This window comes from Cellulophaga baltica (genome assembly GCF_018861125.1).
Lineage (GTDB): Bacteria > Bacteroidota > Bacteroidia > Flavobacteriales > Flavobacteriaceae > Cellulophaga > Cellulophaga baltica_A.
The window spans coordinates 213,545-271,215 of sequence record NZ_JAHKQN010000005.1 but is presented as its reverse complement, the minus strand read 5'-3'; the positions used below and the strand labels follow the sequence as shown (position 1 = coordinate 271,215).

49 protein-coding genes and 1 riboswitch (2 of these 50 running past the window's edge) are annotated in these 57,671 nt (G+C 32.1%); of the genes, 33 read left to right on the top strand and 16 right to left on the bottom strand.

The annotated features are described in order from the left end of the window. The 3 genes from sppA to KO500_RS01915 form a co-directional block, all read left to right on the top strand. Positions 1-1,462 carry the 3' portion of a signal peptide peptidase SppA gene (sppA, locus tag KO500_RS01925; RefSeq protein WP_215954807.1) on the top strand. It extends 299 nt beyond the left edge of the window, so 1,462 of the gene's 1,761 nt are visible here — the last part of the coding sequence; its start codon lies off the left edge, out of view; its stop codon occupies positions 1,460-1,462. A 15-nt stretch (positions 1,463-1,477) separates the two neighbouring features. Then, positions 1,478-2,188, top strand: a complete 711-nt coding sequence (locus KO500_RS01920) for a queuosine precursor transporter (RefSeq protein WP_215954943.1) — start codon at positions 1,478-1,480, stop codon at positions 2,186-2,188. Positions 2,189-2,312: 124 nt separating this feature from the next. Next, on the top strand, positions 2,313-5,066 hold the full coding sequence (locus tag KO500_RS01915) for an AsmA-like C-terminal region-containing protein (protein WP_215954806.1): 2,754 nt from the start codon (positions 2,313-2,315) through the stop codon (positions 5,064-5,066). Here KO500_RS01915 and KO500_RS01910 read toward each other — a convergent pair. After that, positions 5,059-5,853 (bottom strand): DUF2797 domain-containing protein, encoded by a 795-nt coding sequence (locus tag KO500_RS01910; RefSeq protein WP_215954805.1) that lies wholly within the window; start codon positions 5,851-5,853, stop codon positions 5,059-5,061. The two genes, KO500_RS01915 and KO500_RS01910, sit on opposite strands and share 8 nt — an antisense overlap. Positions 5,854-5,966: 113 nt before the next feature. On the opposite strand from KO500_RS01910, the gene KO500_RS01905 reads away from it, so the two are divergent. Next, positions 5,967-7,478: a GH3 auxin-responsive promoter family protein gene (locus KO500_RS01905; RefSeq protein WP_215954804.1), complete on the top strand. Its 1,512-nt coding sequence runs from the start codon at positions 5,967-5,969 to the stop codon at positions 7,476-7,478. A 107-nt stretch (positions 7,479-7,585) separates the two neighbouring features. Further along, complete coding sequence (locus KO500_RS01900) at positions 7,586-8,143, top strand: hypothetical protein (RefSeq protein WP_215954803.1); 558 nt, start codon at positions 7,586-7,588, stop codon at positions 8,141-8,143. A gap of 77 nt (positions 8,144-8,220) precedes the next feature. Here KO500_RS01900 and clpX read toward each other — a convergent pair whose 3' ends face one another. The 6 genes from clpX to KO500_RS01870 all read right to left on the bottom strand — a co-directional run bounded on the left by clpX (position 8,221) and on the right by KO500_RS01870 (position 13,650). Then, a complete protein-coding gene (clpX, locus tag KO500_RS01895; protein WP_215954802.1) occupies positions 8,221-9,456 on the bottom strand; it encodes an ATP-dependent Clp protease ATP-binding subunit ClpX in 1,236 nt (411 codons plus the stop codon). Positions 9,457-9,560: 104 nt separating this feature from the next. Continuing rightward, entirely contained in the window at positions 9,561-10,238 is a 678-nt protein-coding gene (gene clpP / locus KO500_RS01890; protein WP_215954801.1) for an ATP-dependent Clp endopeptidase proteolytic subunit ClpP, read from the bottom strand. Positions 10,239-10,324: 86 nt separating this feature from the next. Further along, positions 10,325-11,647 carry a trigger factor gene (gene tig, locus KO500_RS01885; RefSeq protein ID WP_215954800.1) on the bottom strand — a complete coding sequence of 441 codons (1,323 nt, stop codon included), beginning with the start codon at positions 11,645-11,647 and terminating at the stop codon, positions 10,325-10,327. A 100-nt stretch (positions 11,648-11,747) separates the two neighbouring features. Then, complete coding sequence (locus KO500_RS01880) at positions 11,748-12,095, bottom strand: phage holin family protein (protein WP_215954799.1); 348 nt, start codon at positions 12,093-12,095, stop codon at positions 11,748-11,750. Between the two features lie 53 nt (positions 12,096-12,148). After that, positions 12,149-12,922 carry an alpha/beta fold hydrolase gene (locus KO500_RS01875; RefSeq protein WP_215954798.1) on the bottom strand — a complete coding sequence of 258 codons (774 nt, stop codon included), beginning with the start codon at positions 12,920-12,922 and terminating at the stop codon, positions 12,149-12,151. Continuing rightward, entirely contained in the window at positions 12,922-13,650 is a 729-nt protein-coding gene (locus tag KO500_RS01870; RefSeq protein ID WP_215954797.1) for a pyridoxine 5'-phosphate synthase, read from the bottom strand. The genes KO500_RS01875 and KO500_RS01870 overlap by 1 nt, the downstream gene beginning before the upstream one ends. An 89-nt stretch (positions 13,651-13,739) precedes the next feature. On the opposite strand from KO500_RS01870, the gene KO500_RS01865 reads away from it, so the two are divergent. From KO500_RS01865 to murI, 8 genes are all read left to right on the top strand, one after another. Beyond that, on the top strand, positions 13,740-14,396 hold the full coding sequence (locus tag KO500_RS01865; RefSeq protein WP_215954796.1) for a CBS domain-containing protein: 657 nt from the start codon (positions 13,740-13,742) through the stop codon (positions 14,394-14,396). 5 nt (positions 14,397-14,401) lie between these two features. Then, on the top strand, positions 14,402-15,283 hold the full coding sequence (locus tag KO500_RS01860; RefSeq protein WP_215954795.1) for an NAD kinase: 882 nt from the start codon (positions 14,402-14,404) through the stop codon (positions 15,281-15,283). Positions 15,284-15,399: 116 nt separating this feature from the next. Continuing rightward, positions 15,400-16,092 carry a DUF6089 family protein gene (locus tag KO500_RS01855; RefSeq protein WP_215954794.1) on the top strand — a complete coding sequence of 231 codons (693 nt, stop codon included), beginning with the start codon at positions 15,400-15,402 and terminating at the stop codon, positions 16,090-16,092. A 6-nt stretch (positions 16,093-16,098) separates the two neighbouring features. Next, positions 16,099-16,839, top strand: a complete 741-nt coding sequence (locus KO500_RS01850) for an isoprenyl transferase (protein WP_215954793.1) — start codon at positions 16,099-16,101, stop codon at positions 16,837-16,839. Next, a complete protein-coding gene (locus KO500_RS01845; RefSeq protein ID WP_215954792.1) occupies positions 16,811-19,450 on the top strand; it encodes a BamA/OMP85 family outer membrane protein in 2,640 nt (879 codons plus the stop codon). Before KO500_RS01850 ends, KO500_RS01845 begins: the two co-directional genes overlap by 29 nt. A 174-nt stretch (positions 19,451-19,624) precedes the next feature. Then, a complete protein-coding gene (locus KO500_RS01840; protein WP_215954791.1) occupies positions 19,625-20,461 on the top strand; it encodes an OmpH family outer membrane protein in 837 nt (278 codons plus the stop codon). An 86-nt stretch (positions 20,462-20,547) separates the two neighbouring features. After that, a complete protein-coding gene (locus tag KO500_RS01835) occupies positions 20,548-21,057 on the top strand; it encodes an OmpH family outer membrane protein (protein WP_215954790.1) in 510 nt (169 codons plus the stop codon). Positions 21,058-21,182: 125 nt separating this feature from the next. Further along, positions 21,183-21,962 carry a glutamate racemase gene (murI, locus tag KO500_RS01830; RefSeq protein WP_215954789.1) on the top strand — a complete coding sequence of 260 codons (780 nt, stop codon included), beginning with the start codon at positions 21,183-21,185 and terminating at the stop codon, positions 21,960-21,962. On the opposite strand, the gene KO500_RS01825 is transcribed toward murI, so the two are convergent. After that, positions 21,951-22,454: a dihydrofolate reductase gene (locus KO500_RS01825; protein WP_215954788.1), complete on the bottom strand. Its 504-nt coding sequence runs from the start codon at positions 22,452-22,454 to the stop codon at positions 21,951-21,953. The two genes, murI and KO500_RS01825, sit on opposite strands and share 12 nt — an antisense overlap. After that, positions 22,451-22,840 carry a 2TM domain-containing protein gene (locus tag KO500_RS01820; RefSeq protein WP_215954787.1) on the bottom strand — a complete coding sequence of 130 codons (390 nt, stop codon included), beginning with the start codon at positions 22,838-22,840 and terminating at the stop codon, positions 22,451-22,453. Before KO500_RS01820 ends, KO500_RS01825 begins: the two co-directional genes overlap by 4 nt. A 59-nt stretch (positions 22,841-22,899) precedes the next feature. Between KO500_RS01820 and KO500_RS01815 the strand changes: the two genes are divergently transcribed. Then, positions 22,900-23,988 (top strand): aminotransferase class V-fold PLP-dependent enzyme, encoded by a 1,089-nt coding sequence (locus KO500_RS01815; RefSeq protein WP_215954786.1) that lies wholly within the window; start codon positions 22,900-22,902, stop codon positions 23,986-23,988. A 150-nt stretch (positions 23,989-24,138) separates the two neighbouring features. Further along, positions 24,139-24,435, top strand: a complete 297-nt coding sequence (locus KO500_RS01810; protein ID WP_215954785.1) for an isoamylase early set domain-containing protein — start codon at positions 24,139-24,141, stop codon at positions 24,433-24,435. 84 nt (positions 24,436-24,519) lie between these two features. Here the strand turns inward: KO500_RS01810 and KO500_RS01805 are convergent, their stop codons facing one another. From KO500_RS01805 to KO500_RS01785, 5 genes are all read right to left on the bottom strand, one after another. Next, positions 24,520-25,344 carry a thymidylate synthase gene (locus KO500_RS01805; RefSeq protein ID WP_215954784.1) on the bottom strand — a complete coding sequence of 275 codons (825 nt, stop codon included), beginning with the start codon at positions 25,342-25,344 and terminating at the stop codon, positions 24,520-24,522. 126 nt (positions 25,345-25,470) lie between these two features. Further along, positions 25,471-26,940: a NupC/NupG family nucleoside CNT transporter gene (locus KO500_RS01800; protein ID WP_215954783.1), complete on the bottom strand. Its 1,470-nt coding sequence runs from the start codon at positions 26,938-26,940 to the stop codon at positions 25,471-25,473. Between the two features lie 99 nt (positions 26,941-27,039). Then, positions 27,040-27,669, bottom strand: coding sequence for a bifunctional nuclease family protein (locus KO500_RS01795; protein WP_215954782.1), 630 nt, complete (start codon positions 27,667-27,669; stop codon positions 27,040-27,042). Between the two features lie 91 nt (positions 27,670-27,760). Beyond that, entirely contained in the window at positions 27,761-28,729 is a 969-nt protein-coding gene (locus tag KO500_RS01790) for an electron transfer flavoprotein subunit alpha/FixB family protein (protein ID WP_215954781.1), read from the bottom strand. A 29-nt stretch (positions 28,730-28,758) separates the two neighbouring features. Next, entirely contained in the window at positions 28,759-29,499 is a 741-nt protein-coding gene (locus tag KO500_RS01785) for an electron transfer flavoprotein subunit beta/FixA family protein (RefSeq protein WP_215954780.1), read from the bottom strand. A gap of 176 nt (positions 29,500-29,675) precedes the next feature. Here KO500_RS01785 and KO500_RS01780 point away from each other — a divergent pair, with 176 nt between their 5' ends. The 5 genes from KO500_RS01780 (at position 29,676) to KO500_RS01760 (ending at position 36,818) form a co-directional block, all read left to right on the top strand. Continuing rightward, on the top strand, positions 29,676-30,653 hold the full coding sequence (locus tag KO500_RS01780) for a pyruvate dehydrogenase complex E1 component subunit beta (protein WP_215954779.1): 978 nt from the start codon (positions 29,676-29,678) through the stop codon (positions 30,651-30,653). A 138-nt stretch (positions 30,654-30,791) separates the two neighbouring features. Beyond that, positions 30,792-33,287 carry a DUF5686 family protein gene (locus tag KO500_RS01775; RefSeq protein WP_215954778.1) on the top strand — a complete coding sequence of 832 codons (2,496 nt, stop codon included), beginning with the start codon at positions 30,792-30,794 and terminating at the stop codon, positions 33,285-33,287. 126 nt (positions 33,288-33,413) lie between these two features. Next, a complete protein-coding gene (locus KO500_RS01770) occupies positions 33,414-33,941 on the top strand; it encodes an inorganic diphosphatase (protein WP_215954777.1) in 528 nt (175 codons plus the stop codon). Between the two features lie 183 nt (positions 33,942-34,124). Beyond that, positions 34,125-35,126, top strand: a complete 1,002-nt coding sequence (locus KO500_RS01765) for an App1 family protein (RefSeq protein ID WP_215954776.1) — start codon at positions 34,125-34,127, stop codon at positions 35,124-35,126. A 93-nt stretch (positions 35,127-35,219) separates the two neighbouring features. Then, positions 35,220-36,818, top strand: a complete 1,599-nt coding sequence (locus tag KO500_RS01760) for a beta-1,3-glucanase family protein (protein ID WP_215954775.1) — start codon at positions 35,220-35,222, stop codon at positions 36,816-36,818. A gap of 17 nt (positions 36,819-36,835) precedes the next feature. Here the strand turns inward: KO500_RS01760 and KO500_RS01755 are convergent, their stop codons facing one another. Beyond that, positions 36,836-37,450 (bottom strand): deoxynucleoside kinase, encoded by a 615-nt coding sequence (locus tag KO500_RS01755; protein WP_215954774.1) that lies wholly within the window; start codon positions 37,448-37,450, stop codon positions 36,836-36,838. Positions 37,451-37,639: 189 nt separating this feature from the next. Between KO500_RS01755 and KO500_RS01750 the strand changes: the two genes are divergently transcribed. The 7 genes from KO500_RS01750 (at position 37,640) to KO500_RS01720 (ending at position 51,044) form a co-directional block, all read left to right on the top strand. Then, positions 37,640-38,488, top strand: a complete 849-nt coding sequence (locus KO500_RS01750; RefSeq protein ID WP_215954773.1) for a GLPGLI family protein — start codon at positions 37,640-37,642, stop codon at positions 38,486-38,488. After that, positions 38,488-41,187 carry an outer membrane beta-barrel protein gene (locus tag KO500_RS01745; protein WP_215954772.1) on the top strand — a complete coding sequence of 900 codons (2,700 nt, stop codon included), beginning with the start codon at positions 38,488-38,490 and terminating at the stop codon, positions 41,185-41,187. The genes KO500_RS01750 and KO500_RS01745 overlap by 1 nt, the downstream gene beginning before the upstream one ends. A gap of 194 nt (positions 41,188-41,381) precedes the next feature. After that, complete coding sequence (gene metK, locus KO500_RS01740; protein ID WP_215954771.1) at positions 41,382-42,638, top strand: methionine adenosyltransferase; 1,257 nt, start codon at positions 41,382-41,384, stop codon at positions 42,636-42,638. A gap of 87 nt (positions 42,639-42,725) precedes the next feature. Beyond that, the gene (locus KO500_RS01735) at positions 42,726-44,678 is read left to right on the top strand and encodes a CocE/NonD family hydrolase (protein ID WP_215954770.1); all 1,953 of its coding nucleotides are present in this window, start codon (positions 42,726-42,728) and stop codon (positions 44,676-44,678) included. Between the two features lie 139 nt (positions 44,679-44,817). Then, positions 44,818-44,937, top strand: a riboswitch (SAM riboswitch). Positions 44,938-45,073: 136 nt separating this feature from the next. Then, a complete protein-coding gene (locus KO500_RS01730; protein ID WP_215954769.1) occupies positions 45,074-46,348 on the top strand; it encodes an O-acetylhomoserine aminocarboxypropyltransferase/cysteine synthase family protein in 1,275 nt (424 codons plus the stop codon). Positions 46,349-46,450: 102 nt separating this feature from the next. Next, complete coding sequence (gene thrA, locus KO500_RS01725) at positions 46,451-49,834, top strand: bifunctional aspartate kinase/homoserine dehydrogenase I (protein ID WP_215954768.1); 3,384 nt, start codon at positions 46,451-46,453, stop codon at positions 49,832-49,834. 46 nt (positions 49,835-49,880) lie between these two features. Continuing rightward, on the top strand, positions 49,881-51,044 hold the full coding sequence (locus tag KO500_RS01720; RefSeq protein WP_215954767.1) for a trans-sulfuration enzyme family protein: 1,164 nt from the start codon (positions 49,881-49,883) through the stop codon (positions 51,042-51,044). An 81-nt stretch (positions 51,045-51,125) separates the two neighbouring features. On the opposite strand, the gene KO500_RS01715 is transcribed toward KO500_RS01720, so the two are convergent. Continuing rightward, the gene (locus KO500_RS01715; RefSeq protein ID WP_215954766.1) at positions 51,126-52,394 is read right to left on the bottom strand and encodes an arylsulfotransferase family protein; all 1,269 of its coding nucleotides are present in this window, start codon (positions 52,392-52,394) and stop codon (positions 51,126-51,128) included. A 201-nt stretch (positions 52,395-52,595) separates the two neighbouring features. Here KO500_RS01715 and KO500_RS01710 point away from each other — a divergent pair, with 201 nt between their 5' ends. The 6 genes from KO500_RS01710 to KO500_RS01685 form a co-directional block, all read left to right on the top strand. Further along, positions 52,596-53,006 (top strand): RrF2 family transcriptional regulator, encoded by a 411-nt coding sequence (locus tag KO500_RS01710; protein ID WP_215954765.1) that lies wholly within the window; start codon positions 52,596-52,598, stop codon positions 53,004-53,006. 174 nt (positions 53,007-53,180) lie between these two features. Continuing rightward, positions 53,181-53,444: a DUF2061 domain-containing protein gene (locus KO500_RS01705; RefSeq protein ID WP_215954764.1), complete on the top strand. Its 264-nt coding sequence runs from the start codon at positions 53,181-53,183 to the stop codon at positions 53,442-53,444. A 12-nt stretch (positions 53,445-53,456) separates the two neighbouring features. Next, positions 53,457-54,080, top strand: coding sequence for a phosphoadenosine phosphosulfate reductase domain-containing protein (locus KO500_RS01700; RefSeq protein ID WP_215954763.1), 624 nt, complete (start codon positions 53,457-53,459; stop codon positions 54,078-54,080). A 48-nt stretch (positions 54,081-54,128) separates the two neighbouring features. Next, the gene (gene cysD, locus KO500_RS01695) at positions 54,129-55,034 is read left to right on the top strand and encodes a sulfate adenylyltransferase subunit CysD (protein WP_215954762.1); all 906 of its coding nucleotides are present in this window, start codon (positions 54,129-54,131) and stop codon (positions 55,032-55,034) included. A gap of 81 nt (positions 55,035-55,115) precedes the next feature. Next, complete coding sequence (locus KO500_RS01690; protein ID WP_215954761.1) at positions 55,116-56,363, top strand: sulfate adenylyltransferase subunit 1; 1,248 nt, start codon at positions 55,116-55,118, stop codon at positions 56,361-56,363. 69 nt (positions 56,364-56,432) lie between these two features. After that, positions 56,433-57,671: the 5' portion of a HEPN domain-containing protein gene (locus KO500_RS01685; protein WP_215954760.1), read on the top strand. The gene runs 852 nt beyond the window's last position; 1,239 of the gene's 2,091 nt are visible here — the first part of the coding sequence; its start codon is at positions 56,433-56,435; its stop codon lies off the right edge, out of view.

The following is a 57,671-nucleotide window of genomic DNA, read 5'->3' as shown; positions in this document are numbered from 1 at the left end:
TAATTTTATGAATGCTGGTTTGTCTCAAACGCAAGTGATAAGAAGAGCATTAAATGATTTTAAAGAAAGTGGAAAGTTTGTATATGCGTATTCGGATTTTTATGCACAAAAAGATTATTACTTAGCTTCAGTAGCTGATAGTGTTTTTATGAACAAAGTAGGGGGTATAGATTTTAAAGGTTTGTCTTCAGAAGTTTTGTTTTATAAAGATCTGCAAGAGAAAACTGGTGTTAAAATGGAAGTTATTCGCCATGGTAAATATAAAAGTGCCGTAGAACCTTATTTATCAAACGAGATGAGTGAAGCAAATAGAACTCAAATAAAAGAATTGCTGAGTTCACTTTGGAGTGAAATGGTTACTGAAATTTCAGAAAGTAGAAATATTTCATTTGAAAACATTAATGTGATCGCAGATACATTAGGTGGTAGAAAACCTGAGCTTGCAAAACAGACAAAGTTGATTGATGATATTTTATTTTATGATGAGTATGAGGCTAAGTTGATGAATGCAACGAGTGTTTCTAAAACTGATGATTTAAACTACATAACATTAGAAGAGTACATTCCAACAGCTAATAAAAATAAGCTTTTAAAAGGTGATGATGAAATTGCTGTGATTTATGCACAAGGAGAAATTATTTATGGTGAAGGAAGTCCGGATGTTATTGGGCAAGATTTAATCAATAAATCTCTTAAAAAAGCTCGTGAAGATGATGATGTAAAAGCAATTGTACTTCGCGTAAACTCTCCAGGAGGTAGCGCTTTGGCATCTGATATTATTTGGAGGGAAGTTGAGTTGACCAAAGCAATTAAACCTGTTATCGTTTCAATGGGTGATGTAGCTGCTTCTGGTGGTTATTATATTGCGACGGGTGCAGATAAAATATATGCAGAGTCTACAACAATTACAGGTTCAATAGGTGTTTTTGGTGTGATACCAAATGCAAGTGAGCTAGCCGGTGAGATAGGGATAAATGCAGAGCAGGTAGGTACAAATAAAAACTCTGTAGACTATTCACTTTTTGAACCTATGGATGAAAATTTTAGATCTGTGGTTCAAGAAGGTGTAGAGCAAACATATGAGACGTTTTTAAGTAGAGTAGCTGCGGGTAGGGGTATAACAACTGCCGACGTAGATAGTATTGCTCAAGGTCGAGTTTGGAGTGGTGTTGATGCTCAAAAAATCGGACTAGTTGATGAAATAGGTGGTTTAGATGATGCAATTGCAGGTGCTGCAACAATGGTGTCTTTGGATAAATTTAGCATTAAAAAATTCCCAAAATATAAAACAGGGTTTGAGCGCTTTATGGAGGATTACGGTGGTGTAAGTTCTAAAATAAAGGAAGAATTTATAAAAGATGAAATAGGTGTTGAAACGTATTCAATATTAAAAGATGTTAAAAATGCAATGAAACAAAAAGGGGTTCAAGCAAGAATGCCATTTGTGTTGAGTGTAAACTAAAGTATTAATATGCCGATGACTCCCAAAGACAGAAAACTAGCTTTTAAAATTTATTTATTTTTAGCAGCTTTGTTCATCACATCTTTGGTGGTGTCCAATCTAATTTTTCAAAAATTCTTTTATTGGAAACCATTTGGTGATGTTACAGTTTTTGGAGCATCACTTTTTGAAGTTTCAGTAGGTATACTGCCTTATCCAATTACTTTCTTAATAACAGATATTATTTCAGAAATATACGGTAGAAAAAAAGCAAATCAAGTAGTTACAGCAGGTATATTTGCATCGTTTTTTTCAATGGGCATTATTTTACTTGCTAATTATATGCCCGCTATAAAAACATCACCTATTGATAATAAAACTTTTAATCAGGTTTTTGCACTTTCTCCAATTGCAGTTTTTGCTTCAATGATTGCTTATTTAATTGCGCAATATATTGATGTGGCCATATATCATTTTTGGAAAAAAGTCACTAATGGAAAACACCTGTGGTTGCGAAATAATTTTTCTACTTTTTTGTCGCAAATCATGGATACCGTTGTAGTTGTGGGGCTTTTATGTGTTTTTAAAGTGCTTCCTTGGGATTTGTTTAGTGGTTTGGTAATAAGTGGTGTGATTTTTAAAATAATTGTCGCTTTTATTGACACTCCTTTCTTGTATTTATTTGTATATATTTTCAGAAAAAGGTTTGGTTTAGATCTTGGTGGAGAAATTGAGTTAGAGTATTAATATTTACTTTTGCTTTAATGAAATAAGCTATTCTTTTTTTCGTTTTTATTAATAATAGTTGTGGGTGAATTGTATTTTTCGGCAACTGTTTTTAAAATAGCCATCAAAATAAAAATTGAAGTATATGAAAAAGAAAATATTTAAAATAGTAGGTATTATACTATTGGTATTTGTAATACTATTAGTTGCGGCACCTTTTTTCTTAAAAGGTAAAATAGCAACCATTATCAAAGAAAAAGTAAATAGTAGTATTGCGGCAGATTTTGATTTTAAAGATGCAGATTTAACCTTATTTACATCTTTCCCAAATGCAAAAGTTACTTTAAATGAAATATCGTTAGTTAATCAGGCTCCTTTTGTAGGTGATACATTGTTTGCTTCAAAAGAAGTAGCTTTAGAAATGTCAATCAAAGAACTTTTTAAAGGTGCCGAAGAGCCGATGAGTATTACAAGCTTGTCTATTGATGATGCATTGGTAAATATTATTGTTGATATTGATGGAAAAGCTAATTATGATATAGCTGTAGATGATGGAACGGAGGTTGCTACTGGAACTGCTACAGAAGAAGAGTCAAGTAGTTTCTCTCTTTCAATGGAATCTTATGCGCTTACAAACTCAAGAATTTCTTACTTAGATGAGGCAACAGGCATGCATTTAGAAATGCTAGATTTAAACCACTCTGGTGCTGGAGATTTATCTTTAGTGAAATCTGAATTAGATACAAAAACAAGTGTTTTGGTTTCTTTTGAAATGGATAGCACGCATTACTTAGATAAAAATCCGGTTAAATTAGATGCGCTTATTGGTGTTGATTTAGCAACTAATACTTATTCGTTTTTAAAAAATGAAGCTTTAATTAATCAGTTGCCATTAGTTTTTGATGGTTTTATTAAAGTGAATGAAACAAACCAAGAATTAGATGTGAATTTTAAAACTCCATCTTCAGATTTTAAAAATTTCTTGGCAGTAATTCCTGAAGTGTATTCTAAAAACATTGAAGATGTAAAAACAACAGGTAATTTTTCTGTTGAAGGTCGTTTTAATGGCATAGTTGATGAAACTCATATTCCGATGTTTAATATTGATCTTAAATCTGATAATGCATCATTTAAATATCCTGATCTACCAAAATCTGTAAGTCATGTGTATATAGATACTCAAATACATAACGAAACTGGTGTAACAGAAGATACGTATGTAGATATTAATAGGCTTTCATTTATGATAGATGAAGATAAGTTTAATATGGTGGCTAAGATTAGAGATTTAATGGGGAATACAAGAGTAAGCTCCCATATTGATGGTAAAATGAATTTAGGAAATATTGCTCAGGCATATCCTGTGCCAGCAGATTTAAATTTAGAGGGTTTACTTGAGGCAAATATTGATGCAGCTTTTGATATGGCTTCAATTGAAAATGAGAAATATGAAAATACAGATGTAAAAGGAAACCTTAACTTAAAGAATTTTGTTTACAATTCAGAAGAACTAAAAAGCCCGGTAAAATTAACGTCAACATCAGTAACGTTTAATCCTAAAACTGTTACTTTAAATGAGTTAAATGGTGCTACCGGACAAACAGATTTTAGTGCTAAAGGTACTATTAATAATATGTTAGGCTTTATGTTTAACGATGAGAATGTTGAAGGTAATTTTGATTTAAAATCAAATACTTTTTCAGTTGATGATTTTATGGTTGAAGAAACTGCTGAGGTTGCAATGGAGACTAAATCAGAAACACCAGAAACAACAACCGCTACAGAACAAATTAAAATTCCTTCGTTTTTAGATGCTACTATTAATGCATCTGCAGCAACAGTTATTTATGACAACCTTAAATTGAAAAACGTATCTGGTGGATTAATTATAAAAGATGAAACAGCAACTTTAAAAAATATGACTTCATCTATATTTGATGGTAAATTGTCGTTTAATGGAGAGGTTTCTACTAAAGATGCCACGCCAACATTTGCTATGAAATTGGGTATGGATAGTTTTGATATTTCTGAAACTTTTAATTCTTTACAATTGTTTAAAGTATTGGCACCAATAGCTAGTGCAGTGCAAGGTAAACTTAATTCAGATATTGCAATTTCGGGTAATTTGAACGATGATTTTACTCCAAATTTAGCAACAATTTCAGGTGATTTATTAGGTGAAATTTTAGGAACAGAAATAGACCCTAGTCAGACTAAAGTATTGTCAACTTTAAATAGTAAATTGAACTTTTTAGATTTAGATAAGTTAGATTTAAAAGGATTGAAAACGGCGCTTACTTTTGATAATGGTGAAGTAACAGTTAAGCCTTTTACCGTAAATTATCAAGATATTGCTATAAATGTTAACGGTAGTCATTCATTTGATCAAAGTATGAAATATGCTGCAGTTATTGATGTTCCTTCAAAATACCTAGGCAGTGAAGTTACAGGATTAATTGCTAAGATTGATGATGATTCACTTGAAGAATTAACAATACCTGTTACGGCAAATATTGGAGGTAGTTTTTCAAGTCCTACGGTTTCGACTGATTTAACAAGTGGTGTAAAAACATTGACCTCTAAACTGGTTGAAATTCAAAAACAAAAATTGCTTAATCAAGGTAAAGAAAAAGCAACAGATCTTATAGGTGGGCTTTTGTCTAAAAACTCTAGTTCAACAGATACAACTGAAACTAAAACAAATAATGCTGATGCGGTTAAAAATGCATTAGGCGGGTTATTAGGTAATAAAACAGAAACAACGGCTACTGAAGATTCTAGCGCTACAGAAACAGAGGAAGCAACAACGACTACTGAGACTAAAAAAGAAAATGTAAAAGAAGCGGCTAAATCTGTTTTAGGTGGTTTATTCGGTAAAAAGAAAGATACGACTAACTAACATTAATTGATACGTAGTAACCTTCGTTACTTCTAATATTAAAAACAGTATCATCGTCAAAAATTAAATATTGACCTTTAATTCCCACAAGAGTACCAGTGTAAATTGGAGTTTTATCTAAATTTAAACTTTTTACTTTTGTGGGATATTTGTTTACAGGAAATTCAATTTCTATTTCCTTGTTATTTTCTAAAAAGTAAGGTAATGCTTCTTCGGGTATGTATTGTTTAAGCTTGTTTTTCCAGTCTTCAAGACTTTCATCTACAACCTCATTTTTAAGCATTTTTCTCCAGTTAGTTTTGTCGCTAACATAATCTTTTAGAGCAACTTCGGTAATTCCTGCAAGATAACGGTTTGGAACCTCCACAACTTCAATAGCTTCATGAGCACCTTGGTCTATCCAACGAGTTGGCACTTGTGTTTTACGGGTTACTCCAACTTTTACAGAGCTTGAGTTTGCTAAGTAAACTATATGGGGTTGTAATTGCACCTTTTTTTCATAAGCTAAATCACGATCTTCTTTATTTAAGTGTGCGGTACTTAATTCTGGTCGCATAATCCAATCACCAGCGGAAGGAATTTCAAAAAAACATTTTTTGCAAAAGCCTTGCCTGTAAATTGCCTTGTCTAGGCCACAATTTAAACATTGGTGCTTTATAAAATTAATAGTAATTTCTTTATTCAAAACCTGGTTTACGTTTAAAAAGTCATTTTTAAACACCAAATAATATTGAATAGGTTTTCCTATTTCTGTTTGCATTTTTTGTAAAACACCTTCGTAAAGCATATGAAAAATATTGTTCTGAAAAATCAGTATGAAAACTGCAAAGTTAAAAACGATTTCTTAAATTGTTACGCGAAATTAGCTCAAAATTTATTAAGCTTAAATATACCTAATAAATGTCAATACCTTTATTTAATTCTATTGCTTCTTGGTTGCTTAAAAAACGCTATCATCAAATAGAACTTTTCTTAAAATACCCTAGTGAAGTGCAAGAAGAAGTATTACAACAGTTAATCTCTTTTGCAAAAGATACTGAAATTGGTAGAAAGCATGATTTCGATTCAATACTTAATTATAAAACGTTTTCAGAAAGAGTGCCTATTACTTCCTATGAAGAGGTGGAGCCTTTTATTGAAAGAGCTAGAAAAGGAGAGCAAAATATTTTTTGGCCAACAAACGTGAAATGGTTTGCAAAAAGTAGTGGAACAACTAATGCTAAAAGTAAATTTATTCCAGTTAGTAATGAAGCTTTAGAAGATTGCCACTATAAATCGAGCAAAGATTTACTTTGTTTGTATTTAAATAATAATGAAAATTCTCAATTGTTTACAGGTAAAAGTCTCCGTTTGGGAGGGAGCAAAGAGTTGTATGAAGATAATGGTACTTTTTTTGGTGATTTATCGGCTATTTTAATTGATAATATGCCTTTTTGGGCAGAATTAAGTAGTACGCCAAGTAGCAAGGTGTCTTTAATGAGTGAATGGGAATCAAAATTAAAGGCGATTATAAAAGAAAGTACTGAAGAAAATGTTACTAGTTTGGCTGGTGTACCTTCTTGGATGTTGGTGTTGTTAAACAGTGTCATTGAAGAAACGGGTAAAGAGAATTTATTTCAGGTATGGGAAAACCTGGAGGTTTATTTTCATGGAGGCGTAAGTTTCAGTCCGTATAAAGATCAATATAAGAGTTTGTTGCCAAGGAAGAATTTCAACTACTATGAAATCTACAATGCTTCGGAAGGTTTTTTTGCTATTCAAGATCGTAATCATTCTGATGAACTTTTGCTAATGCTTGATTATGGTATATTTTATGAGTTTATACCAATGGATACATATGGAAGTTTAGAGCAAAGAGTTGTTCCGCTTTGGGGTGTAGAAAAAAATAAAAATTACGCAATAATTATTACTACAAATGCTGGTTTATGGCGTTACAAAATTGGTGATACAATTCGGTTTACATCTACTAATCCTTATCGTATAAAGGTTACAGGGCGTACTAAACATCATATCAATGTATTTGGTGAAGAGTTAATCATTGAAAATGCGGAAGAAGCTTTAAAAAGTGTCTGTAAAAAAACAGGTTCAGAAATAAAAGATTATACTGCTGGTCCAATTTTTATGTCAGGTAAAGAAAAAGGAGGTCATGAGTGGATAATTGAGTTTAGAAAACCGCCTGAAGATTTGGCTTATTTTACTGAGTTTTTAGATAATGCTTTAAAGTCTTTAAATTCAGATTACGAAGCGAAGCGTTACAATAACATTACGCTCATGAAACCATTAGTGCATATAGCTAGAGAGAACCTTTTTTACGATTGGTTGAAATTAAAGGGTAAGTTAGGTGGGCAGCATAAGATACCAAGGTTGTCTAATAAAAGGGATTACATCGATGAATTGCTACATATGAACTAATAAATGTATTTTTTACGTTTAATAGCGTAAATTCCTACAACAATAATTGTAATTCTTACGTTTAATAATTATATTTAACTCAACGTTAACCAATTGATATTATAATTATGGCGCAAAGATTAGTAGTTCTATCAGATATGTGGGGGATCAGAAATGGTCTTTGGGTTACATCTTACTTAGGGTATCTACAACAATACTATGATATTGTTTATTATGATTGTCAAGAGTTGGCTCAGATTAATGTTGAAAATGAAACTGAGGAGAATTTACATAATGCTTTTGTTTCAGGAGGAATAGATATTGCAGTTTCAGAATTATTGAAAAAAGAAAAAAAATCTGAACCGTCTCGTTACCTAGCGTTTAGTATTGGTGGTACTATTGCTTATAAAGCTGGATTAGCTGGTTTGCCAATTAAATCGTTATATGCAGTCTCATCAACAAGAGTTCGAAAAGAGACAGAAAAACCTTCATTTGATACTCGTTTTATTTATGGTGCTAATGATAAATTTAGACCATCAGATGAATGGGCTACTAACTTAGATTTAGAGATTGAAGTTATAGATGATTTTGGACATGAGTTGTATTCTGATGAAAAAATTACGAAAGAGATATGTCAAGAGTTTTTGACAATGGTTTCAATGAGAAAGTGTAAAGCCAGTGCTTAAACAATAATATATGTAAAAAAGACAAAGCCTGTAATTTAAATTACAGGCTTTGTCTTTATGAAAACTTAGGTTTCTTTTTAAGAAACTGCTTTTAGTTTTTTAATAGTATCAAATGAAAGCATCTTTTCAGCGTAAGCCTTAGTTACTTTCAGCTCTTTTTCTTCGCTACTTGGTAGCGTAAACATAGCATCAGTAAAGATAGCTTCACATAAAGAACGTAAACCTCTGGCTCCTAATTTGTATTCAATTGCTTTTTCAACAATATAATCTAAAGCATCATCAGTGATTTTTAAATCAACTTCATCCATTTTAAACAACTTCTCATATTGCTTAATAATAGCATTTTTAGGCTCAGTTAAAATTGCTCTAAGAGTTTTTGCATCTAAAGGATTCATGTGTGTTAACACAGGAAGCCTACCAATTATTTCAGGTATTAATCCAAACTCTTTTAAATCTTTTGGAATAATGTATTGTAAAATATTTTCAGCATCTAATTGCTCATCATCTTTAGTTGCGCTGTAACCAATAGATTGCATGTTTAAACGCTTATTAATTGCGCGTTCAATACCATCAAAAGCTCCACCAGCAATAAAAAGTATGTTTTCAGTATTTACCTCAATAAATTTTTGATCTGGGTGTTTTCTACCACCTTTAGGTGGTACATTAACTGTTGTTCCTTCTAAAAGTTTAAGTAAACCTTGTTGTACACCTTCACCAGATACATCTCTAGTAATTGAAGGGTTGTCGCTTTTGCGCGCTATTTTGTCAATTTCATCAATAAAAACAATGCCACGTTCTGCTTTTTCTAAATTGTAATCTGCAGCCTGTAAAAGTCTAGTTAATATACTTTCAACATCTTCACCAACATAACCAGCCTCAGTCAAAACAGTGGCATCAACAATAGCAAGAGGAACGTTTAGCATTCTTGCAATAGTTTTTGCCATTAATGTTTTACCAGTACCGGTTTGACCAACCATGATAATATTACTTTTCTGTATTTCTACATCATCTTCAGAAGAAGAAGGCTGCAATAATCTTTTATAATGGTTGTAAACAGCAACAGACATTACTTTTTTCGTTCGCTCTTGTCCAATGATAAAAGTGTCTAAAAAATCTTTTATCTCTAGTGGTTTTTTTAAAACCAATTCAGATGATAAATCATCATTTTTAGCTTGTTTTGATTCTTCGGCAACGATACCATGTGCTTGCTCTATACATCTGTCACAAATATGCGCATCTAAACCTGCAATCAATAAATTTGTTTCAGGCTTTTTTCTTCCACAAAAAGAGCATTCTAAACTTTCTTTTGTCATAATTTTAATACTAATGCAAACAATTTACCATAGTTCATAAGGTGTTTTGGTTGCTTTATAAATTTCTACTAATAAGTAGTAGATTCTCTATTTTGTCGAGAACATTACTTTTCTCTTACTAAAATCTCGTCAATCATACCGTAATCTTTTGCTTCAGCAGCTTTCATCCAGTAATCTCTATCACTATCATCATGAACTTTTTCAAGACTTTGACCAGAGTGTTGTGCGATAATTTCGTAAAGTTCTCCTTTCAATTTTAAGATCTCACGCGCTGTGATCTCAATATCACTAGCTTGACCTTGAGCACCACCTAAGGGTTGGTGAATCATTACACGAGAATGTGTAAGTCCGCTACGCTTTCCTTTTTCGCCAGCACATAATAATACAGCACCCATTGATGCGGCCATACCGGTACAAATTGTAGCGACATCTGGCTTTATGTATTGCATTGTATCGTATATGCCTAAGCCTGCATAAACGCTACCGCCTGGTGAGTTAATGTAAATTTGAATGTCTTTATTAGCATCAGCACTTTCTAAAAATAATAATTGTGCTTGAACAATATTAGCTACTTGATCATTTATACCAGTTCCTAAAAAAATAATTCTGTCCATCATTAATCTTGAAAAAACGTCCATTGCAATTGCATTCATTTGACGTTCTTCAATAATATTTGGGGTCATATTTGTTGGGTACATGCTACTCATGATTTTATCATAATACATGCTGCTAATACCTTGATCTTTTATAGCGTAATTCTTGAATTCTTTTCCGTAATCCATAAATTTTTAAATATGATTTTAAATAAAAAAAGGTGTTGAAAACTTGTTTTCAACACCGTAAAGATACTTATTTTATTTATGTAATACTACCCGTAAACTTCCTTCACAAAGTTTTCGTAAGTAACTTCTTTTGTTTTTAAGTTTGCTTTTTCTTTATAAAGCGTAATTAACTTTTGACTCATTAGTTGTTCAGATAAACGTTTAACTTCGTCTTGGTTAGATAAAACTCTTCCAGCAATGTTGTCAAGTTCTTCTTCAGCTGGGTTTAGTTGACCAAATTGTGCCATTTGAGATTTAATAAATCCTTTAGAGAATTCTTTCAATTCATCAAATTGAACTTGTAATTCGTTTTCTGTAACTATTTTACCTTCAATTAATTGATAGCGTAAACCTTTCTCTGATTTTTCAAATTCAGCAGCAGCTTCATCATCAGTTAAAACTTTTTCACCAGTTAATTGAATCCATTTTTTTAAGAACTCAGTTGGTAAATCAAATTTTGTGTTTTCAATGAAGTTTTCTGTAACATCATTTAATAACTTTTGATCTGCCTGTTGTGTGAATTGTTGTTCAGAATCTTCTTTTATTTTAGCTTTTAATTCTTCTGTAGTTTTTACAGCATCTTTGCCAAAAAGTTTATCAAATAATTCTTGATCTAAAGCAGCAGGTTCTCTCTCATTAATTTCTTCAATAGTGAAAGTAAGATCAACTTTAAGGTTTTCAGCTTTCTCAGCTTGAATACCTAAAGCAGTAGTTAAATCTTGATTTTCTTTAAATAAACCTTTTGAGTTTAAGGTAACAACATCACCAACTTTACAGCCAACAAGAGCATCAATTGCTTTTTTACTCTTTAAATTGCTTAATTCTACAGTAGCTTTATTTTCAATTTCCTCTTCTTCATTTTTGAAAACTCCAGAAACCTCGTCTTTTTTGCTAACTTCTTCTTTGTTGGTAAGTTTTCCGTATTGTTTTTGAATACGTCCAACTTGCTCATCAATCATTTTATCATCAGCAACTATTTTATATTGAGTAATTGCTTTTTTAGATTTTAAGTCTACTTCAAAGCTAGGGGCTAATCCTAACTCAAATTCAAAATCAAAATTTTCAGCATCCCAATCAAAATTATCACGTTGTTTTGGTAACGGGTTACCAAGTACGTCTAATTTTTCTTCAGTAAGGTATTTGTTAAGGTTATCTTGAATTAGTTTGTTAACTTCTTCTACCAATACAGCCTTACCGTATTGTTTTTTTATAAGACCCATTGGCACTTGTCCTTTTCTAAATCCAGGAATATTTGCTTGTTTCCTGTAATCTTTTAAGATAGTGTCAACCTTGTCTTGGTAATCATCTTTTGTAACGGCAACCTTTACAACAGCATTTAAATCGTCAATCTGTTCTTTAGTGATATTCATCTATATATCTATTTACATCTAATAAAATGGGATGCAAAAGTACTATATTTTACAAAATGTGGCAAGTTTTTAAGTGGCTGAATTTCAAAAGCCTAATGTGTTAATTTTTATCATCATTTAAAACTGAAAATAAAATAGATTGTAAGAATGATAAACACAAGCTAAATATAATAGCCCAAAATACCCCATCAACCCTAAAACCATCAATTAAATTACTGGCTAAGAGTATAATTATTGCATTGATAATTAATAGGAAAAGTCCTAGTGTTAATATGGTTACAGGTAGTGTAAGTATAACTAAAATTGGTTTTACAATAAAGTTTAGTAAACTTAAAACAATAGCTACAATTATGGCAGTAAAATAATTGTCAACATATGTATTTGGTAGTATGTATGATAAAATTACAACAGCAATAGCGCTTAGTAATATTCTTAATATAAGTTTCATAAGTGTGTGTTTTTGTTTTTACCTGTTATTAAATATACTTAAAATTAAGTGTTTTATGATGATATCATGAACTCATATGAAAAATCAAAAAACTGTTTTGGATTTTGAGCATGTAACCAGTGACCTGCGTTATCAATAGTTTTTATTTCTGCTTTAGGGAAATGACGTTTAATTTCTGGAGTGTCTTCTTTTGTGATGTATTCTGATTGATCTCCTTTTAAAAATAAAGTAGGTCCTTCATAGTTGTCAGTTGGGTTTATGTTTTCACCAACTTCTTCCATACGCTCACTTAAAACTGGTAAATTCATTCGGAAAGCTAATTTTCCTTTTTCAATCCAGTATAAGTTTTTTAATAAAAACTGGCGGGTGCCAAAATCAGTTATGTAGTTTGCTAAAAACTCATCTGCTTCAGATCTTTTTGTGAGACTACCTAGATCAATCTTGTTTAATGAATCTATAATAAGGTGGTGATGTGGTGGGTAATATCTAGGAGCAATATCCGCAACAATTAATTTTTTAGTCATTTCAGGGTAGGTGCAAGCAAATTGCATTACTGTTTTACCTCCCATGGAATGTCCTAAAATAATGGCAGAAGAAATAGAATAATGATTCATGTAAAATTTTAAATCTTCTACAAGAAAGTCATAATTAAAATCTTTAGAATGAAAACTTTTTCCGTGATTCCTCTGATCTATTAAGTGGACTTGATGATTTTTTTCGGCATATTGATTTCCTAATCTCTTCCAATTGTCAGACATGCCTAAAAAACCATGTAAGATTAATAAAGGTTCTCCCTCGCCGAATATTTGTGAATGTAAAAGTTGCATTATTTAAGTTTGTTTAAATACATATTAACCACGTTCTCTAGTCCTAAGTATAGTGATTCGCAAATTAATGCGTGACCAATTGAAACTTCTAAAAGGTTAGGAATATTATCATTAAAATATTTAATGTTATCTAAGCTTAAATCATGACCTGCATTAATGCCAAGTTCTACTTGATTTGCGGTTTCTGCAGCCGTAATAAAAGCTTCAATAGCTTTATGCTTTTCTTCTTCAGTCGTTGCTTTGCTAAAATTGTCAGCGTAACTTTCGGTATAAAGTTCTATTCTGTCAGTGCCAATTTTAGCGGCATTTTCAATTATTTTATTGTTAGGGTTAACAAAAATTGAAGTTCTAATATTGTTGTCTTTAAAAGTCTGTATAACCTCTTTTAAAAAGTCAAAATGTTTAACGGTGTCCCAGCCAGCGTTTGATGTAATTGCGTCAATAGCATCAGGTACCAATGTGACTTGCGTTGGTTTTACCTCTAAAACTAAGTCGATAAATTTCGGGTTTGGGTTGCCTTCAATATTGTATTCTGTTTTTACAATACTTTTTAGGTCTCTTGCGTCGTTATACTTAATATGTCTCTCGTCTGGTCTTGGGTGAATAGTAATGCCTTGTGCACCAAAACTTTCAATATCACTCGAAACTTTTAAGAGGTTTGGCATGTTGCCACCTCTAGCATTTCTCAAAGTGGCGATTTTATTTACATTAACACTTAATTTAGTCATGTTCTTTATCGGTGTTTATTATACAAAAATACGAATAAGGCATACTTTTTGCCATATTTAATTAGTAATTTGCATTTTAATAATTTTACATGAATATACAATCTCACATAATAGATACAATTCCGGTTTTTAACATGGAAGATTCCATGAAGAATGTTGTTAAGTTTTTTAAAGGTACCATATATTCTCATGTGGCAATTGTTGCTGATGATAAGTTTTTAGGAGTTATTTCTGAAAATGACATGGCGGTTTTGGATTCTTCAGGGAAAATTGATGATTACAGGTATAATTTAGAAGCTGTTTTTGTAAAAAAACATACTTCTTGGTTAGATGTTTTAGAAGCTTTTGCTCGTAATGAGGCAAACTTAATTCCTGTGCTTGATGAAGATGGCCGTGTATGTGGGTATTATGATCTTAATGATATTGTTGAAATATTTATAGATACTCCTTTTTTTACTGAGCCAGGTGGTATTCTTGTAGTTGCAAAAGGTACAAAAGATTATTCTTTTAGTGAAATATCACAAATAGTTGAAAGTAATAACACAAAGTTATTGGGTGGCTTTGTTTCGGATAGTAAAAATGATGTTGTACAGATAACTTTAAAAATTGGAACTACAAATTTGAATGAGATAATTCAATCATTTAGGCGTTACAACTACACCATTATGTTTGGGAATAACGATGATCAATTTTTGGAAGATTTAAAACAAAGATCAGATTATTTAAATAAATTTTTAAACGTATAACGCTTATGAAGATTGCTGTTTACGGGCAAACGTATACTGATAATGCTCTTGATTATGTAATCGAGTTGCTTGACGAGTTAAGTAAATCGTCGTCAGAAGTTTTTTTTGAAGAAGAGTTTTATCAATTACTAAGTAAATCTGGTAATCTACAAGAATACCCGCTTTTTAATACGGAAGAAGGTTTAGATAGCACTTTCGATATGTTTGTGAGTTTTGGAGGTGACGGTACTGTTTTAAGAGCAATCACCTATGTTCAAAATTTAGATATTCCTATAGTAGGTGTAAATACTGGGCGATTAGGGTTTTTGTCTACTTTTCAAAAAGAGGATGTTCGTAATTTAGTAACGGAATTTATTGCTGGAGAATTTACTATTGTAGAACGTAGTTTGGTAGAGGTTACTACAAACCCGCCTATGGAAGAGTTTGAAAAACTAAATTTTGCGCTAAATGAAGTTACGGTAAGTAGAAAAGATACTACATCTATGATTACCGTTGATACGCATTTAAATAATGAGTATTTAACATCATATTGGGCAGACGGTTTAATAGTGGCAACACCAACAGGTTCAACAGGGTATTCTTTAAGTTGTGGCGGACCAGTAATTGCGCCAACAGCTAAATCTTTAATTCTAACACCAATTGCACCACATAATTTAAATGCACGCCCATTAGTAATTGCTGATGAAACGACAATACGTTTAAAGGTTTCTGGTAGAGAAGATAATCATTTAGTTTCTTTGGATTCTAGAATCGCTACGGTGGCAAATGGCACAGAAATTATTATAAAAAAATCATCATTTACTATAAAAATGATAGAATATACTTCTGAAAGTTTTTTTAAAACACTACGCAATAAATTGCTTTGGGGTGAAGATAGGCGCAATTGATTGGTTTATATGACAATAAAAAACGCTAAAAGTTGTTTATCAAAGAGAGAACATAAATCTAATAATTTCAATTTTACAAACTATTGAAATTGTTATATTTGCAAACTTTTAAATTCATGAAGACATTTTTTACATTACTTATTGTCTTTTCATTTTTTATAATGAGAGGGCAGACCTATGAGGTTGGAATAATGGCTGGCGGTGTAAATAATATAGGAGATGTAGGTAAAACCAATTATATTTCACCTTCGGGAGTTGGTTTTGGAGGTGTGTTTAAATGGAATAAAAGTAAGAGGTATGCTTGGCGTGCCAGTATTCTATATGGTGAGTTTACTGCTGATGATACAAAATCTAATTTAAGTTCAAGACAAGAACGTGCTTATGTTGTAGATAATGATATTTTAGAAATTTCAGCAGGACTAGAGTTTAATTTTACAGATTATAATTTGCATAAGTTAGGGCCGGCATTTACACCGTACCTTTATACAGGAATTACGTATTTTAGGTATGATTATAATTATATAGATGCTAACTTTGTAATCGATTATGAGCAACGTGATGGTGCTTTTGCCATTCCAATGACAATTGGTTTTAAGTATAGATTAAGTCAGTTTTTTATTCTTGGAGGTGAAATAGGTGCGCGCTATACATTTACGGATAATTTAGATTTTAGTAATCCGGAAGATCCAAATTTAGAACCATTAGATGTTTCGTTTGGTAATATTTTTAGTAATGATTGGTATGTTTTTTCAGGGTTGACACTAACGTATACCTTTAAAAGAAAACCTTGTTCCGATTGTTTTGATTAGTAGTATATGAACACTATAGAAAATATAGATAAAGATAAGTTGCCACAGCACCTAGCTATTATTATGGATGGTAATGGTAGGTGGGCAAAACAAAAAGGCAAAATGCGAGTTTTTGGTCATGAGCACGGGGCTAAAGCAGTAAAAAAAATAGTAGAGTCTTGTGTGAAAATAGGTGTGCCTTACCTTACATTATACGCTTTTTCAACTGAAAATTGGAACCGACCAAAATTTGAAGTTGATACTTTAATGAAGCTTTTAGCAACTCAATTAAAGAAAGAATTAAACACATTTTTAGATAATAATGTGCGTTTTAATACCATTGGAAATATAGATTCTTTGCCTAAAAAGGCTTTTAAAGAAATCACTGAAGTTACCAATAAAACCAGTGGCAATACGGGGTTAACTTTAACCCTTGCGCTTAGCTATGGAGCCCGTGAAGAGCTTGTCAATGCAGTTAAAAATATTAGTGTCAAAGTTAAAAATAATATAATTTCATCGGAAAATATTGATGAAATCATTATTAATAACCATCTTTACACGCATAATATACCAGATGTAGACTTACTTATACGCACAAGTGGTGAGCATAGGATAAGTAATTTTTTACTCTGGCAGATAGCATATGCAGAACTGTATTTCACTAATGTGTTGTGGCCCGATTTTAATGAACAGCAATTAGTTGAAGCAATTTTAAATTACCAAAATAGAGAACGAAGATTTGGAAAAACTAGCGAACAACTTAACTAGAGGTGTAAAAAATATCACTTCTTCCCAATTAGCATTTACCTTTTTTTTAATTTTATCAAGCCTTGTGGGTACTGCACAAGATATTTCTTACGAAGAAGGTAAAAAATATATTTTAGGTGGTTTAGAGGTTACAGGGTTGCAGAGTTATAACGAACAAACTGTAAAAACGTACACGGGACTCAGAGAAGGGCAACCTATAACTATACCTGGTGAAGAAATCAGTGCTATAATCAATAAACTTTGGGGTTTAGAGCTTTTTAGCGATATTAGCTTTTATATCACTAAAGTTGAAGGTGAGAAAGTTTTTTTAGAACTAAATATTTTAGAACGTCCTACATTATCTGATGTAACAGTTTACGGTGTTAAAAAAGGTAAAATTGAAGATATTTTAAAAGATACTGATTTAAAGAAGGGTAAAAAAATTACCGAAAATTTAATTGCCAACACTAAAAACTACCTTCAAAATAAATACAAAAAGAAAGGTTTTTTAAATACGAAAGTAAATATTGCTACAGCTGTTGATACTTCAGAAGCCAACGCACAGAGCATGGTTATTAATATTAATAAAGGCTCTAAAGTAAAAATTAGCAGTATTAATTTTGAGGGGAACGAGAAAATTTCTGATAAAAAATTAAAAAAGTCACTTAAAAAAACCAAAGAGAAATCAATTAAAAACATTCTAACCTTAAAAAGGTCAAAATATATTCCTGAAGATTACGATGCTGATTTAGTTAACTTGATGGCAAAATATGCTGAGCGAGGATATAGAGATGCGCGTATTGTCTCAGATACTTTTGTGAAAAATGGGGATGATTTAATTGATCTTACTATAAAAGTAGAAGAGGGTGATAAATATTACTTTGGTGATATAAACTTTGTGGGTAATACTGTTTATACAGATAGGCAATTAGCAAGTGTTTTAGGTGTAAAAAAAGGTGACGTCTATAACGGAGTATTATTAAAAGAGCGTATTGCTGATAATACTAAGCCAGACCCTAATGACCTTTCTAGTTTATACAATAATAATGGTTATATGTTTTCAAGTATCAATCCAGTTGAGGTTTCGGCTGTAAATGATACTATCAATTTTGAGATTCGTATTATAGAAGGTAAGGAGACTTTCTTAGATCATGTTACTATTAGTGGAAATGATAAAACCAATGATCACGTTGTTTTTAGAGAGTTAAGAACAAGACCAGGTCAAAAATATAACAAAGCGGATATTATTAGAAGTATCCGTGAGTTAGGTGCATTAGGCTTTTTTGATGCAGAAAATGTGACACCAGATATTGTTAATCCTGATCCAAATGCTGGTACTGTAGATTTGAACTATAACCTAGTAGAGTCTGGTTCAAGTCAAATTGAGTTACAAGGTGGTTATGGTAGTGGAGGTTTCATAGGTACTTTAGGGTTATCTTTTAGTAACTTCTCTATGAAAAATATTTTCAATAAAGAAGAATACAAGCCTGTGCCAATGGGTGACGGTCAAACCTTTGCTTTACGCTTACAGGCAAGTCAAACATATAGGGTATATAGTTTAAATTTCACTGAGCCTTGGTTAGGAGGAAAAAAACCAGTTAGTTTTAGTGCTTCATTATCTAGAACAAGACAGTTTTCTTATGATTTCTCAACCTCAGGATATTCAGCAGATAAAGATAAAAACTTTTCTATTACAGGTATAACTTTAGGTTTAGCTAAGCGTGTGCAATGGCCAGATGATTTCTTTACAATATCTCACTCTGTAGCTTACCAACGTTACGATTTTAATGATTATGATATAGGATTATTTAATTTTGGAGATGGTAATTCAAATTCGTTAGCATATACATTAGGAATTTCAAGAAGATCAGCAGGTACAAACCCAATTTTCCCAACAACAGGTTCAAATTTTTCTATTACCGCTAAAATTACGCCACCATGGTCTTGGTTTAACGGTATCGATTATGAGCAACTTAATGATGATTTAGAGGTTGCAATTGAAAGTAGTGATAGTGATGCTTTAGAAGAAATAGATCAAGAGCGTTTTAAATGGTTAGAGTTTTATAAGTTTAATTTTAAAGGAGATTGGTATAGTACACTTATAGGTAATCAATCTAATAATGCTCTAGTTTTACGTACAAATGTTGAGTTTGGTTTCTTAGGAAATTATAATAGTGAAGCTGGTGATATTCCTTTTGAGCGTTTTTATGTTGGTGGTGATGGTATGGGTACTTTTACACTTGATGGTAGAGAAAATATACAATTAAGAGGGTATTCTAATCAATCTTTAACACCATATGTTACTGATGAAATAACTGGAAGTTTAGAACAAGCAGGTGGTCTTATTTATAATAAGTTCTCTATGGAACTTAGATACCCATTAACTTTAAAACCATCAGCTTCAATATACGGGTTAGTTTTTGCTGAAGGTGGTAATGCATTTAGTAGTTTTAAAGAATTCAATCCTTTTGAAATAAAAAGATCAGTAGGTGCTGGTTTACGTATATTCATGCCTGCTTTTGGTCTGTTAGGTATTGACTTTGGTTACGGATTTGATCAAGATAATAACCCAAGTTCTTCTGCAGGTCCTAATGGTTGGGAAACACATTTTATCATTGGGCAACAGTTTTAAAATATAAAACACGTATTACAACTTTTATTAATTATAAGGTTTGTAATACGTGTTTTGCTTTAAAAACGATAGAAAAATCATTTTTTTTAGTAGTAATCTTCATAATCCATTCACTTTCTTAAAATATTTAATTATTTTGGCACGATATTTTCAATACTATAAAATGTAAGCGAAATGAAAACAAAAGTTCTTTTAATTATTAGTGCAGTATTAGTGTCAGTTAGTGCCTTTTCTCAAGTACAAAGAGGAACAAGAATTGCTTACGTTGATATGGAGTATATTCTTGAAAATGTTGAGGAATATGGTGAAGCTAATGATCAGTTAGCAAAAAAGGTTCAGAAATGGAAATTAGAGATTGAGCAAGAGAAAAGTGCTATCGATCAAATGAAGAAAGATTTGATGGCAGAAAAAGTTTTGTTAACAGCGGAGCTTATTGAAGAGCGTGAAGAGGAGATCAAGATCCTAGAAAAAGAAATGTTTGACTATCAGCAGGACAGATTTGGTCCTCAAGGTGATTTAATTATTTCTAAACAAAGATTAATTCAGCCTATACAAGATCAGGTTTTTAATGAAGTACAAAAAATTGGTCAAGCTAAAAAGTATGATTTAATTTTTGATAGATCAGCTGATATTGTAATGCTTTTTGCGCAAAATAGATTAGATATTAGTGATTTGGTTTTAAAGGCTATTTCAAGGACACGAAAAGTTAAAGCTGCTAAAGACCGAATTAAGAAAAGAAATAAGTTTGATGATGTGCCTGAGGAAGAAGAAATGACTGAGGCTTTAAAAGAACGAATTGAGCAATCTAAAACAGCAGAAGAGACTAGGGAAAAGTTAGCGGAAGAGAAAAGAGCTGAGCAATTAAAATTACGTGAAGAAAGGAAAAAAGCATACGAAGCGCGACGTAAAAAATTATTAGAAGAACGAGAAGCTAAGAAAAAAGCAGCCAAAGAAGCAGAGGAAGAGTCGGAAGAAGAATCGGACGATAGCGAAGAGGAAAACAAAAGATAGAAAATAGTAGAATAAATAATAAAAATTCCCTTTATTTAGGGTTCGAATACGAATAAATTAACACACATTTGAAATTAAAAAAGATCATGAAACATTTAAAAGGAATAGTAGTAGCGGTAGTTTTATTTATAGGAGCATCAAGTTTTGTAAATGCTCAAAATAAAGTAGCACATATTAATGTACAAGAATTAATGTCTGCTATGCCAGAAATGAAAGCGGCAGAAGCTGAACTTAAAAAGTTAGAAGAAACTTATGGAGCAGATATCCAAAGTTCAATGACTGAGTTGCAAAACAAGTATAAGCAGTACGAAAGTGAAGCGGCTAGTAAGTCTGATGAGGAAAATCAAAAAAGAGGAGCTGAATTACAAGAAGCTCAAAAAAATATTCAAGGAGCACAACAAACTGCTCAGCAGGAATTACAGAAAAAGCAAATTGCTTTGTTAAGTCCTATTTCTGACAAAGCGAAAGCGGCTATTGAAAAAGTTGCAAGTGCACAAGGTGTAAACTATGTGTTGGACTCTTCTCAAGGAAGTGGTGTAATCGTAGCACAAGGAACTGACTTATTACCATTAGTAAAGAAAGAATTAGGTTTCTAAGAAATTTATAATATTTATAATAAAAAAAGAGTCCATTGTTTTAATGGACTCTTTTTTTTGTTTCATTAGGTCTAAACAATGTTTTTCCTGTAACTTTATCCTTAGTTATATGGCGTTAAATTAATATGAACTCACAACCTATAGGTATTTTTGATTCAGGTGTTGGTGGAACATCAATATGGAAAGAGATACGAAAATTACTCCCTTTTGAAAATACCATCTACCTAGCAGATAGTAAAAATGCTCCTTACGGAGATAAACCTGCTGATGAAATTCTGGCTTTAAGTATTAAAAATACCGAATACCTACTTGAGCAAGGTTCCAAAATAATTGTGGTGGCCTGTAACACTGCAACAACAAATGCGATAGCTTATTTACGTAATAATTATAATGTGCCTTTTATTGGTATTGAGCCAGCCATAAAACCTGCTGCTTTAAATTCTACTAGTAAAGCAATAGGTGTTTTAGCTACAAAGGGTACTTTATCAAGCGCATTATTTCATAGCACGGCTAAGAATTTTTCAGACGGCATAAAGATACTAGAACAAAATGGAGAAGGTTTGGTGCCTTTAATTGAATCTGGGAAGGCTTGTGGTAAAGAATCGGAGAAATTGCTTTTAAAGTACTTAAAACCTATGTTAGTAGAAGGTATTGATTATTTAGTTTTGGGTTGCACTCATTATCCGTATTTAATTCCGGTATTGCAACGTATTTTACCTGATAACGTAAAAATTATTGATTCTGGTGAAGCAGTAGCAAAACAAACAAAAGCCATATTGACTTCATTTGATTTATTGGCTGATAAGCAAAATGTTAGTGATCAATTTTACACGAATGCAACTGTTGGAGTATTAAAGCAATTTGTAAGTGACTATAATGTAGCGGTTAACTATTTAGATTTCTAAGATTCTTTCATAGGTAATGTACGTGAAATCATAGATGTGATTGTTGTCTTTTGGGTGGTATTCTTCTGCAATTATTTTCCAGTTTTTTTTGTCAAAATCAGGAAAAAATGTATCAGCTTCAAAATTGTCATGAACAATGGTAAGTTCCATATGTGTTGCCTTTTCTAAACCCATGGTATAAATCTGCCCGCCACCAATAATATAAATAATATTAGCGTCTTTTACTTCGTTTAAAGCATCATCAAGATTGTGTACTACAACGCAATTATCAAAATTTGTGCTGTAATTTTCATCACGTGTAATTATAATATGTTTTCTGTGCGGTAACGGCTTTGGGAAGGTTTCAAAAGTCTTTCGTCCCATAATTATAGGGTTTCCCGTGGTTAAAGCTTTAAAGCGCTTAAAATCATCTGGTAAATGCCAAAGTAAATCATTGTTTTTCCCTATGGCATTGTTTTCAGCTATAGCAGCAATAAGTGTTATAGTTTTCAAATCTCTTCTTTTTTATTTATTTGAGAAACGGGAAAGTCTGTTTCAATTTCTTTCTGTAGTGCGGCAATCTTTTCTTTTTGTTTTTTTACCAATCGTTCACGTTGAGCACGCTCCCAATCTTTACCCATAAATTTTTGAGTAATTAAAACATTTACAAGATGTATGATAAATATAAAAGCCCAGAATGTAATAGCCCAGATAAACCAATCATAAGTGTCACCGTATTTTAGAATTTTATTGATAAGAACTAAAAAAACGCTTCCAATTAAGAATATGACGAAATGCGTATACAAACGCTTTTTTTGCTTTATTCTTGTTTGTGCGTGTTCCAACAACTCGTGCTGTTCTAAATCAATATCCGATTCTTTTTTTCGCTTAGAAAACATGGCTAATCTGTATCTTTACTAACAAATATACTATAAATACTATTTTAAAATCAAAGTTGATGCTAAAGATCATTAAGGAGTTTCCAATTTTAAATCAGTACATATATGCAAATACAGCGGCTTATGGTATTATGTATGACAGTTTGTTAGACTGGCGACAAGAGCATGATTTAGATTATTTATTAGGTGGCAGTAATTTTAAACTGAAAGGGTTAAGTCTTATTGAAGATACTAGAAAAACTGTTGGTAATTTTTTTAATTGTACAATTGATAATGTTGCTTTAATTCAGAATGTGTCATTAGGCTTTAATGTTCTTTTGGAGGGTTTGGATAAGAATAATAAAGTCTTGCTTTTAGAGGGTGACTTCCCATCTTTAAATTGGCCTTTTGAAAGTAGGGGGTTTGATGTTAATTTTGCTAGTTTAAAAGAGGGTATTTTAGAAGATAATATTCATTCTATTATTAAAAATAAAGGTATTTCTGTTTTAGCTATTAGTATTGTGCAATGGCTTAATGGTATAAAAATAGAGTTAGATTTTTTGAAAAAATTAAAATCTGAGTTTCCTGATCTTTTGATTATTGCAGATGGTACGCAGTATTGCGGTACTGAGGTTTTTGATTTTGAAGCTTCTGCAATTGATGTTTTAGGTGCAAGTGCATACAAGTGGTTGTTAGCGGGTAGTGGTAATGGGTTTATGCTTTTTAAAGATGAAGTTAAAGAGCATTTTAAATTAAATACGACAGGTTTTAATAGTTCTGCTGGCGTTATTGAAAATAAAAATAAATTTGATTTTGTAAAGCATTTTGAACCTGGGCATTTAGATACTTTAAGTTTTGGTAGTTTAAAAAGGTCATTAGATTATTTAACAGAGATTGGAAAAGAGGATATAGAGGCTACTATAAAAGAGCTTGGTGATTATGCTTTTGCAGAATTTTCAAAGCTAGGTGTGTTAGAAGATACTGTGGTAAAAAGAACTTCGCACTCCACAATATTTAATATTAAAGGGAATCAAAAATTATTTGATGCCTTAACAAATAATGCTATAATTTGCTCGCAAAGAGGAGATGGAATTCGCCTTAGTTTTCATTTTTACATCACGATTAAAAACATAAAGAAAGTTGTAGATGTCATAAAAAAAAATAGCTAACACGTTATTAGTAATAAAAAATTGAATGATTAAATTAAGAATTCCAATTTTTTATAAATTAATTTTTATCAATTTCATAAAACTTATGTAACTAGTTGGTTGTCAATAAATTTATGTATTGTTTTGTTAAGAATCAAAAAATGTATCAAGATGGCTATTTCAAAACAATATTTAAAAAGCAAGCCCGTGTGTAAGGTTACTTTCACGGTGCCTGCATCAGAGGCAAAAAAAGTTTATGTCATAGGAGACTTTAATGAATGGAACCCTGAAAAAGGCTCTTTAAGAAAATTAAAGAACGGAACTTTCAAGGGGACAATGGATTTGCCAAAAGAAACTTCTTATGAATTTAGATATCTTGTGGATGACACTTACGTGAATGATAACGAAGCAGATAGTTTTAAATGGAATGATTTTGCTGGTGCGGAAAATGCCGTATTGCAGTTATAATATTTAGTGTGTTAAATTAAAAAACCCGAGGCTTAGTGCTTCGGTTTTTTTTGTTTTATAAAATTATTGCTTTTAGTAGAAATGTTATATCGCCACAGCTCCTTTGATATGTGGGTGCGGGTTGTAATCTTCAAGCGTGAAATCTTCAAATTTAAAATCAAAAATATTTTTCACGTCAGCGTTTAAAGTCATTTTTGGTAATGGTCTTGGGTCTCTACTTAATTGTAGCTCCACTTGCTCCATATGGTTGTTGTAAATATGGGCATCACCAAAAGTGTGAATAAAATCTCCAGCTTCGTAGCCACAAGCTTGTGCCATCATCATAGTGAATAATGCATAAGATGCGATATTAAAAGGTACGCCTAAGAAAATATCGGCACTACGTTGATATAATTGACATGATAATTTTCCGTTTGCTACATAAAATTGAAAAAAAGCATGACATGGAGGCAAAGCAGCTTTACCGTTAGCTACGTTTTCAGAGAATGATTTTGAAGTATCAGGTAAAACACTTGGATTCCATGCAGAAACTAACATTCTTCGGCTATTTGGGTTGTTTTTTAGTGTTTCGATAGTTTCTTTAATTTGATCTATTTCTTCACTATTCCAATTACGCCATTGGTGACCGTAAACAGGGCCTAAATCACCATTCTCATCTGCCCACTCGTTCCAGATACGCACTCCATTTTCTTGTAGGTATTTGATGTTAGTGTCACCATTTAAAAACCAAAGTAATTCGTAAATGATAGATTTTAAATGTAATTTTTTAGTAGTCACCATTGGGAAACCTTCGCTAAGATCAAAACGCATTTGGTAGCCAAAAACACTTTTTGTTCCGGTTCCAGTTCTGTCTCCTTTTTGATTTCCTGTGTCTAAAACATGTTGTAATAAATCGTGATACTGCTTCATAAAGTAAAATACGTGCCCATAGCAATGAGCCTTTTATAGTTTTGTATACTTCAAAAGTATAAAAAGTACTTGTTCGTTTTACGAAGAGCTATATTACTTATAAAAAGGTTATCAACGAAAAGGTGCTTAACCTAAAATCATTCCGGCAATAGTAGCAGAAAGTAACGATGCTAATGAACCACCCAAAACAGCTCTGAGTCCGAATTCAGATAAGGTTTTACGTTGGTTAGGAGCTAATGATCCAATACCACCAATTTGAATACCAATTGAGGCGAAGTTAGCAAAACCACATAGCATATAAGTTGCCATAATTACAGATTTGTTATACGTAAAATGAAGTCCGTTTGAAGCATCTTTTAAATCTGATAGTTGTATGTAGCCTATAAACTCACTTGCTGCTAGTTTAATACCTAGTAATTGTCCCATTAACATAACATCTTCTTTCGCAATACCAATTAACCACATTAAAGGGGCGAAAATGGTTCCTAAAATAGATTCTAATGATAGTTTACTATACGATGAGTTTTCGGCAATCCAAGGGTTAATGTGTGTAACATCGCCGATAGAACCAAAGATCCAGTTAATCATTGCAATAAAGGCTACAAAAACCAATAACATTGCACCAACGTTTACAGCAAGTTTTAAGCCTTCAGTAGTTCCGTTAGCGATAGCATCTAATATATTTGATCCTATTTTTTCGGTAGATACATTTACATCAGTATTTACGGTTTCTGTTTGTGGATATAATATTTTTGAAATTACAATAGCACCAGGTGCTGCCATTACAGATGCTGCTAATAAATGTTTTGCGAATTGTAAACGTAATACCTCATCATCACCACCTAAAAAACCAATGTAAGCAGCTAGAACAGCTCCTGCTACAGTTGCCATACCACCAATCATTACCAAAAGAATTTCTGACTTATTCATTTTATCTAAATAAGCTTTAATTAATAATGGAGCTTCTGTTTGCCCTAAAAAAATATTGCCTGCAACACTTAAACTTTCCGCACCTGAAATACCTAATGTTTTAGTAAGTAATGAAGCCAATACTTTTACTACTTTTTGAATAATTCCTAAATAAAATAAAACAGATGTTAAAGCAGAGAAAAAGATAATTGTTGGCAGTACTTGAAAGGCGAAAATAAAACCGAATGTATCCATGTCAACCACTAAACCTTCAAAAAGGAACTTGCTACCTGCGGTGGTGAACTCTAATATTTTTACAAATAGTTTTCCAATTTTATCAAATATATATTGAATAAAAGGTACTTTTAATACGCCTATAGCTATTACAAGTTGTAGTATTAAACCAATACCTACTGTTTTCCAGTTGATGGCTTTTCTGTTTGCACTAAACAAAAAGGAAACTAATATTAAAACAGCCATTCCTAGAATACCTCTAAAAAGACTATTTATTGAAAAACCTTCGTTTGGTTTTATTTTGGTTACTGCGATATCATTTATGATGGTAGTAGTATCAACGTTATTTTTAACTTCTTCTGAAACTGTAACAATTTCGTTGTTTAAATCTTGACCAAATATCGGACTTACTAATAAAAGTGCTAGTAACACAAACCAAAAGCTGTTTTTCATCAATGTAATTTTATATTAATATGTGTAGCAGTATCATAATTTGATGAGCAATACAAGATTGTGTTGCTTATGATTTCTACTTGATTTTAAGAAAACGAATTATTCGCGTTTTGATATTTCGTCTCTTAATTTGGCAGCCTTTTCGTAATTTTCATTATTAACTGCATTTTCTAATTCTTTGTATAGTTCTTCAGTAGTAAGTTCAGAATATCCATCGGAAGCAGAACCGGTAATTTCAACCGTTTCACCTTCTTGTAATATTTCATTTACCATAATACTATCGTCAGCATCGTCATCTTCCTTTTCTTTTGATGAGAATTTCAAGAATATACCAGCTTTATCTAATATGTTTTTGTAAGTAAATATTGGTGCATTAAACCGTAGAGCTAAAGCGATAGCATCACTAGTACGAGCATCAATAATTTCTTCAATTTTGTCTCTTTCGCAAATTATGCTTGAGTAGAAAACACCATCAACAAGTTTGTGAATAATCACTTGTTTAACTACGATGTCAAAACGATCTGCGAAATTTTTAAAAAGATCATGAGTTAATGGGCGGGGAGGTTTAATTTCTTTTTCTAATGCAATAGCAATAGATTGTGCTTCAAAAGCACCAATAACAATTGGTAATTTTCTATCACCTTCAACTTCGTTTAATATAAGGGCATACGCACCGTTTTGCGTTTGACTGTATGATATTCCTTTTATTTTTAACCGTACTAAGCTCATAAATGTTTTTAAACCACTAGGGGCTGTTTAAATAAAAAGGGATGCCCAATTATTTAAACAGCCCCTATTAAGTGGCACAATTTAGCAATTTTTAAGCGTTTTGAGCTTTAAATTCTTTTAATTTTTCTGTTAGTTGTGGTACAACCTCAAAAGCATCGCCTACAATACCATAATCAGCAGCCTTAAAAAACGGGGCTTCAGGATCATTGTTTATAACAACTTTTACTTTTGATGAGCTCACGCCTGCTAAATGTTGAATTGCTCCAGAGATACCAATAGCAATGTATAGGTTACTTGCAACAGGTTTCCCAGTTTGACCAACATGTTCTCCGTGTGGTCTCCAACCTAAATCAGATACAGGTTTAGAACAAGCGGTAGCGGCACCAAGTACTTCGGCTAAATCTTCAATCAATCCCCAGTTTTCTGGTCCTTTTAAACCACGACCACCAGATACTACAATATCGGCATCTGCAATAGTAGCTTTACCAACTACTTTATCTATTTCAATAGATTTTATACCAAAATCCGCATCTGAAACAGAAGCACTAAAATCTTCCACTGAGGCTTCTATTTTGTTTTCAGCAATACCAAAAGCATTGTTTGATACTCCTACAATTTTTATATCGGTATTAATTTCTGATAAAGCAAAGCCTTTGTTGCTAAATGCTGTACGTTTTACAACAAAAGGAGTAGTGCTTTCAGGTGCAGCAACTACATTAGGTATGTAGCCTGCTTTTAAATATCCTGACAATAAAGGTGCAAGAAATTTTGTATCTGTACTAGAGCTTAAGATGATGACTTTAGCGTCTTCTTTTTCAACAACTTGCTTGATGCTATTTGCATAAGCCTTTGCATTAAAAGTACTTAATGTATCGTCACTTATATTAATTACTTTAGATACTCCGTATTCACCTAAACTTTCTTTATCAGTTGCGTTAAATGATACAGCAGTAGCTGTAGTTCCCATTTGTTTTGCAACTTCAGTAGCATATGAAGCTACTTCAAAAGCATTTTTTTTAAACTTACCGTTTTCAGATTCTGTATATACTAAGACTGACATATTTTTGTTTTTTTAATTTGAGATAATTTTTATATTACTTTGGCTTCGTTGTGTAATAACGTTACTAATTCATCAACTGAAGAAGCAAGTTTTACAGCTCCTTTAGCTACAGGTTTCTCAAATTTGGTGTCATTTGTAGCTGTTAAACCGTCAACAGGTTCAACAACAGTTAATGTTTTCTTACGTGCCATCATAATACCACGCATGTTTGGTATTTTCAAATCTTTTTCTTCAACTAATCCTTTTTGTCCACCTATAATTAGAGGTAAGGTAGTTGATATTTTTTCTTTACCACCGTCAATTTCACGAACAGCAGTGGCCTTTGTCCCTTCAATTTCAAGACTTTCGCAAGTATTTACAAAGTTAATATCAAGCAAACTAGCTATAATGCCAGGAACCATTCCTCCGTTATAATCAATTGATTCTCTACCGGCAATGACTAAGTCGTAGCCGCCATTCTTTATTATTTCAGAAAGTTGTTGAGCTACAAAAAAACCATCTGTAGGTTCTGCGTTTATACGAATCGCTTCATCTGCTCCAATAGCAAGAGCTTTTCGCATTGTAGGTTCAACAGAAGCAGGACCCACAGTAGCAATGTGTACCGTAGCGCTTTGTTTTTCTTTAAACCACATTGCTCTAGTAAGCCCAAACTCATCGTTAGGGTTTATGACAAATTGTACACCGTTAGTGTCAAATTTAGTATCTCCATCGGTAAAGTTTATTTTGGATGTTGTATCCGGAACATTGCTTATGCAAACTAATATCTTCATTATTTTGGGTATTAAATTTTCAATAATGATGCTAAGATAGCCAATATTTTTCAAATTTACTATGCATGCATAGTAAATTTTATAACTTTTTTTGATTGTAACTAACATTGATATGACAGATATTTTCCTATTTTTGTGTTCGCTTTTAGAAAAATAATTTAAGAAACTCTGTTTAAATGAAAACAATACAATTTAGGGAAGCTATTTGTGAGGCAATGTCCGAAGAAATGAGAAAAGACGATTCTATCTATTTAATGGGTGAAGAAGTCGCAGAGTACAATGGTGCATATAAAGCCTCAAAAGGTATGTTAGACGAGTTTGGTGCAGATAGAGTAATTGATACTCCTATTTCTGAACTTGGTTTTGCTGGTATTGGGGTAGGTTCTGCAATGAATGGTAATAGACCAATTATTGAATTTATGACTTTTAACTTTGCCTTAGTTGGTATTGATCAAATAATCAATAATGCGGCAAAAATTCGTCAAATGTCTGGCGGGCAGTTCAATTGTCCAATAGTCTTTAGAGGCCCAACAGGTTCTGCAGGTCAACTGGGAGCAACACACTCACAAGCTTTTGAAAGCTGGTTCGCAAACTGTCCTGGTTTAAAAGTGATTGTACCTTCTAATCCAGCCGATGCAAAAGGTTTATTGAAAGCAGCGATTAGAGACAATGATCCTGTTATTTTTATGGAGTCTGAGCAAATGTATGGTGATAAAGGTGAGGTTCCTGAAGGAGATTATATAGTGCCAATAGGTGTTGCCGATATTAAAAGAGTAGGTACTGATGTAACTATTATTTCTTTTGGTAAAATTATTAAAGAAGCTTACAAAGCGGCAGATCAATTAGAAAAAGAAGGTATTAGCTGTGAAATAATCGATTTACGTACAGTAAAACCATTAGATTACGAAGCGATACTTACATCTGTTAAGAAAACAAACAGAATGGTTATTTTGGAAGAAGCTTGGCCTTATGGTAATGTTGCTTCTGAAATTATATACCACGTTCAATCAAATGCATTTGACTATTTAGATGCTCCAATTGAAAAAATAAACACTGCAGATACTCCTGCACCATATTCTCCAGTATTATTGGCAGAATGGTTGCCTAATTACGAAGATGTGATTAAATCTGTAAAAAAGGTGATGTATAAATAGCCTTTTTAAATTTACAACATAGCTAAACAGCTTTATTGACAATATTTTGTTAATAAAGCTGTTTTTGTTTTAAGAAACATTTTTCTTGTAATAAGTGTTTGTACTTTTGCTTATTAATTCCACATTTTCAATGGTCTAATGAATAAAATATTTTTTCTATTATTATTTTTCACAAGTTTTCTTTTTTCTCAGACAAAGGTAGGTGGTGTTGTAAAAGATGAAACGGGGGCTCCTGTTGCTTTTGCGAATGTTTTATTCAAAAACTCTACCATAGGTACCATCACTAACGATGATGGTGTTTTTTACTTAGAAGCAGATCAAACATTTGATACTTTAGTAATTTCATTTGTAGGTTTTGAAACTCAAGAAATAGCTTTGACTCAAAAAGTGTCTTACAATATGGATATTGTTTTGGCAGAAGGACAAGGTGAGCAGTTAAAAGAGGTGGTTATAATATCTGGTAAACAATCTAAAAAGAATAATCCAGCGATTGATATATTAAGAAAAATCTGGGAAAGAAAAAGACAAAACGGGGTCAAACTTTTTAATCAATACAATTACGAAAAGTACGAGAAAATAGAGTTTGATTTAAACACTATTGATAGTGCCTTGATTAATAGCAAAATGTTTAATGGTCTTGAGTTTGTTTTTGATGATCTTGATACTTCAAGGGTTACCGGTAAAACATATTTGCCAATATTTTTAAATGAAACAGCATCAAAAGTATACGGCGATAATATTAAAAATACAGAAAGAGAAAAGATATTAGGAACTAAAAATTCAGGGTTTACCAATAATCAATCATTAACTGCTTTTGTTGAAGATTTGTATTCTGATTATGATATCTATGATAATTACATGAAATTCTTTGATAAGAGTTTTACGAGTCCGCTATCAAAAACAGGAATAGATGTTTATAATTATGCCTTAACGGATAGTGCTTATATTGATAATAAGTGGTGTTACAATATTGTATATTATCCAAGGCGTAAAAATGAATTAACTTTTAAAGGTAACTTCTGGGTAAATGACTCTACTTATGCAATTAAGGATATCAATTTAGCCGTAACAAAAAGTGCAAATATAAACTGGGTAAAAGAGATTTATATTGAGCAAGAGTTTGAGGTTGTAAGTGATTCTGTATTTCTTTTAAAACGTGATTATATGCTTAGTGACTTTAGTTTCTCTAAAAAGGAAGAAGCTAAAGGTATTTATGGTAAGCGAACAACGGTTTACGATAATTATGTTTTTGACGAAGTTAAAGATGACAAGTTTTATAAAAATTTAGCGAACCAATTTGATGGCGGTGTTGTAGACCGTGATAGTGTTTTTTGGCAAAATAATAGACTTGAAGCCCTAAATAAAGATGAAAAAGGAGTTTACAAACTATTAGATACCTTAAAAACGGTCCCTAAGTTTAAAAGCTACTATAATATTATCAGTATTTTAGGTTCTGGTTATGTTGAAATTGATAAGTGGAATATAGATATTGGTGATGTATATAGCATTTTTGGTTATAATGAGGCTGAAGGTATACGAACCAGAATGGGTGCGCGAACGTATTTTGGGCAAAATGATCCATGGCGTATAGAGGGTTATTTAGCTTATGGTTTTGGCGATGAAAGGGTAAAACATGGTATATCGGGTAAATGGCTGTTAGATAAGAAAAGCAGATTAACGATATCTGGTGGTAATAGAAAAGATGTTGAACAGTTAGGAATTAGCTTAACCTCAACAAATGATGTTTTGGGTAGGAGTACGGCATCATCAGCTGTGTTTTCAGTTGGTTCTAATAATAAGTTGTCAAATATTGATTTAACTACTTTTGCTGTTGCGGTAGAACCTTCTAATAATTTTAATGTAAGGGTTGGTGGATCTTTTAGGAAGTTAAGTTCTGCACTGCCAGAAGATTTTAGTTTAGATTATATAGACCCAACTTCGCCTACTGGTATTTCATCTGAAATAAAACAGTTTGATTTATCAACTACTTTGTTATACACCCCAGGTAGAAGGACTATAGGTTATGGTGTAGAACGCCAAAATATAAATGACACTTATAGTACCTTGTTTTTTAAATATACTAAGGGTGTGAAAGATGTTTTTGAAAGTGGTTTTGATTATAGTAAGGTGCAATTTTCGTACACACAACCTTGGCAACTAGGTGGTTTTGGCCGGTTATATAGTACTGTTGAAGTTGGTAAAACTTTTGGCGAAGTTCCTTTAGGTTTGCTAAATGTTATACCGGGTAACCAAACATTATTTTCTATCTACGGAACATTCCCTAATTTAAATTTTTATGAGTTTGTGACAGATACTTATGCTTCGGTGCATTTTGAACATAATTTCAATGGTCGTATCTTTTCAAGAATTCCGATTATTAAAAAATGGAATCTTAGAGAATATGTTGGCTTAAGAGGTGTTTGGGGTCAGTTGTCTGATGAGAATATAGCTTTAAGTAGCCCTACAAATATACCTTTACTTGCGCCAGACGATAATATTTATTGGGAATACTCGTTTGGTATTGGTAACATATTTAAGATATTTAGAATAGACTTTAATTTCAGAGGAAATTATTTAGATAACCCCGATGCAAGACCTTTTAGTGTAACTGGTTCTTATGGGTTTAAATTTTAGAAGGCTACGTTGTACTACACCGTTTTCGTAAAATATTTTGACTTATTTTAGTTCAATTCTTAGGTATTTAAAGCATGTAAATAAATAATTGAAGTATCTTTGAGAAGATAATTTTAGAGTAATATTATGAGTAATAGCAAAGACATTACATTCGATGTTTTAATCGAAATTCCAAAAGGGAGTAGAAATAAATATGAGTATGATTTCGATCTACATAAGATTAGATTTGATAGAATGCTTTTTTCTTCAATGATGTACCCTGGTGATTATGGTTTTGTGCCTGAAACTTTGGCTTTAGATAGTGACCCGTTAGATGTTTTAGTTTTAGGGCATCAACCAACATATCCAATGGTAGTTATGGAAGTGCGACCAATTGGAATTTTTCACATGACTGATGAAAAAGGACCAGATGAGAAAGTTATCTGTGTACCGGTATCAGATCCAATTTGGAGTAATAACCGTGATATAAGTGACTTAAATCCGCATAGATTAAAAGAGATTGAGCATTTCTTTAAAGTTTATAAAGATTTAGAAAAGAAAAAAGTTGATACAGGTGGATGGAGTGATGCAGATAAAGCAATCGAAATTTACCATGAGTGTGTTGAGCGTTACAACCAAAGCGAGCATAAAAAGAAGAATACATTCAAGATCTAATAAAACTCGTGTTTGTAAAATAAAAAAAAGTCATGCTAATTAGCATGACTTTTTTTGTGAGTCATATTATTAAGTCAATTCTTAAAGCTATGATAACAGGTTAAAAAATGATTGTTAATTAATTGCTGATATTTTCAAGTGCAAATAGCTGTTTTTTAGCTTGATTTTTTATACTATTATACTATGAAATTGTTTAAGAAAGATCCTTTACAAATAATCACTTTTGATTCTTACGGCACCAATACCCATCTTTATTTAAGAGGAAGGGCGTTAGAGGATGAATCTATTAATTTAGATAGTAAAGGTTGGTTTCATTTGTTTTTAAATTCATGGAAACGAATGGAAACAGATGAAATTAAACATGCAAATATCAATGTGTTATTGCCTAATGGCGAAATTTTTAAAACTACAACAGATAATCATGGCTATTTTAAAATAGCCGTTGAGGTTAAAAATTTAAAAACTTATATTGATGATGAAGGTTGGGTGAATTATCATGTTTCTTATGCAGATTCAAAGGTTAAAAGAACCATCCAAAATGAGAATAAGTTTCCTGCAAAAACATTAATTCCATCAAAGAAAGCTTGTTTTGGTGTTATTAGTGATATTGATGATACTATTCTGCATACGGGTGTAGTGTCAACTTTAAAATGGAAGGTTTTAATTAATACAGCATTTAAGGCGGTAAAAAAACGATTGCCTTTAAAAGGAGCTTCTGAACTTTATAATTTATTACATAACGGTAAAGATGGTGACAACGCAAATCCTATTTTTTATGTGAGCCATAGCCCTTGGAATTTATATAGGTATTTAAACTTATTTTTAGAACAGAATGATTTTCCGGAGGGTCCAATATTATTGCGTAGTATGCAATCTTTTTTTAAGAGAAAAAATACGGGCGATAAGCCTCAAAAACAAATTGAGATTTTAAATATTTTAAAAACTTACCCTAATCTGCCTATGATATTAATTGGTGATAGTGGTGAGCATGATGCTGATATTTATAAAGAAATAGCAGAGTTATTTCCTGATAGGATAGCGGCTATTTATTTGCGAAGTGTAAATCATAAAAAAAGAATGATAAGGGCAAAAGGTGTTTTTAGTGATTATAAAACAACACCAATTTTATTTGTTGAAGATAGTATTCAGGCAGTTGCTCATGCAAAAAAAATGGGATTTATATAAATTACAAAGTCTTCTATTTATAACTTTATTCTTTAATCGTTGTACTACATATTATCAAAGCAATAATTTTTATCAGTTTTAGTTGTAATTATTATGACAATAACTAAGATCAAATTATTATTCCTTTTACTACAAATTTTTTTCGGAACAAACTTAGTTGCACAGCAGCTTACAGTGCCATATACATTTGAAAATAACTCAGAATATGCTGATGGTGAAATTTATATAGGCTTAGTAGGTAAATTTGGTGAGACGGGTGATGTTTGGATGCGATTAACGGATAGTTCTCTGCAAGAAATGAATGCAGACGATAATACAGTTCCGGGCCCAGAATGGAGTACGCCTTCTGATTGGTTATACCCTGATATATTTACGAAGCTGAGTGATATAGATGAAAAAACTATTCAAATCCCTCAAGGGTTATATGCTTGTAGAATTTTCATTTCTTTTGAATCTCCAATGTATTTACGCTTTCATGAAACTGGTGGTTATGCAGGTGCAAATTTAAATTCAGATACAGACCCAAATGATGGAATTCGTTGGGAGATAGTAGAATTAACTTGGGGGGATTCTGGTTTATGGACAAATACAAGCCGTGTTGATGCTTATCAATATCCAATGGCTTTAGAAGTGAATGGCTATTCTGGAGGTCTTGAAAGTGATAGTTATGAAGAGTCTTATAGTATAGCAACAAGTGGAAGTGGTACTGCGGAGTTTAAAAAAATAGGGGAACTATTATCTCATCAAGATATTTTGGAAAAGTGGGATGAAGAGGTTAGTGATTCGTATTTAGTAGCTAAAACCATAAAGACACACTCCTATGATGGGGAGCCAATAATAGAACAACCTTCAAAAGTAGCTGAATTTTCTGATGATGTTTTAGATGATTATATTGATGAAATTTGGGATACTTATAGTCAGCATGATTTAAATATTAATATTGGAGATCGTGGAACTTGGGTTGGTCGTGTGAATTCTGATGGTGAATTTAAATTTACAGATCCTGCAGATGGTACTATTGCAACAATTTATTGGAAACCGAGTACTGTAGATGCGTTAGAAGGTTCGGGCTCTTTAGCGTATACACCCTATGATGCTAGCGAAAATGTAGAAGCTTATAATGAAGATTTAATGATACAAGCTCAAATTTCTGCAGCAATAACTAGACATGCTATTTATACTGATATTATTGATGAAACAATACAGTATTCACATGATGCTTCGCGTTATTTTATTTATAGTCCTTACAACGAGTATGTAAAATATTTTCATGATAATGAAGTAAGTTATGATTCTAAAACATATGCTTTTGCTTATGATGATGTTGGTGATCACTCTTCAACAATTCAAACAACATTTCCTATAGATGTCAAAGTTATTATTGGTGGTTATGGTGATAATGGTTTTATTGAAATAACAGAAGAAAACGAAGAATTTGAAGATAATTTAGAAAACACATTAGCTATATACCCTAACGCTACAAATGGAGTAAACCCTCAATTGGTTGGTTTTGAAGGTGAGGTTTATGTTAGTATCTATGGTTTAGACGGTATGTATATTAATTCTGAATTGGTAAGTGAAGAAGATTTGTTTACTATTGAAACCATTGGTTTGGCTACAGGAGTTTATTATATAGTTGCATATCAAAAAACAGGTTTAACAAGAAAAACTTTTAAGCTACTAGTTAATTAAGGTTTATTCTGTAAATATTAGAATAAACCATTTATTTCTGCATCAATTTTATTAATTATCACACCTAAATCTTCAGGATTATCAACAAAATCTAAATTATCTACATCAATAATTAACAGTTTTCCTTTTTCATAACTTTGAATCCAAGCTTCATAACGTTCATTAAGTCTACTTAAATAATCAATAGAAATTGTATTTTCATATTCGCGACCACGTTTATGAATTTGGTTTACTAAATTGGGTATCGAGCTTCTTAAGTAAATCAATAAATCTGGTGGTTGTACTAACTTTTGCATTAATTCAAATAAGCTTGAATAATTTTCAAAATCTCTATTGGCCAAAAGTCCCATCGCATGAAGATTTGGAGCGAAAATATATGCATCCTCATAAATAGTACGGTCTTGAATAATATTTTTGCCCGTTTCTCTAATTTCTAAAATTTGTCTAAATCTTGAATTTAAAAAATAGATTTGAAGGTTAAAACTCCAACGTTCCATTTGATTATAAAAATCATCAAGGTATGGGTTGTCAACCACATCTTCAAAATGAGGTTCCCAATTAAAATGTTTAGAAAGTAATTTGGTTAAAGTAGTTTTTCCTGCCCCAATATTTCCGGCAACCGCAACATGCATAATGATTTTTATTTAAAATTTTAATAATAAAAGGGGAACACAAGATACGATGTTTATCGGCTTGTGAAAAAAATACACCCTAAAATTTGATGTAGATTTTCGATTGTAAAAATAATTACTTTTTTTCATTTTAATTTTAAACCATATGAGTTTTTTGTAGTCATATTATAACATTTAATAGTTATAAATATGAAAAAAGGAACATTTGTAGTGGTTGTTTATATGCTTTTTGTTGCATTGGGCTACGCGCAAGATTTTCAGGGCAAAGCGGTTTATCAATCTAAAACATCAATGGCAGATTTTGATTTTGGAGGTAGGCAAATGTCCGAAGAACAGAAGAAAAGAATTTTAGCGCGTATTAAAAGTAATTTAGAAAAAACTTTTGTATTAACTTTCGATAAGTCTACAGCGTCATATTTAGAAGAGGAAAAATTGGAAGCTCCTAGCGCAAATGGTGGTGGCGGTCGCGGAAGATTTGGTGGTTTTAATACTTCTGGTAAACTATATAAAGACTTGCAAACAAAGACGTATACAAATCAAAAAGAAATGGTTGGTAAGTTTTTCCTTATTCAAGATGATTTAGAAACATTTAAATGGACAATGGGTAGTGAGACTAAACAAATAGGAAACTATTTATGTTATAAAGCAACTACGACAAAAACAGTAAGTGCTTCAGATGCTACAGCTTTTAGAGGTCCACCTAGAAGAAATGAAGATGAAGATGAAAATGAGGAGAAAGAAGAGGAACCTACAGAGGTTGAAGTTACTGCATGGTTTACACCAGAAATTCCTATTAGTCAAGGTCCTGGTGAATACTGGGGATTACCAGGGTTGATTTTAGAAGTAAGTGCAGGAAAAACAATTGTTTTGTGTACAAAATTAGTTTTAAATGCAACTGATAAAGAAGAAATTAAGTTTCCTACTAAAGGTAAAAAAGTAACTCAAGCGGAGTATGATGAAACCTTAACTAAAAAGATGGAAGAGTTGAGAGAGAGATTTAGAGGAGGTAACAGAGGAAATGATAGAGGGCCACGTTAATGAGTTTACAATTTAAAAATATAAAAGGAACGCTGATAGCGGTACTTTTAATAAGTTCGTTTTTTTCATATGCTCAAAATATTACAATTACGGGTGTAGTGAATGATAGTTATGGAGTTGGTTTAGAAATGGCCAATGTTGTTGCGGTAAATCAAGAGACTAAAGCCTTAGATGGTTTTGGCATAACAAATTCAAAAGGGCAATATAAAGTAAGTGTTAATGCTAATGCAACCTATAGCCTTAAATTTAGCTTTATAGGTTTTCAAACTAAAGAATTATCAATACAAGTTGGAGAAAGTGATATTACACGTAATATTGAACTTGATGAACAGTCAGAAAGTTTAGATGAGGTTGAGGTGGTTTATGAAATGCCTGTAACTATTAAAGGTGATACTATTGTTTATAATTCAGATTCATTTTCTACAGGTACTGAAAAGAAACTTGAAGATGTGCTTAAAAAATTACCAGGTGTGGAGATTAATGACGATGGTGAAATTGAAGTAGAAGGAAATACAGTTACCAAGGTAATGGTAAATGGAAAAGATTTTTTTGATGGTGATTCAAAATTAGCAGCTAAAAATATACCAGCAAATGCCTTAGATAAAATTGAAGTTTTAAGAAATTTTACTGAAGTTTCACAACTGAAGAGTGTTACGAACAATCAAGATAATGTTGCTATAAATATTAAGCTGAAAGAAGGAAAAGAGAAATTCTGGTTTGGTGAAGTTACAGCTGGTGTTGGTCCTGATAGCCGTTATTTGGCACATCCTAAATTATTCTTTTATAGTCCTAAATTTAGTTTAAATGTACTTACGGATATAAATAATATTGGGGAAATTTCATTCACTTCACGCGATTATAGAAATTTTACGGGTGGTTTTAGAAGTAGAACTAGTAATACAGGTACAAGCTTTACGGTTAGTGAAGGTGGATTAGGTTTATCTACATTGCAAAACAATAAAGCAAAAGAAATAAATACAAAGTTCGGGGCAGTAAACTTTAGTTATGCGCCAACAGAATCATTAGATTTGAGTGGTTATGCAATATACTCTTACAGTGATACTGATATGCAAACGATAGCTTCAAAAACATATACGAGTAGTGATGTTCAAGAGTCAACTACTACGGGTACAAATCAAAAATCACATATTGGTTTATTAAAATTAGGAGCCGCATATAACCCTAATGCTAATTTGCAATTGGAATATGAGATAATGGGTAAGTTTTCTGATGAAAATGAAGATGTTGATGTGCTTTCTGTTTCTGATGTAACAGATCAAATTTTTGAAACTAAAAAACAAACACCAACTCAAATTAAGCAGAATGCAAATGCATATTATACTATAAATGAAAAAAATATTTTTGCTTTTGAAACTGAGTATTTAATTCAGAATGAAGATCCTTTTTATAATGCAATTCGTGATGAGCAACCTTTCGCAAGTATTATTCCTTTAGATGATACGCAATCTAACTTTAATATTAATCAAGATAAAAAGGTAAAAACAAATAAGTTTGATTTTAAATCAGATTATTATTTAATTACTGGTCCTAAAAGTAATTTGAATTTCACATTAGGTGCAACACAAAGTAAGCAGACATTTAATTCATACATATTTCAAATTTTAGATGATGGTTCAGAACTTGATTTTGAAGACTCAGATTTAAATAATGACGATGTTGACTTTACTTTTTCTGATGTGTATTTAGGTTTTCATTATAAGTTAATAGCAGGTAAGTTTACGATTAATCCAGGGGTTATTGCACATAGTTACACGGCTAAAAATGAACAATTGGGAGGAACAACTACTGATGATTTCTTAAATGTGGTGCCAGATTTATTTGTGAATTTTCAATTAAAAAGTTCAGAGAGTATTCGTTTTAATTACACTGTAAATCGTCAATTTTCAGATATAGAGAAATATGCAAGCGCTTATATTTTTAGTAATTATAATTCTATTTACCGTGGTAATAGCGATTTAGAAAGTGCTTTGTATCATAACTTATCACTTAACTTCTTTAGCTTTAATATGTTTAACATGCAGAATATATTTGCAAATGTTAGTTATAGTAAGCGTATAGATGCATTTAAAAATAATAGTGAGATTATTGGTATTAACCAGGTTACTTCAACTATAAATTCTAATTTAGAAGATGATGTGTTATCTGGTTCGGCTAATTTTCAAAGAACGTTTGGGAAAATTAAAGTAAGTACTAGAGCATCACTGTCCTATTCAAACTTAAATAATATTGTTAATGATGAGCCAAGTGTGTCTGAATCATTCACACAAAGTTATAAAGCATCATTGGCAACGAGTTTTAAAAATGCACCAAATATCGAGTTAGGGTATAACTATTCAATTAACGATTATAATAATGGAGGTACAGAGTCTACATATTTTACAGAAACACCATATGCTAGATTTGATGCGGCTTTTTTAAAGAATTTTATTTTCTTGGCAGATTTTGATTATTATAGTTACTATGATGATGCTGATACAATTGATAATAAATATGGTTTTTTAGACACAAGTTTATCATACCAAAAGAAAGATAGTAAATGGGAATATAGTATTGAAGTAACTAACTTATTAGATAACCAAGAAATAAATCAAGATAGTTATAATGAGTTATATTTTAGTACTTCAATGTATGTAGTACAACCAAGATATACGATGTTAAAAATAAAATACGAGTTGTAAAAACAAATTCTTGTTAAAGGATTTTTCAAATCAAATCATTTCTTATACTTTTGTGCCAATAATAATTGGAGGAAGGATTTGACTGATTGCAACCTCATTAAAAATGCTAAAGCAGTTGTGACTAAAACTATAATTTTAGTCACGTCTTCTTTTGCACAACCTGTCAAGTCCATTCTAGCAAAATAACACCAGTAATGGCATATTTATTTACATCAGAATCAGTTAGTGAAGGACACCCTGATAAAGTAGCAGATCAAATTAGTGATGCATTATTAGATAATTTTTTGGCATTTGACCAAGAGAGTAAAGTAGCTTGTGAAACATTAGTAACTACAGGTCAAGTAGTTTTAGCCGGTGAGGTTAAAAGTGATACCTATTTAGATGTACAACAAATCGCAAGAGATGTGATTAATAAAATAGGATACACAAAAGGAGAATACCAATTCAGTGGTGATTCTTGTGGTGTAATATCATTAATTCACGAACAATCAAAAGATATTAGTCAAGGTGTAGATCGTGGTTCAAAAGAAGAGCAAGGTGCAGGAGACCAGGGGATGATGTTTGGGTATGCGACTAAAGAAACTGAGAACTACATGCCTTTAGCATTAGATATTTCGCATAAAATATTACAAGTCTTAGCTGACTTACGTAGAGAAAGTGATGAAATTACGTATTTACGCCCTGATGCTAAAGCACAAGTAACTATCGAGTATAGTGATGATAATGTACCACAACGTATTGATACTATTGTTGTATCAACACAACATGATGGTTTTGATGCTGATGATGATAAAATGTTAGCTAAAATTAAAGAAGATATTGTAGCTATTTTAATCCCTCGAGTAAAAGCCCAATTACCAGAACATATTCAAGAGTTATTTAATGATGCTATTACATACCACATAAACCCAACAGGTAAATTTGTTATCGGTGGGCCACATGGTGATACAGGTTTAACAGGTCGTAAAATTATTGTTGATACTTATGGTGGTAAAGGTGCTCACGGTGGTGGTGCATTTAGTGGTAAAGACCCTAGTAAGGTTGATAGAAGTGCAGCTTATGCATCACGTCACGTCGCTAAAAATTTAGTAGCAGCTGGTGTTGCTGATGAAATTTTAGTACAAGTAAGTTATGCAATTGGTGTTGTTGAACCAACATCAATATATGTTGATACTTATGGCACAGCTAAAGTAAAATTAAATGATGGTGAAATTGCTAAAAAAGTAGCATCATTGTTTGATATGCGTCCGTTTGCTATTGAAGATAGATTAAAATTACGTAATCCTATTTACTTAGAAACTGCAGCTTACGGTCATATGGGTAAAGAACCAGTAACAGTAACAAAAACTTTTGAATCACCTTACAATGGTAAAGTAGAAAAGGAAGTTGAGTTATTTACTTGGGAAAAATTAGACATGCAAGATGAGGTTAAAAAAGCCTTCAATCTATAATACATAACATTTTTGAAATTTTATAAAAAGAACCTTAACGGGTTCTTTTTTGTTTTACTAAATTTAGGCTGCTAATAAATTGAAAATATGAAAAGTAAAATTTGGTTACTCGCTCTTGTTTTAATTGTTTTTTCGTGTAAAGATAAAGTTGAGATTACAAGCGACAAAATCGCTACAGATGAAACTGCTAAAGTTGAGAATACTTATGTAGCAGATAATTATACTAAAAGCGAAGTTGATATAACAATGAGAGATGGCGTTAAGCTTCATACTACGATTTATACTCCAAAAGATACTTCAAAGAAATACCCAATTATAATGCAACGAACTCCATATAGTTCTAAGCCATACGGAGAAGGTAAGTTAAAAACAAAAATTGGACCCAATACGCATCTTATGAAAGAAGGGAATATTATTGTTTATCAAGATGTTCGTGGGCGTTGGTTAAGTGAGGGGCACTATGAAAATATGCGTGCTTACATACCTAATAAAAAATCAGATAAGGATGTCGATGAAAGTTCTGATACCTATGATACAATTGATTGGTTGGTTAATAATGTTGAGCATAATAATGGTAATGTTGGTATTTGGGGAATTTCTTATCCTGGTTATTATTCTACATATGCAACTGTAGATGCGCACCCTGCTTTAAAAGCAGCGTCGCCACAAGCTTGTATCGGTGATTTCTTTTTTGATGATTTCCACCATAACGGAGCTTATTTGTTAAGTTATTTTAGAGCAACATCACTTTTTGGTACTGAAAGACCAAATGGAGATAAACCAACTGATACGGCATGGTACACATTGCCTGAATTGCCATCAGAAGATCAATATCAATTTTTTCTAGATGCAGGACCTTTAAAAAACTTAAATTCCTTTTTTCAATATGGAACGAAGGATAACCCTAGGGTAGGAACAGATGATATGGTTGATGATTTTTTCTGGAAAGAGTTAATTGAACACCCTAATTATGATGAGCTTTGGAAAAGTAGGGGTTTAATTCAGCATTTGAAAAATGTAAAACCTAGTGTAGCAACTATGATTGTTGGTGGTTGGTTTGATGCTGAAGATTTATATGGTCCATTAGAGACTTATAAAAATATTGAAAAGTATAATAAAGATAATTATAATACAATGGTTTTCGGTCCATGGGATCATGGCGCTTGGGCACGTACTAGAGGAAAAAATATAGTTGGTAATTATTATTTTGGAGATTCAATTTCTGAGTTTTTTCAAGAAAATATAGAAACTAAATTTTTTAATCATTTCCTAAAAGGGAAAGGTGATTATAATAGTGATTTGCCTGAGGCTTATGTTTTTGATACAGGAAAAAAAGACTGGAAAACGTACGATAGCTGGCCACCAAAAGGAGTGGTTAAAGAAGAATTTTTCTTGTCAGATAATCAAGTTTTGAGTGAGGATAAAAAAGAACAAAAAGGGATTAGTTTTGTAAGTAATGTCAAAAAGCCAGTCCCGTATTCAGAGGATATAAAATCGGTATTTACACCAAGAAAATACATGACAGACGATCAGCGCTTTGCGGCACGTCGTTCAGATGTTTTAGTTTATGAAACAGAAGTTATGGAGGAAGATCTAACATTAGCAGGCGATATTTTAGCGAAATTGAAGGTCGCAACAACGGGTACGGCAGCTGATTGGATTGTAAAAGTGATTGATGTGCACCCAGCCGATGAGCCAACTGTTGAAGAGATGCAAGGTCATTTAAAAATGAGTAATTACCATATGATGGTAAGGAGCGAAGTGTTGCGTGGTAGGTTTAGAAATAGTTTTAGTGAACCAGAACCTTTTGTTTCAAATAAAAAAACTGAAGTAAATATTAAGTTACAAGATGTTTTTCACACCATTAAAAAAGGACATAAACTTCAAATACAAGTACAGAGTACTTGGTTTCCTTTAATAGATTTAAATCCGCAGACCTATGTAGATAATATTTTTAAAGCGGATGCTTCTGATTTTAAAACGCAAACACATACAGTGTTTACAGATTCTAGTATAGAATTTTCGGTCTTAAAACCATGATTAAGAGATGTTAATAAATAAAGATATATCATTTTAGGTATTGGTAAATAGTAGAAATTAAAAAATAGTTGTCTATTATTTGGAATATAAAAATTTCCATACCTATATTTGCACCTTATAAGTTCAAACACGTATTGAATAGTTATCAAGAAAGGCGGAGGGAATAGACCCATTGAAACCTTAGCAACCCTTTGCACATTGCAATGAAGGTGCTAAATTCTACCAAAATTTGCAGTAATGCATTGGCGGCAGATAACGAAAATCAATTGCTTATTCTAGCGATTGAAAATTTTCTTCTTAATAACTTTTTGATTTTTTGTCTATTGCAATCCTAAGTTGGAGTAATGACGTTTGGCTTTTTTAGTTTAAAAATTAATTTAAAAAACAAAAAAATCATGAGTGATCAAAAATTTTCAACTAACGCCTTACATGCTGGGCATGACACAACGCAAACATCAGGAACAAGAGCGGTGCCAATTTACCAATCTTCTTCGTATGTATTTAATGATACTGATCATGCCGCTAATCTTTTTTCTTTAAAAGAACTTGGGTTTATTTACACACGTTTAAATAATCCAACAAATGAAATTTTACAAAACAGATTAGCAGCTGTTGAAGGTGGTGTAGGTGCAGTTGTTTTCGCATCTGGTACTGCAGCAATTTCTACGGGTTTGTTAACTTTATTAAAAGCTGGTGATCATATTGTAGCTTCGAGTAGTTTGTATGGTGGTACGTTTAATTTACTAAATGTAACCTTGCCACGTTTAGGTATTGCAACAACTTTTGTTGATGCTTCAAATCCTGAAAATTTTGGTAAAGCAGTGCAAGATAATACAAGAGCAATTTTTGTAGAATCTTTAGGTAATCCCAAATTAGATGTGCTGGACTTGAAAGCAATTTCAAAAGAAGCAAAAGCGGCACAAGTACCATTTATTGTTGATAATACAGTTGCCTCTCCGGCATTATTAAATCCAATTGAGCATGGAGCGAACTTGGTAATCCATTCTTTAACTAAATATATTGGTGGTCAAGGTAACTCACTAGGTGGTGCAATTATTGATGCTGGTACTTTTGACTGGACTAATGGTAAATTTCCTGAATTTACAGAGCCTTCTGCTGGGTATCATGGTTTGGTGTACAGTCAAGCATTAGGAGCTGCTGCATTTACATTTAAATTGATTTTAGAAGGTTTGCGTGATTTTGGTGGAGCTTTGAGTCCGTTCAATGCTTTTCAAATTATTCAAGGTCTCGAAACTTTAAACGTTCGTATCAAACAACATAGTGCGAATGCATTAGAATTGGCAACTTGGTTAGAGGCAAGAGATGAGGTTGCATGGGTTAATTATCCAGGGTTAAAGAGTAGTGAATATTACGATTTAGCAAAAGAATATTTACCAAAAGGACAAAGTGGAATAGTAACTTTTGGAGTAAAAGGTGGTTTTGAAGCAGCCAAAAAGGTAACAGATGCAACTGAAGTATTTTCTTTATTGGCAAATATAGGAGATACAAAATCTTTAATAATTCACCCAGCAAGTACAACACACCAACAATTAACTGTAGAACAACAAGATAGTGCTGGTGTTGGACAAGATTTAATTCGTTTGTCTGTTGGTTTGGAAGATATTGAAGATTTAAAAGCTGATTTAGAAAACGCTTTTAAATCACTTTAATAAGATTAAGTTTATCAATTTGAGTATTGTAATTTATAATATTCTAGTTGGTAATTTTTATAAAAAGTTGAGTTATTTCATCTCATAAATATTTAGATTACGATGCTACATCATTTAAAAATAAATAATTACACCAACTACGGCGGTACAACTCAAGACTTTAAATTGTCATATCAAATTTTTGGACCTGAATTGCACACGGCGCCAATAGTTTTGGTAAATCATGCACTTACAGGTAATTCTGATGTTGCAGGTGAAAACGGTTGGTGGTCTGCATTAATTGGCGATGGTAAGTGTATTGATACACAAAAATATACCATATTAGCTTTTAATGTGCCAGGTAACGGTCATGATGGTTTTGTTATTGAAAATTATAAGGATTTTGTAGCACAAGATATTGCAAAACTTTTTTTATTAGGTTTAGAAGAGCTTCAGATTTCAAGATTGTTCGCACTTATAGGAGGTTCAATGGGAGGCGGTATCGCTTGGGAAATGATTGCTTTAAAGCCAAACCTTACGCAACATTTAATTCCTGTAGCGTCAGATTGGAAATCAACAGATTGGTTAATTGCAAACTGTCAAATTCAAGAACAATTTTTAATTAACTCAAAACAACCTGTACATGATGCTCGTATGCATGCAATGTTATGCTATCGCACACCAGAATCTTTTAAAGAACGTTTTAAAAGAAGTACAAATGAAGAGTTGCATGTTTTTAATGTAGAAAGTTGGTTAACGCATCACGGTACTAAATTACAAGAGCGTTTTCAGTTATCGGCGTATAAATTAATGAATCAATTGTTAAAAACAATTGATATTACCCGTGATAATAAAGATGCCTTTAGCCAGATTGAAAAAAGTGCAACGAACATTCATATTATTGGTGTAGATTCTGATTTGTTTTTTACTGCAGAAGAAAACAAAGATACTTTTAAGCAATTAGCCCAAGTGAACAGTAATGTTACTTATGGGGAAGTTAGATCGTTACATGGTCATGATGCTTTTTTAATTGAATTTCAGCAAATGGAACAATTATTAAAGAGAGTCTTTGATCAGAATGAAACGAGTCAGCGAATTAAAATATTAAAATTTGGAGGGAAATCTTTAGCAAATGGTGAGGGTTTACAAAGAGTTTTGAATATTATCACTACTAAAGTTAACAATGGTGAGAATATTGGTGTCGTACTTTCTGCAAGAGGTAAAGCAACAGATCAATTGGAAGTCATTCTTAAAAAAGCAGCTTTAGGAAAAAAGTATACTGACGATTTTGAAGCTTTTAAAACATACCAAGTAAATGATTTTAATATTGATTTATCCAAGGAGTTTACAGAACTAGAAAATTTATTTTCAGGTGTTTCTTTATTGGGTGATTATAGTACAAAAATTAAAGATCAAGTTTTAGCTTTTGGGGAATTAATCTCAGGTAAGGTTACTACAAAATTATTAAATGATAATGGTGTTAAAGCATCGCTTATTGATTCAAGAGGTTTAATTAAAACAGATACTAATTTTGGTGATGCTCAGGTTTATGAGGCACTTTCAAAAGAGAATGTGTTGACTGCTGTTTCAAAATTAGATGCAAATACAATACCTGTTATCACGGGTTTTATAGCGTCAAGCAGAGATAATGAAACCACTACTTTGGGTAGAAATGGTAGTAATTATTCAGCATCTTTAATAGCAAACTTTTTAGATGCTGCTGAATTGCAAAATTATACACATGTTGATGGTATTTACACTGCTAACCCTGATTACGTGGCAGATGCAAAAAGAATAGAAGAACTGTCGTATAGCGAAGCGAATGAATTAGCGAATTTTGGAGCAACAATATTGCATGCAAAAACAATTATTCCGTTAATTGAAAAAAATATTCCACTGCGTATATTAAACACTTTTAATGATGATAATAATGGAACATTGATAAGTGCGAAGACAAGTGAAGAAGGTATAAAATCCCTCTCTGTGATTGAAGATGTGGCCTTGGTTAATTTTGAAGGTCGTGGTTTATTGGGTAAAGTTGGTGTTGATGCGCGTGTTTTTAAAGCGCTTAGTGCAAATAATATTAGTGTAAACATCATTTCACAAGGTTCATCAGAACGTGGGTTAGGTTTTGTGGTTGATGCAGATAAAGCTCTTAAAGCAAAAGAAGTTTTATTAGAAGAATTTACTTCTGATTTTGCAACTAAAGATGTGAATATGATTACGGTTTCAAATGATGTCTCAGTAATTTCAATTGTTGGGCAAGATTTGAGTTCTTTTCATAAGCCATTTAATGAGTTAATAAAAAATCAGATAGTCCCGTTATTGTTCAACAATACGGTTACGGGTAAAAACGTGAGTTTGGTTGTAAAACGCTCCGATTTGTATAAAGCATTAAATGTGATGCATGGTCAGGTTTTCGGAATTAGTAAAAAAGTTAATATTGCTGTTTTTGGTCACGGAAATGTAGGTGGAACTTTAATAGATCAAATATTAGCATCTGCAGAAAGTATTGAAGAGCGTAAAGGAATACAATTAAATGTTTTTGCTGTAGCAAATTCAAGAAAAGTAGTACTAAATAAAAAAGGTATTTCTAAAAACTGGAAAGCTGAGTTAGATGAAAATGGAGTAGAATTTAATTTAGATTCGATTTTTGATTTTGCAAAACAGCATCATTTAGAGAATTTAATTGCAGTAGATAATACAGCGAGTAAAACTTTTGTAGAGTCCTATTCAAGAATGATTGAAAATGGTTTTGATTTAGTTTCGTCAAATAAAATTGCAAATACATTGAGTTTTAATTTTTACCAGAACTTGAGAGCAGAATTAGAGAAAAGTCAGAAGCAATATTTGTATGAAACTAATGTGGGGGCAGGGTTGCCTTTAATTGATACTATTAAGTTGCTACATTTGTCAGGTGAAAATATTACTCAAATTAAAGGGGTGTTCTCTGGTTCTCTGAGTTATATATTTAATACTTTTTCAGAAGTAGATAGGCCATTTTCTTCTATATTAACTGAGGCAATGAAAAAAGGTTTTACGGAGCCTGATGCTCGTGAAGATTTATCGGGTAATGACGTGGGAAGAAAGTTATTGATTTTAGCTCGAGAGTTAGATTTAAGTAACGAGTTTTCAGATGTAGATATTCAGAATTTAATTCCGAAAACATTACATAATGTAGATGTGGAGGAGTTTAAAAGTAAATTAGAAACACTAGATCCTATCTTTGATAAAATTAAAGAAGAGCAAAAGCCAAATCATGTTTTGCGATATGTTGGTGATCTATCTGGTGATTTACAAAAAGAAAAAGGTAATTTAGAGGTGAAATTAATATCTGTGCCTAAAGAAAGTGCTTTAGGACAAGTAAAAGGGTCGGATTCTATTATTGAAATATATACAGAATCGTACGGAGAAAATCCTTTAGTAATTCAAGGAGCAGGAGCAGGAGCAGCAGTTACTGCACGTGGGGTTTTTGGTGATATCTTAAGAGTAATTGAGAAGAATTAACTTCATATATTTAGTTATTGAAGCTTAAAAAAATAATACTTATAAAATGAAAAATAATTTCGAAACAGAAGCAATTAGAACTCAAACAGAGCGTTCGCAATTTTTAGAGCATTCTACGCCAATGTATGTTACTTCAAGCTTTGTGTTTGAAGATGCGGAGGATATGAGAGCTTCTTTTGGTGAAGAAAAAGATCGTAATATCTACTCGAGATATTCTAATCCAAATTCAAATGAGTTTATAGAAAAAGTTTGTAAAATGGAAGGTGCTGAAGCTGGTTTTGCTTTTGCATCAGGTATGGCTGCAGTTTTCTCAACATTAGCGGCATTGGTTGATAGTGGGGATCATATTATTTCTGCACGTAATATTTTCGGTTCTACACATAATTTGTTTGCAACTTTTTTCCCAAAATGGAATGTATCGTCAGACTATTTTGAAATTGATGATTTAGATTCTATTGAGAAATTAATAAAACCGTCAACTAAAATAATTTATGCTGAATCGCCAACAAATCCTGGAGTAGATGTTTTGGATTTAGAAGCCTTAGGTAAAATTGCTAAAAAGCATAATTTAATTTTAGTGATAGATAATTGCTTTGCAACGCCGTATTTACAACAACCAATAAAGTTTGGAGCAGATTTAGTAATTCATTCAGGAACAAAATTAATGGATGGTCAAGGCCGTGTATTAGCAGGTATTACTGTTGGTAGTGCCGAATTAATGGACAAAGTATATCGTTTCTCTCGTATTACAGGTCCTGCACTTTCGCCATTTAACGCATGGGTAATATCAAAGAGTTTAGAAACTTTGGCTGTTCGTGTAGATCGCCATTGTGAAAACGCTTTAAAATTAGCGGAGTTTTTAGAAAACCATCCAAAAGTGAATTGGGTAAAATATCCTTTTTTGAAGTCTCACCCAATGTATGAGATTGCTAAAAAGCAAATGAAAGCAGGTGGAACTATTGTTGCTTTTGAAGTAAAAGGTGGTTTGGAAGCGGGAAGAAACTTTTTTGATTCAATAAAATTATTGTCTTTGTCGGCTAATTTAGGGGACTCAAGAAGTATTGTAACACATCCGGCATCAACAACACATAGCAAATTAACAACGCAGGAAAGAGAAGCTGTTAATATCACTGATGGTACTGTTAGGTTGTCAGTAGGCTTAGAGCATATAGATGATATTATTGCTGATGTTAATCAGGCACTAGGATAGTTAGTATTATTTTAAATTAACAAATAAAGCCTCTATATTTATATAAATATAGAGGCTTATTAAATATAGTGTTCTTGTTTTTTATAGTCCTAAAGCTGTTACAGCTGGGTCATCAGTTAAAAATGCATAGGCTCTCCAAACTGTATTGTAATTTGTATTTTGCCATAGTACTTCACCGCTATCACTAACTTCCCAGATAGTACCATCTCTACCTTCGGCAATTAAAGTATTTCCATTACTCATGCGAACGCCACTACCTAAACCGGAAGAATATAGTTCAGAGTCTGTAAAACTCCAAGTTACTGTAGGTTCGTTATCTTGACCAGCAACTAATTCATAAGGGGGATTTAGAACATATTCCACTACTTCAGATTGATTATCATAGACGTCATTCGCAAAAACTAACATATTTCCTGTGTCTAGTAAATTAGGGTAATGAACATTGTTTAAAGTAATATCGCCAACATTATCATATGCAAGCGGATTACCAAAACGATATACTAAATCTCCTCCTAAATTATAGTTTCCACCACTACTCGTGCTAGCCTCAGCAGTTGTGGTACTATGGTCTAAAACCCAGACTTCACTATAATTATTTACAGTGATATATAAAATATCATTAGTTTCATCTAAAGTTAAACCATTAAAATGCATTAAATCTCCATTTTCTTGCGTATTGTTATAGTTAATGTCAACTTTATTTGGGTTATCTACAACAACACCATAATTTTCTTTTGTACTATCGTAGTCCTGTACCAAATGGTCAATAACATGCCATTCCCAAACTATTTCTTCTGTCAAAGGATCCATTTCAATAATAGCATCTGGAAAAATATCTAAATTTTCTGAAAATCCTAATTCACTTGCTTCTGCAGAAGTTACTTTTTCCCAAACAGGAAAAATAATATTTCCACTTGATAAATATTCAACATCGTGGTGAGCCATATAATCATCACCTGAGTAATAAGAAACTTCCCAGTCAATGGTTTGGTCAGCATTAATTTTACGCATAATTCCACCATAACCTCCTAAGGTGATTTCTGGATTGTCACCTTTAAGGCAAACAACTAAACTTCCATCATCTAAAAGGTTGACATCGTTTCCTAAACTTCTGTCAAATTCCCATTCAAAAAGTTCATCACCATCGTGATTTATTAAATATGCACCTTGGTTATTTGTATCAGCAACTAAAATATAAGAATCAGTGTCAATAGCACTTTCTTCGGTGCTTTCGTCATCGGTTTCATCTGTAATTGTTTCAGAATCATCACTGCTACAAGCACTAAAAGTAACAAGTGATGTTAGAATTATAAGTTGTAATAAAGGTCTAAAGTAAATTTGCTTTTTCATTTTCTTTCGTTTTCATTAAGTTCATATACTGGTATAACCTTTTTTATTGTAATAAATTTTATTTATTCAAAAGTAATCAGTGAATAGGTGTTATCTTTCAGTGAACTTTAATTTATTAATTCATAAACCACTTAAAAACATTAATTCTAGTTAATATATAGGATTTAAAGGTTTTGTGAAATTTGAGTATCTTAGCCACTTATGTTATCAAAAAAGACAAAATACGGATTAAAAGCACTTACTTTTTTAGCGCGACAAGAAGGTAAAAAACCAGTGCAAATTTCTGAAATAGCAAATGCTGAAAACATATCTCAAAAGTTTTTAGAAACCATATTATTGTCTTTGCGAAAAACAGGGTTTTTAGGAAGTAAAAAAGGTAAAGGTGGCGGTTACTACTTAATTAAAGATGCTACAGAAGTTAAAATGGCAGATGTTATGCGTGTCTTAGAAGGGCCTATAGCAATGGTGCCTTGTGTAAGTTTAAACTTCTATGAAAAATGTGACGATTGCCCTGATGAAGCAATTTGTGGCGTGCACAAATTAATGCTTCAGGTGCGTGATAGCAATCTTGAAATTTACCGTAATACGATGCTTTCAGACTTAATTTCTTAGAGATTATTCCAAATTCTATTGAATAATTGTTAGCTTTTCTTTCTTTTTTTTATAAATCTACTAAAACCATAGGGTAATAGTAATTTTATACAAGTATTAACGTCTTAGTATAAGAATAATAATTATTTTTGAAAACTCTATTAGTTTGATAGGGTAATAGAAAAGATTAATCACATGATAGCAGATCAATTGATTTTAGATAAAGAAAATACGAAAACGACTTACAAGGAAGATGCAAAATCTGAAGATCCTAGAAGAAGCATTGTTAAGTCAATTAGTTGGAGGGTTATTGGAACAATAGACACGGTAATTATTTCGTGGATTGTAACGGGGACTTTAAAGTTAGCTTTTTCAATAGGTATTGTTGAGCTTTTTACAAAAATGATACTGTATTTTTTCCATGAAAGAATGTGGAATAAAATTAAATGGGGTAAATAAGAAATACGAGTTATGGCTTTTACAGAAGAAAACATACAAGATTGGAATACTAAGTTTGCTGATGCTTCACCTGCAGCTATAATAGCATTTGCTTTAGAGCAAAATAGTAATGCAGTAGTTACAACAAACTTCAGACCTTACGAGGTAAATATTTTACATGCAGTTACTGCTGTAAATAAAGATATAAAAGTAATTTGGTGTGATACTGGTTATAATACACCAAATACTTATAAGCATGCAGAAGAGTTAATTGAAAAATTAGGTTTAAATATTCATTTATACGTACCTAAGCAAACATCATCTCATAGAGATGCGGTGATGGGTATTCCTGGTATTGATGATCCTAATCATGCAATTTTCACGGAGCAAGTAAAATTAGAGCCTTTTGGTAGAGCAATGGCAGCACATAAACCTCAAGTATGGTTTACAAACCTTAGAAAAGGACAAACTGCTTTAAGAAACTCATTAGATATTTTTAGTGTAAGTAAAGACGGTGTTTTAAAAGTAAGTCCGTTTTATCACTGGGATGATGCTAAATTAGATGCTTATTTAGAGGAGAATAAATTACCAAATGAGCATAAATATTTTGACCCAACAAAAGTTTTAGAAAATAGAGAATGTGGTTTGCATACCTAGTATTTTCAGTTTAAACTTGAGTATAGAATAAAGAATTAAAATAAAAAGATGAATAAAGATACATCGCATATAAATCCATTAGAAAACGAGGCAATTTACATTATAAGAGAAGTTGCTGCTCAATTTGAGAAACCAGTTTTATTATTCTCAGGTGGTAAAGATTCAATTACGTTAGTTCGTTTGGCGCAGAAAGCATTCTGGCCAGCAAAAATTCCGTTTCCTTTAATGCATATTGATACAGGTCATAATTTTCCTGAAACAATAGAATTTAGAGATCGTTTAGCAAAAGAATTAGGGGTTGAGTTAATTGTACGTAATGTGCAAGATTCGATTGATGCAGGTAAAGTAAAAGAAGAATCTGGTAGATATGCTAGTAGAAACTCTTTGCAGACAACTACGTTATTAGATGCTATTGAAGAGTTTAAGTTTGATGCTTGTATTGGTGGTGCTCGTAGAGATGAAGAAAAAGCAAGAGCTAAAGAACGTATTTTTTCAGTTCGTGATGATTTTGGTCAGTGGGATGAAAAAAGCCAACGTCCTGAATTATTTGATATGTTGAATGGTGATATAGAATTAGGTCAAAATGTACGTTGTTTTCCAATTTCTAACTGGACAGAATTAGATGTTTGGTCTTATATTCAAAAAGAAGAAATTGAAATTCCATCAATATATTTTGCACACAAACGTAAAACATTTGTTAGAGATGGTATGATTTGGTCTGCTGAAGATGATATCGTTTTCCGTGATGAAGATGAGGTTGTTGAAGAGCGTTTGGTTCGTTTTCGTACTGTAGGTGATATGTCTTGTACAGCAGCAGTACTTTCTGATGCAGTTAGTATTGATAAAGTTGTAAGTGAAATTAGAGACTCAAGTATTTCTGAAAGAGGTGCGCGTATTGATGATAAGCGTTCTGAAGCAGCAATGGAGAAAAGAAAACAACAAGGATACTTTTAATAGTTGATTTTAAATAAAAAATCAACTTAAATAAAAATATAGATTGATGCTTTTAAAGTGTCAAACAACAACAATAAAATAATGGAAGTACTAAAAATAGCAACAGCAGGTAGTGTAGATGACGGTAAGAGTACCTTAATCGGTAGAATTCTATACGATACAAAATCACTTACGAGTGATAAGTTAGAGGCTATCGAAAAAACAAGTAAGCAAAAAGGATATGACTATTTAGACTTTTCTTTAGCAACTGATGGTTTAGTAGCTGAGCGTGAGCAAGGTATTACTATTGATGTTGCACATATATACTTTTCTACGGCTAAGAAAAGTTACATTATAGCAGATACTCCAGGTCATGTAGAATATACCCGTAACATGGTAACAGGTGCATCTACATCACAAGCGGCAATTATTTTAATTGATGCTCGTAAAGGTGTAATTGAACAAACAAACCGTCACTTCTTTATCAATAACTTACTTCGTGTAAAAGATGTTATTGTAGCGATTAATAAAATGGATTTAGTTGATTTTTCGGAAGAAAGATATAACGAAATCAAAGCTGACTTTACAGAGTTAATGGCAAAGAGAGATTATCAAGATCAAAATATTACATTCATTCCAGTTAGTGCTTTAAAAGGTGATAATGTTGTAAATGAATCTGAAAATACACCTTGGTATTCTGGTCAAACACTATTAGAGCATTTAGAAGGTTTAGATAGAAAAGATATTTTTAATTCAGGTACACCACGTTTTCCAGTACAATCTGTAATTCGTCCTAAGACTGATGATTTTCATGACTTTAGAGGTTTTGCAGGTAAAGTATATGGCGGTGAATTAAGTGTTGGTGATGAGGTGGTTGCTTTGCCTTCACAAACAAAATCTAAGATTAAAGAAATTTACGCTTACGATAAAAAATATGAAACTGCTTCAAGACGTTCGTCTGTTACTATTACATTAGAAGATGAAATCAATGTAAGTAGAGGTGACATGATTGTTAGAGCAAATGAGTTGCCACAAATAGAAAAACAATTTACAGCTGTAATTTCTTGGATGGATTCAGACCAATTAAAAGCAGGTGGTAAATATATTGTTCAACATGGTGTGAATAAAGTATTAGCTAAGGTTGATAAAATTCACCATAAAATAAATCCAGATTATTCAGGTATTGATGAAAACGTTGAAGGTCTTGGAATGAATGATATAGCAAAAGTTACTTTTAAATTAAATAAGCCAATTTTCTTCGATGCATTCAAAGATCATAGAACAAACGGTTCGTTTATTTTAATTGATACCAAAACGAATAATACAGTAGGAGCTGGATTTATTCAGTAAATAATATAAAAATAGTAGTATTTTAAAAGTGTTTGTCACTTTCATTAAAACTGCTCAATACTCAAAAACATGCAAAGTTTTAGAACAGAAATAGAAAATCCAATTGTAGAAAAAGATATTATCGATTTAGCAAACAAAATTGATATGTTTCACAATGGTAAGATAGATGAAGAAAAATTTAGAAGTCTTCGTTTAGCTCGTGGGGTTTACGGTCAGCGTCAAGAAGGCGTACAAATGATTCGTATTAAATTACCTTACGGTAAAGTTTCTTCTGAACAATTAAGAAGAATATGTGATGTTTCTGAAGAATATTCTAGAGGGCGTTTACATATTACAACGCGTCAAGATATTCAAATTCACTATGTGGATTTAAATAGAACTCCTGAATTGTGGGCTGAACTTGAAAAGTCTGATATAACATTGCGTGAAGCTTGTGGTAACACAGTGCGTAATGTAACAGCAAGTGAAACGGCTGGTATTGATGTTGATGAGCCTTTTGATGTTTCACCTTACGCACATGCATTGTTTCAATACTTTTTAAGAAACCCTATCAGTCAAGAATTAGGAAGAAAATTTAAAGTTTCTTTCTCTTCAAGTGATGCTGATACCGGACTTTCTTACATGCATGATTTAGGATTTATTGCTAAGATAGAAAATGGAGTAAGAGGTTTTAAAGTTATGCTTGGTGGTGGTTTAGGTTCGCAACCTCGTCACGCTGAGTTGTTGTATGACTTTTTAGAATCTGATAAAATAATTCCTTTAATGGAAGGTGTTGTTCGTGTTTTTGATAGATACGGAGAACGTAAGAGTAGAGCAAAAGCACGTTTAAAATTCTTAATGAAAGATTTGGGATTAGATGGTTTTAAAGCTTTATTAGAAGAAGAGCAATTAGCTGTTCCTGTAAAATCATTTTCAATTGACGCTGAAGCGTATCCAAAAGCTCAGATTGCTGAGGTTGAGGTTCCAAATGTAACTATAGAAGATCAAAAAGCTTACGATGCTTGGAAATCTACTAACGTAATTGCTCAAAAGCAAGAAGGTTATGTCGCTATTGGTGTGAAGGTTTTATTAGGTGATTTTTACCTAAAAGAAGCTCGTGCTTTAGCAGATTTAATTCAAAAGTATGCTGCTGATGAAATTAGATTAAGTTTACGTCAGAATATATTAATCCCTTATGTAAAAGAAGAATTATTACCTTTCTTTTATGCAGAATTAAGTAAATTAGGGTTTACGGAAGCTGGTTACAATAAGGCGATAGATATTACAGCGTGCCCAGGTACAGATACCTGTAATTTAGGTATTGCAAGT

Bases quoted from the DNA above. Each gene is read 5' to 3' on its own strand.
- KO500_RS01920 (WP_215954943.1), top strand. From the start codon at position 1,478: ATGACTCCCAAAGACAGAAAACTAGCTTTTAAAATTTATTTATTTTTA.
- KO500_RS01915 (WP_215954806.1), top strand. From the start codon at position 2,313: ATGAAAAAGAAAATATTTAAAATAGTAGGTATTATACTATTGGTATTT.
- KO500_RS01910 (WP_215954805.1), bottom strand. From the start codon at position 5,853: ATGCTTTACGAAGGTGTTTTACAAAAAATGCAAACAGAAATAGGAAAA.
- KO500_RS01905 (WP_215954804.1), top strand. From the start codon at position 5,967: ATGTCAATACCTTTATTTAATTCTATTGCTTCTTGGTTGCTTAAAAAA.
- KO500_RS01900 (WP_215954803.1), top strand. From the start codon at position 7,586: ATGGCGCAAAGATTAGTAGTTCTATCAGATATGTGGGGGATCAGAAAT.
- clpX (WP_215954802.1), bottom strand. From the start codon at position 9,456: ATGACAAAAGAAAGTTTAGAATGCTCTTTTTGTGGAAGAAAAAAGCCT.
- clpP (WP_215954801.1), bottom strand. From the start codon at position 10,238: ATGGATTACGGAAAAGAATTCAAGAATTACGCTATAAAAGATCAAGGT.
- tig (WP_215954800.1), bottom strand. From the start codon at position 11,647: ATGAATATCACTAAAGAACAGATTGACGATTTAAATGCTGTTGTAAAG.
- KO500_RS01880 (WP_215954799.1), bottom strand. From the start codon at position 12,095: ATGAAACTTATATTAAGAATATTACTAAGCGCTATTGCTGTTGTAATT.
- KO500_RS01875 (WP_215954798.1), bottom strand. From the start codon at position 12,922: ATGCAACTTTTACATTCACAAATATTCGGCGAGGGAGAACCTTTATTA.
- KO500_RS01870 (WP_215954797.1), bottom strand. From the start codon at position 13,650: ATGACTAAATTAAGTGTTAATGTAAATAAAATCGCCACTTTGAGAAAT.
- KO500_RS01865 (WP_215954796.1), top strand. From the start codon at position 13,740: ATGAATATACAATCTCACATAATAGATACAATTCCGGTTTTTAACATG.
- KO500_RS01860 (WP_215954795.1), top strand. From the start codon at position 14,402: ATGAAGATTGCTGTTTACGGGCAAACGTATACTGATAATGCTCTTGAT.
- KO500_RS01855 (WP_215954794.1), top strand. From the start codon at position 15,400: ATGAAGACATTTTTTACATTACTTATTGTCTTTTCATTTTTTATAATG.
- KO500_RS01850 (WP_215954793.1), top strand. From the start codon at position 16,099: ATGAACACTATAGAAAATATAGATAAAGATAAGTTGCCACAGCACCTA.
- KO500_RS01840 (WP_215954791.1), top strand. From the start codon at position 19,625: ATGAAAACAAAAGTTCTTTTAATTATTAGTGCAGTATTAGTGTCAGTT.
- KO500_RS01835 (WP_215954790.1), top strand. From the start codon at position 20,548: ATGAAACATTTAAAAGGAATAGTAGTAGCGGTAGTTTTATTTATAGGA.
- murI (WP_215954789.1), top strand. From the start codon at position 21,183: ATGAACTCACAACCTATAGGTATTTTTGATTCAGGTGTTGGTGGAACA.
- KO500_RS01820 (WP_215954787.1), bottom strand. From the start codon at position 22,840: ATGTTTTCTAAGCGAAAAAAAGAATCGGATATTGATTTAGAACAGCAC.
- KO500_RS01815 (WP_215954786.1), top strand. From the start codon at position 22,900: ATGCTAAAGATCATTAAGGAGTTTCCAATTTTAAATCAGTACATATAT.
- KO500_RS01810 (WP_215954785.1), top strand. From the start codon at position 24,139: ATGGCTATTTCAAAACAATATTTAAAAAGCAAGCCCGTGTGTAAGGTT.
- KO500_RS01805 (WP_215954784.1), bottom strand. From the start codon at position 25,344: ATGAAGCAGTATCACGATTTATTACAACATGTTTTAGACACAGGAAAT.
- KO500_RS01800 (WP_215954783.1), bottom strand. From the start codon at position 26,940: ATGAAAAACAGCTTTTGGTTTGTGTTACTAGCACTTTTATTAGTAAGT.
- KO500_RS01795 (WP_215954782.1), bottom strand. From the start codon at position 27,669: ATGAGCTTAGTACGGTTAAAAATAAAAGGAATATCATACAGTCAAACG.
- KO500_RS01790 (WP_215954781.1), bottom strand. From the start codon at position 28,729: ATGTCAGTCTTAGTATATACAGAATCTGAAAACGGTAAGTTTAAAAAA.
- KO500_RS01785 (WP_215954780.1), bottom strand. From the start codon at position 29,499: ATGAAGATATTAGTTTGCATAAGCAATGTTCCGGATACAACATCCAAA.
- KO500_RS01780 (WP_215954779.1), top strand. From the start codon at position 29,676: ATGAAAACAATACAATTTAGGGAAGCTATTTGTGAGGCAATGTCCGAA.
- KO500_RS01775 (WP_215954778.1), top strand. From the start codon at position 30,792: ATGAATAAAATATTTTTTCTATTATTATTTTTCACAAGTTTTCTTTTT.
- KO500_RS01770 (WP_215954777.1), top strand. From the start codon at position 33,414: ATGAGTAATAGCAAAGACATTACATTCGATGTTTTAATCGAAATTCCA.
- KO500_RS01765 (WP_215954776.1), top strand. From the start codon at position 34,125: ATGAAATTGTTTAAGAAAGATCCTTTACAAATAATCACTTTTGATTCT.
- KO500_RS01760 (WP_215954775.1), top strand. From the start codon at position 35,220: ATGACAATAACTAAGATCAAATTATTATTCCTTTTACTACAAATTTTT.
- KO500_RS01755 (WP_215954774.1), bottom strand. From the start codon at position 37,450: ATGCATGTTGCGGTTGCCGGAAATATTGGGGCAGGAAAAACTACTTTA.
- KO500_RS01750 (WP_215954773.1), top strand. From the start codon at position 37,640: ATGAAAAAAGGAACATTTGTAGTGGTTGTTTATATGCTTTTTGTTGCA.
- KO500_RS01745 (WP_215954772.1), top strand. From the start codon at position 38,488: ATGAGTTTACAATTTAAAAATATAAAAGGAACGCTGATAGCGGTACTT.
- metK (WP_215954771.1), top strand. From the start codon at position 41,382: ATGGCATATTTATTTACATCAGAATCAGTTAGTGAAGGACACCCTGAT.
- KO500_RS01735 (WP_215954770.1), top strand. From the start codon at position 42,726: ATGAAAAGTAAAATTTGGTTACTCGCTCTTGTTTTAATTGTTTTTTCG.
- KO500_RS01730 (WP_215954769.1), top strand. From the start codon at position 45,074: ATGAGTGATCAAAAATTTTCAACTAACGCCTTACATGCTGGGCATGAC.
- thrA (WP_215954768.1), top strand. From the start codon at position 46,451: ATGCTACATCATTTAAAAATAAATAATTACACCAACTACGGCGGTACA.
- KO500_RS01720 (WP_215954767.1), top strand. From the start codon at position 49,881: ATGAAAAATAATTTCGAAACAGAAGCAATTAGAACTCAAACAGAGCGT.
- KO500_RS01715 (WP_215954766.1), bottom strand. From the start codon at position 52,394: ATGAAAAAGCAAATTTACTTTAGACCTTTATTACAACTTATAATTCTA.
- KO500_RS01710 (WP_215954765.1), top strand. From the start codon at position 52,596: ATGTTATCAAAAAAGACAAAATACGGATTAAAAGCACTTACTTTTTTA.
- KO500_RS01705 (WP_215954764.1), top strand. From the start codon at position 53,181: ATGATAGCAGATCAATTGATTTTAGATAAAGAAAATACGAAAACGACT.
- KO500_RS01700 (WP_215954763.1), top strand. From the start codon at position 53,457: ATGGCTTTTACAGAAGAAAACATACAAGATTGGAATACTAAGTTTGCT.
- cysD (WP_215954762.1), top strand. From the start codon at position 54,129: ATGAATAAAGATACATCGCATATAAATCCATTAGAAAACGAGGCAATT.
- KO500_RS01690 (WP_215954761.1), top strand. From the start codon at position 55,116: ATGGAAGTACTAAAAATAGCAACAGCAGGTAGTGTAGATGACGGTAAG.